The 57,671-nt window shown below is 49.2% G+C and carries 29 protein-coding genes and 6 tRNA genes (2 of these 35 cut by a window edge); 10 read left to right on the top strand and 25 right to left on the bottom strand.

Translation table 11 applies throughout. The annotated features are described in order from the left end of the window. A protein-coding gene (locus ACO6VG_RS18585) for a threonine ammonia-lyase (protein WP_422475087.1) crosses the window boundary here: on the top strand, positions 1 to 289 show its 3' end. It extends 701 nt beyond the left edge of the window; the window shows 289 of its 990 coding nt (coding positions 702-990); its start codon lies off the left edge, out of view; it ends in the stop codon at positions 287 to 289. A gap of 61 nt (positions 290 to 350) precedes the next feature. On the opposite strand, the gene rraA is transcribed toward ACO6VG_RS18585, so the two are convergent. Both rraA and ppsA read right to left on the bottom strand, forming a co-directional pair. Next, a complete protein-coding gene (rraA, locus tag ACO6VG_RS18580) occupies positions 351 to 833 on the bottom strand; it encodes a ribonuclease E activity regulator RraA (RefSeq protein WP_422133680.1) in 483 nt (160 codons plus the stop codon). A gap of 142 nt (positions 834 to 975) precedes the next feature. Beyond that, entirely contained in the window at positions 976 to 3,345 is a 2,370-nt protein-coding gene (ppsA, locus tag ACO6VG_RS18575) for a phosphoenolpyruvate synthase (protein ID WP_422137920.1), read from the bottom strand. Between the two features lie 205 nt (positions 3,346 to 3,550). Between ppsA and ppsR the strand changes: the two genes are divergently transcribed. Next, positions 3,551 to 4,372 (top strand): posphoenolpyruvate synthetase regulatory kinase/phosphorylase PpsR, encoded by an 822-nt coding sequence (gene ppsR, locus ACO6VG_RS18570; protein ID WP_422133678.1) that lies wholly within the window; start codon positions 3,551 to 3,553, stop codon positions 4,370 to 4,372. Positions 4,373 to 4,398: 26 nt separating this feature from the next. Here the strand turns inward: ppsR and prpF are convergent, their stop codons facing one another. The 5 genes from prpF to ACO6VG_RS18545 are packed head-to-tail and all read right to left on the bottom strand — an operon-like array spanning position 4,399 to position 10,983. After that, positions 4,399 to 5,589 carry a 2-methylaconitate cis-trans isomerase PrpF gene (gene prpF, locus ACO6VG_RS18565; RefSeq protein ID WP_422475085.1) on the bottom strand — a complete coding sequence of 397 codons (1,191 nt, stop codon included), beginning with the start codon at positions 5,587 to 5,589 and terminating at the stop codon, positions 4,399 to 4,401. A 2-nt stretch (positions 5,590 to 5,591) separates the two neighbouring features. Beyond that, positions 5,592 to 8,192 carry a Fe/S-dependent 2-methylisocitrate dehydratase AcnD gene (acnD, locus tag ACO6VG_RS18560; protein WP_422137918.1) on the bottom strand — a complete coding sequence of 867 codons (2,601 nt, stop codon included), beginning with the start codon at positions 8,190 to 8,192 and terminating at the stop codon, positions 5,592 to 5,594. 18 nt (positions 8,193 to 8,210) lie between these two features. Next, on the bottom strand, positions 8,211 to 9,353 hold the full coding sequence (prpC, locus tag ACO6VG_RS18555) for a bifunctional 2-methylcitrate synthase/citrate synthase (RefSeq protein WP_422137917.1): 1,143 nt from the start codon (positions 9,351 to 9,353) through the stop codon (positions 8,211 to 8,213). A gap of 38 nt (positions 9,354 to 9,391) precedes the next feature. Next, a complete protein-coding gene (locus tag ACO6VG_RS18550; RefSeq protein ID WP_422133674.1) occupies positions 9,392 to 10,231 on the bottom strand; it encodes an isocitrate lyase/PEP mutase family protein in 840 nt (279 codons plus the stop codon). A gap of 50 nt (positions 10,232 to 10,281) precedes the next feature. Next, the gene (locus ACO6VG_RS18545; protein WP_422452278.1) at positions 10,282 to 10,983 is read right to left on the bottom strand and encodes a GntR family transcriptional regulator; all 702 of its coding nucleotides are present in this window, start codon (positions 10,981 to 10,983) and stop codon (positions 10,282 to 10,284) included. Positions 10,984 to 11,239: 256 nt separating this feature from the next. Here ACO6VG_RS18545 and pabB point away from each other — a divergent pair, with 256 nt between their 5' ends. Together pabB and ACO6VG_RS18535 are read left to right on the top strand one after the other, a co-directional pair. After that, complete coding sequence (pabB, locus tag ACO6VG_RS18540; protein ID WP_422475083.1) at positions 11,240 to 12,640, top strand: aminodeoxychorismate synthase component I; 1,401 nt, start codon at positions 11,240 to 11,242, stop codon at positions 12,638 to 12,640. Between the two features lie 72 nt (positions 12,641 to 12,712). Beyond that, positions 12,713 to 12,994, top strand: coding sequence for a hypothetical protein (locus ACO6VG_RS18535; RefSeq protein WP_422133671.1), 282 nt, complete (start codon positions 12,713 to 12,715; stop codon positions 12,992 to 12,994). A 29-nt stretch (positions 12,995 to 13,023) separates the two neighbouring features. Here ACO6VG_RS18535 and cysB read toward each other — a convergent pair whose 3' ends face one another. Next, positions 13,024 to 13,998 (bottom strand): HTH-type transcriptional regulator CysB, encoded by a 975-nt coding sequence (gene cysB / locus ACO6VG_RS18530; protein ID WP_422133670.1) that lies wholly within the window; start codon positions 13,996 to 13,998, stop codon positions 13,024 to 13,026. Between the two features lie 197 nt (positions 13,999 to 14,195). Here cysB and ACO6VG_RS18525 point away from each other — a divergent pair, with 197 nt between their 5' ends. Further along, entirely contained in the window at positions 14,196 to 14,966 is a 771-nt protein-coding gene (locus ACO6VG_RS18525) for a sulfite exporter TauE/SafE family protein (RefSeq protein WP_422133669.1), read from the top strand. 196 nt (positions 14,967 to 15,162) lie between these two features. Continuing rightward, positions 15,163 to 16,239 (top strand): 3-deoxy-7-phosphoheptulonate synthase, encoded by a 1,077-nt coding sequence (locus ACO6VG_RS18520; protein ID WP_422137916.1) that lies wholly within the window; start codon positions 15,163 to 15,165, stop codon positions 16,237 to 16,239. Between the two features lie 80 nt (positions 16,240 to 16,319). On the opposite strand, the gene ACO6VG_RS18515 is transcribed toward ACO6VG_RS18520, so the two are convergent. After that, positions 16,320 to 16,748, bottom strand: coding sequence for a hypothetical protein (locus ACO6VG_RS18515; RefSeq protein WP_422475081.1), 429 nt, complete (start codon positions 16,746 to 16,748; stop codon positions 16,320 to 16,322). Between the two features lie 105 nt (positions 16,749 to 16,853). Continuing rightward, positions 16,854 to 17,333, bottom strand: coding sequence for a transcription elongation factor GreB (gene greB, locus ACO6VG_RS18510; RefSeq protein ID WP_422133666.1), 480 nt, complete (start codon positions 17,331 to 17,333; stop codon positions 16,854 to 16,856). Positions 17,334 to 18,118: 785 nt separating this feature from the next. Here greB and ACO6VG_RS18505 point away from each other — a divergent pair. After that, positions 18,119 to 18,430 (top strand): hypothetical protein, encoded by a 312-nt coding sequence (locus tag ACO6VG_RS18505; protein WP_422133665.1) that lies wholly within the window; start codon positions 18,119 to 18,121, stop codon positions 18,428 to 18,430. A 268-nt stretch (positions 18,431 to 18,698) separates the two neighbouring features. Here ACO6VG_RS18505 and nfuA read toward each other — a convergent pair whose 3' ends face one another. Next, entirely contained in the window at positions 18,699 to 19,280 is a 582-nt protein-coding gene (gene nfuA / locus ACO6VG_RS18500) for a Fe-S biogenesis protein NfuA (RefSeq protein ID WP_422133664.1), read from the bottom strand. 325 nt (positions 19,281 to 19,605) lie between these two features. Between nfuA and ACO6VG_RS18495 the strand changes: the two genes are divergently transcribed. Continuing rightward, positions 19,606 to 20,805, top strand: coding sequence for a multidrug effflux MFS transporter (locus tag ACO6VG_RS18495; protein WP_422133663.1), 1,200 nt, complete (start codon positions 19,606 to 19,608; stop codon positions 20,803 to 20,805). A gap of 78 nt (positions 20,806 to 20,883) precedes the next feature. Here the strand turns inward: ACO6VG_RS18495 and ACO6VG_RS18490 are convergent, their stop codons facing one another. The 3 genes from ACO6VG_RS18490 to ACO6VG_RS18480 form a co-directional block, all read right to left on the bottom strand. Further along, positions 20,884 to 21,876, bottom strand: a complete 993-nt coding sequence (locus ACO6VG_RS18490; RefSeq protein WP_422133662.1) for an MBL fold metallo-hydrolase — start codon at positions 21,874 to 21,876, stop codon at positions 20,884 to 20,886. A 19-nt stretch (positions 21,877 to 21,895) separates the two neighbouring features. Next, the gene (locus tag ACO6VG_RS18485) at positions 21,896 to 22,096 is read right to left on the bottom strand and encodes a hypothetical protein (protein ID WP_422133661.1); all 201 of its coding nucleotides are present in this window, start codon (positions 22,094 to 22,096) and stop codon (positions 21,896 to 21,898) included. A 157-nt stretch (positions 22,097 to 22,253) separates the two neighbouring features. Then, entirely contained in the window at positions 22,254 to 22,376 is a 123-nt protein-coding gene (locus tag ACO6VG_RS18480; RefSeq protein WP_422137912.1) for a hypothetical protein, read from the bottom strand. A 778-nt stretch (positions 22,377 to 23,154) separates the two neighbouring features. Between ACO6VG_RS18480 and metH the strand changes: the two genes are divergently transcribed. Beyond that, a complete protein-coding gene (gene metH / locus ACO6VG_RS18475; RefSeq protein ID WP_422475079.1) occupies positions 23,155 to 26,862 on the top strand; it encodes a methionine synthase in 3,708 nt (1,235 codons plus the stop codon). Positions 26,863 to 27,099: 237 nt separating this feature from the next. Further along, a complete protein-coding gene (locus tag ACO6VG_RS18470; RefSeq protein ID WP_422475077.1) occupies positions 27,100 to 28,431 on the top strand; it encodes an MATE family efflux transporter in 1,332 nt (443 codons plus the stop codon). A gap of 147 nt (positions 28,432 to 28,578) precedes the next feature. Here the strand turns inward: ACO6VG_RS18470 and ACO6VG_RS18465 are convergent, their stop codons facing one another. The 11 genes from ACO6VG_RS18465 to alaS all read right to left on the bottom strand — a co-directional run. After that, positions 28,579 to 48,867 (bottom strand): VCBS domain-containing protein, encoded by a 20,289-nt coding sequence (locus ACO6VG_RS18465; protein WP_422475075.1) that lies wholly within the window; start codon positions 48,865 to 48,867, stop codon positions 28,579 to 28,581. Between the two features lie 671 nt (positions 48,868 to 49,538). After that, positions 49,539 to 49,631: transfer RNA gene (locus ACO6VG_RS18460), tRNA-Ser, on the bottom strand. Between the two features lie 41 nt (positions 49,632 to 49,672). Then, positions 49,673 to 49,749: transfer RNA gene (locus tag ACO6VG_RS18455), tRNA-Arg, on the bottom strand. 22 nt (positions 49,750 to 49,771) lie between these two features. Continuing rightward, positions 49,772 to 49,848: transfer RNA gene (locus ACO6VG_RS18450), tRNA-Arg, on the bottom strand. A 19-nt stretch (positions 49,849 to 49,867) separates the two neighbouring features. Continuing rightward, a tRNA-Ser gene (locus ACO6VG_RS18445) sits at positions 49,868 to 49,960 on the bottom strand. Between the two features lie 39 nt (positions 49,961 to 49,999). Then, positions 50,000 to 50,076 (bottom strand) — tRNA-Arg (locus ACO6VG_RS18440). A gap of 174 nt (positions 50,077 to 50,250) precedes the next feature. Then, positions 50,251 to 54,108 carry an autotransporter outer membrane beta-barrel domain-containing protein gene (locus tag ACO6VG_RS18435; RefSeq protein ID WP_422475073.1) on the bottom strand — a complete coding sequence of 1,286 codons (3,858 nt, stop codon included), beginning with the start codon at positions 54,106 to 54,108 and terminating at the stop codon, positions 50,251 to 50,253. 1,226 nt (positions 54,109 to 55,334) lie between these two features. Then, a tRNA-Ser gene (locus ACO6VG_RS18430) sits at positions 55,335 to 55,427 on the bottom strand. A 209-nt stretch (positions 55,428 to 55,636) separates the two neighbouring features. Continuing rightward, on the bottom strand, positions 55,637 to 55,840 hold the full coding sequence (csrA, locus tag ACO6VG_RS18425; RefSeq protein WP_422133656.1) for a carbon storage regulator CsrA: 204 nt from the start codon (positions 55,838 to 55,840) through the stop codon (positions 55,637 to 55,639). A 409-nt stretch (positions 55,841 to 56,249) separates the two neighbouring features. Then, entirely contained in the window at positions 56,250 to 57,494 is a 1,245-nt protein-coding gene (locus ACO6VG_RS18420; RefSeq protein ID WP_422475071.1) for an aspartate kinase, read from the bottom strand. A 124-nt stretch (positions 57,495 to 57,618) separates the two neighbouring features. Then, positions 57,619 to 57,671, bottom strand: the final stretch of a protein-coding gene (alaS, locus tag ACO6VG_RS18415; protein WP_422140082.1) for an alanine--tRNA ligase. 2,569 nt of this gene lie beyond the right edge of the window; 53 of the gene's 2,622 nt are visible here — the last part of the coding sequence; the start codon falls outside the window, past its right edge; the stop codon is at positions 57,619 to 57,621.

Here is a 57,671-nt window from a genome sequence, read left to right as displayed (position 1 = left end):
CAAACTATTCAGCTCCTGTGATGCCCTTCAAGCTTTAAGCCCGGGGGAAAAGAATCTCTCAATCATACAGAATTCAAAGGTCGCCGGCCTGGCCGTTGATGAAGAGTTTGTTCACGAAGGCATACGATTTGCGGCTTCCAAACTGAAGCTAATCCTCGAGCCCAGTGGCGCTATTGGACTCGGGGCACTATTGCAGCACTCAGAAAAGTTCAGGGGAAAAACAACTGTAATCATCGCTTCAGGCGGAAACATTGATATTGAAAAATACGCCATGATCATTCATCGATGACCCAATCATCCTTTCGTGTGGTCTAACAGCAGGCTTTTTTCAACCCTCCTTCAAGATTGCGTCATATCAACTGCTCTCGGGAGAAAAGAATTCCATTATTATCGGCGTAAACATAGCCCTCAGGTACAAAATCAACACCGTGAAAAGAGACGACCAGATTGCTTTCACCCACGCCTTTTTTATCTGTCTTCATGGGATGACAGCCCAGCGCCTGAACACCCAGCGGTAAATCGGCAATAATATCGACATCCCTGATGCAGCCATAAATAATAATGCCTGCCCAACCGTTTTCAACGGCACGCTCTGCCAGCATATCGCCCAACATGGCCTTGCGCATGGAACCACCGCCATCAACCACTAACACTCTGCCTTCTCCCGGCTGCCCTACCCACTCACGAACCAGAGAATTATCTTCAAAACACTTCAAGGTCACGACCTGTCCATGAAAAGCATTAACGCCACCAAAGTTTCTGAAACCCGGTTCAACAACGGAGATCTTTTCAGGAAAATCATCACAAAGATCCGGGGTAGTAAACTGAGTCATTCTTTTTTCCTTCTTTTATGAACAAGGTTTGCCGACAAAAAGTGTACAGGAATCAATGAAGTGAAGAAGACAAAGGAAGTGAATAGTGAATATAAAGAGAAATGATGAAGCCCGCATTACGGGCTTCATTTAGGGTTCATCGCTATTGAGACTCATTGTCAGCAAGGTACAGCCAGGTTTCCAGCACAGAATCCGGATTAAGAGATACAGTCTCTATACCCTCTTCCATCAACCATTTGGCGAAGTCAGGATGGTCACTCGGACCCTGTCCACAGATACCCACATACTTACCCTGCCTTCTACAAGCCTGAATAGCCATCGACAATAACTGCTTGATAGCAGGATTACGCTCATCAAAGAGATGGGCTATCAGGCCAGAATCCCTGTCCAGACCCAATGTCAGCTGAGTCATATCATTAGAGCCAATGGAGAAACCATCAAAGTATTGCAGGAAGTCATCGGCCATCAACGCATTAGAAGGCAACTCGCACATCATGATGACTCGAAGACCGTTTTCACCTCGCTTCAGGCCAAACTTCTCCATGATGGAAACGACCTGACCCGCTTCTTCCGGGGTTCTGACAAAAGGTACCATCAGCTCAACATTGGTCAGCCCCATTTCATCACGCACCCGCTTCATAGCCCGGCATTCGAGTTCGAAACAATCCTGAAAATCTTCAGAAATATAGCGTGATGCCCCCCGGAAACCCAACATTGGGTTCTCTTCATTGGGCTCATAGAGGTGACCACCCACCAGATTGAAGTACTCATTAGACTTGAAGTCAGACAGACGAACAATGACCTTTTCCGGTGCAAAGGCGGCCGCAATGGTGGAGACTCCCTCAACCAGTTTTTCAACATAAAAGTCTACCGGACTGCTGTAGCCTGATATGCGCTCACCTACCTGTCGCTTCACATCCACAGGCAGCTTGTCAAAATTCAGCAGGGCTTTCGGATGCACACCAATCATTTTGTTGATGATGAATTCAAGTCTTGCCAGACCTACACCTTTGTTGGGTGTACGAGAGAAACTGAAAGCACGATCCGGATTACCTACGTTCATCATCAGCTTGAAAGGCAACTCCGGCATGACATCCAGATCACGAACCTTGTGCTCGAAGTTTAAAAGGCCCTCGTATATAAAACCGGTATCCCCTTCTGCACAAGAAACGGTTACAGGAGTACCTTCCCTGAGCCTGAAGGTCGCATCGCCACAACCCACAACCGCAGGAATACCCAACTCACGAGCAATAATGGCTGCATGACAGGTTCTGCCACCCCGGTTAGTCACGATGGCAGAAGCCCGCTTCATAACTGGTTCCCAATCAGGATCAGTCATATCAGTGACCAGAACATCGCCTTCCTGAACCTTGTCCATCTCATCAATATCTTCGATCAGGCGAACTCTACCCTGACCGATTTTCTGGCCAATACTGCGACCTTCAGCCAGCAATTCGCCCTTCTCTTTAAGGATGAAGCTTTCCAGCTTTCTGCCACTGCTCTGGCTTTGTACAGTTTCAGGACGAGCCTGAACAATGTAGAGCTGCTGATCATCACCATCTTTAGCCCATTCAACATCCATTGGACAACCGTAATGCGCTTCAATAGCCATGGCCTGACGGCACAACTCAGTGACATCCTCATCGTTGATTGAAAACTGCCCTCTGGCATCCAGATCCACATCTACCGTTTCTACCGAACGACCTGCCGAACCGCTGTGGCCATAGATCATCTTGATCGCCTTGCTGCCCAGAGTACGTCTCAGAATACCGGGACGTCCAGCTTTGACAGCAGGCTTATAGACGTAAAATTCATCCGGATTAACAGCACCCTGAACAACTGTCTCACCCAAACCGTAAGAAGCCGTAATAAACACGGCCTGATCAAAACCGGACTCTGTATCCAGAGAGAACAGAACCCCGGAAGAACCGGTCTCGCTGCGCACCATTCTCTGAATACCGGCAGACAGTGCTACATTCCTGTGATCAAAGCCCTGATGAACACGGTAAGCAATAGCACGATCGTTAAAGAGCGAGGCAAACACTTCGCGAACAGCAATCAGCACGTTTTTTGCACCGCGAATATTCAGAAAAGTCTCTTGTTGACCTGCAAAAGAGGCATCGGGAAGGTCTTCCGCAGTCGCTGACGAGCGGACCGCTACTGGCAGGTCATCACTCCCGGAAAGAGACTGGTAAGCTTTAATAATGGACTCTTCCAGTTCCGGCCTGAAAGGTTCCTCCATAATCCAGCGACGGATTTTAGCGCCAGCAGTGGTCAGCGCCCGTATATCATTGATGTCCAGGTCATCCAACAGGCTATGAATTCTTTGATAAAGTCCGTTGCCATCGAGAAAGTCCCGATAAGCCTCGGCCGTTGTTGCAAAACCACCCGGGACTTTTACCCCGGCCTTGCTTAAGCCACTGATCATCTCGCCTAAAGAGGCGTTCTTGCCGCCGACTTTTTCGACGTCTCCCATGCCCAGAGTCTCCAGGCCTACTACAAAATTATTCAAAGCAGCATTCCCCGCTCTTTTCTATCTGCTTATGGCTGTTTCGGTTAGCCAGGCGTGCTTGTATGCTTATGGCCAACTCTTGGCTTTTTTGTACAAAAGACAAACGTCTGTTATACCAGATTCAGTCCAGCCTATCGCTTCCGTGTTACGGTAGGTACACTATGTTAGATTTTGTTATAAAATGAAATACCTTGAAGGAAAAAAAGTGAAAAGAACGGCAATTTTCGTCTCAGATGGCACAGGAATCACTGCAGAGTCGTTCGGACAGAGTCTCCTCGCGCAGTTTGAAGGCTATGAGTTTCAACATGTTACCTTCCCTTATATAGATTCCACTGTAAAAACCATTCAGCTGATTGAAAAGATTCACAGCATTCACAAAGTAGAACAGATAAGACCTGTCGTCTTCATGACAGTTCTGAATGAAGACGTCAGTCGCATACTCCACACCAGTGGTGCTTATATAATAGACCTCTTCGAAACTTTTCTGCCGGGTCTTGAGCATGAGTTCGGCCAACACCCCCTCTATAGAACGGGCAAAAAACGTTCCACAACTCACAGCCACATTTACCACCGACGTATAGAAGCTGTTCAGTTCGCTCTTGATAATGATGACGGTGCAAAAACAAGAAATTATGACAAGGCAGATATTATTCTGCTGGGGGCCTCCAGAAGTGGTAAAACCCCGTCCTGCATTTACCTGGGCCTGCAGTTTGGCATATTCGCAGCGAACTATCCGATCACAGAAGAAGACCTGGATGAACCGCTCAGGCTCCCCAAACCCTTGCAGCCACATAGGGACAAATTGTTTGGCCTGACGATTCATCCCGGTCGTCTGGCTGGTATTCGCCACGAAAGACGGCCAAACTCACGCTATTCATCCAGCCAGCAATGTCAGTTTGAAATCCATACGATTGAGCAGATTTATCGCAAGGAACGTATTCCCTACATCAACAGTACTGATTACTCTGTTGAAGAAATTTCTACTCGTATTATGGATCTTGCTCACCTCAAACGACGGCTGAAGTAACATTCGATGGAGTTTTGATTGTCAAATTAAAAAGAATCCCCGGGGACTCTTACCCAGCCTTCCATCAGAACCCGGGCACTGCGGCTCATAATAGCTTTTTTCGCTGTCCAGTCTCCCTTTTCCAGGGCAGCTTCCGCGCCAACTCGCAAGACGCCAGAAGGGTGCCCGAAACGAACCGTATTGCGTTCACCACCACCTGCAGCCAGGTTTACCAATGTTCCGGGAATAGCGGCTGCAGTGGCGACGGCTACTGCGGCAGTTCCCATCATGGCGTGGTGAAGCTTGCCCATGGATAAGGCTCTCACCAATAGATCAATATCATCCATTTTGATCTCTTTACCACTGGATGTGGTATATGGGGCAGGCCTGGCGACAAAAGCAACCTTGGGAGTGTGCTGACGTTTTGCAGCTCCATCTACATGGTCAATGAGCCCCATCCGGACAGCACCATGAGCACGAATGGTTTCAAAACGTGCCACTGCCTCTTCATCACCATTGATGGCTTCCTGCAACTCGACTCCGGAGTAACCCAGCTCTTGCGCATTCAGGAAAATGGTTGGAATACCCGCATTAATCAACGTAGCTTTCAGCGTCCCACTCTCTATAACATGAGAGGGAACTTCCAGATCATCAATCAGGTTACCCGTTGGGAACATAACGCCATCGCCGTCGGCTGGATCAAGAAACTCCAACTGAATTTCTGCCGCCGGAAAGGTCACACCATCCAGCTCAAAGTCCCCAGTCTCCTGAACCTCCCCATTGATGACAGGCACATGGGCAACAATGGTCTTTTTGATGTTGGACTGCCAGATGCGCACCATGGAAACACCATTCTCCGGAACACGGCGGGGATCAACCAGACCTCTACTGATGGCAAAAGCACCGACAGCACCAGTCAGGTTGCCACAGTTGCCACTCCAGTCTATGAAAGGCTTATCAATGGAAACTTGGCCGAACAGGTAATCCACATCGTGATCTGGCTGACGGCTTTTAGAAAGAATGACAATTTTACTGGTACTCGAAGTAGCCCCGCCCATTCCATCAGTGTGCTTTTCATAAGGATCGGGACTGCCAATCACCCGCAGCAACAGGTTATCCCGGACTTCGCCGGGAATCTGCGCCCGCTCAGGGAGGTCCTCCAGAGTGAAGAAGACTCCTTTACTGGTGCCACCCCGAATATAACTGGCTGGTATCCTGATCTGAGGCACATGCGACATTCTTATTTGCCCTCCAGAAAGTCTTTGGCAAATCGCTGTAGTACACCACCAGCAGCGTATACAGAAACTTCTTCTTGTGTATCAAGGCGACAGGTCACAGTTACTTCCAAGGTTTCACCATTGGCACGATGAATCAGCAGCGTCAGATTCGCTCGTGGAGCAGGCTCACCCAGAACATCATAAGTTTCAGTACCGTCCAGACCCAGAGTTTTACGGGTAGTGCCATCCTTGAATTCAAGTGGCAGAACCCCCATACCCACCAGGTTGGTCCTGTGGATACGTTCAAAACCTTCAGCCACAATAGCTTCAACGCCGGCAAGACGAACCCCTTTCGCAGCCCAGTCACGGGACGACCCCTGGCCATAGTCGGCACCCGCAACAATAACCAGTGGTTGCTTGCGATTCATGTAGGTTTCAATCGCTTCCCACATACGGGTTTCTTTACCTTCAGGCTCAATACGGGCAAGGGAACCCTGTTTCACCGCGCCTCTGTCATCCAGACACATTTCGTTGAGCAGTTTCGGATTAGCAAAGGTCGCTCGCTGCGCGGTCAAATGGTCACCACGGTGTGTGGCATAGGAGTTGTAATCTTCTTCAGGCAATCCCATTTTCGCCAGATATTCACCAGCCGCAGAACTCGCCAGAATGGCATTCGATGGTGACAGGTGATCGGTAGTAATGTTGTCACCCAAAAGTGCCAGAGGACGCATACCCTTCAGTGTTCGCTCACCAGTCAGCGCTCCTTCCCAGTAAGGAGGGCGACGGATATAAGTACTCATTGGACGCCAGTCGTAAAGCGGACTACTGGCTTCTTCTACCCTATCCAGATCAAACATAGGGATGTAAACTTCGTTAAACTGCTCTGGTTTCACATTTTCAGCAACGATCGCATCAATATCTTCATCACTTGGCCAGATGTCTTTCAGAGTGACGACATTGCCGTATTTATCTGTCCCGAGTGCATCTTTTTCTATATCAAAACGAACAGTACCGGCAATGGCATATGCCACTACCAGAGGCGGAGAAGCCAGAAAGGCCTGCTTTGCATAGGGGTGGATACGGCCGTCAAAGTTTCGGTTACCAGATAATACCGCTGTAGAGTAGAGGTCGCGATCAATCAATTCTTTCTGGATGTCCGGGTCCAGGGCACCACTCATACCGTTACAGGTCGTACAGGCATAAGCGACAATTCCAAAACCCAGTTTCTCAAGCTCAGGCAATAAACCAGAGGCTTCAAGATAGAGTCTGGCAACTTTGGAGCCTGGCGCAAAAGAGGATTTAACCCAGTGCTTGCGCACCAGACCCAGTTCATTCGCCTTTTTGGCAACAAGGCCCGCAGCCACAACATTGCGAGGGTTGCTGGTATTAGTACAGCTGGTGATCGCAGCAATGATCACTGCACCATCGGGCAGAAGACCGGCTTTTTCTTCGGCCTGAGCTTTGTCCAGATTTACAGCAATGCCACGCTTGGCCAGCTCAGAGGTGGGCAGACGACGATGAGGGTTTGATGGCCCCGCCATATTACGAACAACAGTGGACAGGTCAAACCTGAGTACACGCTCATATTCAGCAGTTTTCAAATCATCAGCCCAGAGCCCGGTTGTCCTGGCATAATTTTCAACCAGCGTCACCTGCTCCGGCTCACGCCCTGTAAGCTTTAGATAGTCGATGGTTTGCTCATCAATGTAAAACATGCTCGCAGAAGCACCAAACTCCGGTGTCATATTGGAAATAGTGGCACGGTCACCAATAGTCAGATCCGCAGCACCTTCACCAAAGAACTCGAGGTAAGAAGAAACAACACGCTCATTACGCAGGAACTCTGTTATGGCCAGAACAATATCGGTTGCGGTAATACCGGGCTGGCGCTTGCCTGATAGCTCAACACCAATAATCTCTGGAAGACGCATCATGGAAGGACGCCCGAGCATAACCGTTTCAGCTTCCAGCCCACCAACACCCATTGCAATAACACCCAAAGCATCAACATGAGGCGTATGGCTGTCTGTACCCACACAGGTGTCCGGATAAGCGACACCATCACGGGCCTGAATCACCGGAGACATTTTCTCCAGATTAATCTGGTGCATGATGCCGTTACCCGCCGGGATAACATCAACATTTTTAAAAGCCGTTTTGGTCCACTCAATAAAATGAAAGCGATCCTCATTACGACGATCTTCAATGGCACGGTTCTTTTCAAAAGCTTGCGGATCATAGCCTCCGAACTCTACAGCAAGAGAGTGGTCAACAATCAACTGCGTGGGAACAACCGGATTAACCTCGGCAGGATCACCTCCCTGTTCGGCAATCGCATCACGCAGGCCAGCCAGATCAACCAGAGCCGTCTGGCCGAGAATGTCATGACACACGACACGGGCTGGATACCAGGGAAAATCAAGCTCACGCTTACGTTCTATGATTTGCTTCAGGGCGTCCGTCAGGGTTTCGGGGTCACAGCGACGAACGAGCTGCTCAGCCAGAACCCGGGAAGTATATGGCAAAGTTGCGTAGGCACCAGACTGGATCGCTTCGACGGCTGCACGAGTATCAAAATAATCCAGCTGAGTTCCCCGTAATGGTTTGCGATAGGCAATGTTCATAACTTCAGGCCTTCTGTTTTATAAACGGTCTTCGATCGCAACCCACTCGGCAGTTTCCGGACCTGTGTAGTCAGCAGAAGGACGGATAATACGATTATTGGCACGTTGCTCCATAACGTGTGCCGTCCAGCCAGAAACACGTGAACAAACAAAGATTGGTGTAAACAGCTTGGTTGGAATACCCATAAAGTGATAAGCAGAAGCGTGAAAGAAGTCAGCGTTACAGAACAATTTCTTCTCGCGCCACATGACCGCTTCAACACGCTCGGAAACAGTATACAAGTACTCATCGCCAACCTGCTGAGACAATTTTCTGGACCACTCTTTAATAATGGCGTTACGAGGGTCAGACTCACGGTAAATTGCATGGCCAAAGCCCATAATCTTATCCTTACGAGCCAGCATGGTCATGATGCTTCGTTCTGCCTCATCGGCAGAGCGCCAGTTCTCTATCATAGCCATGGCAGCTTCGTTCGCACCGCCATGCAGAGGTCCACGCAAAGAACCAATCGCAGCCGTTACACAGCTGTGAACGTCAGAAAGTGTGGAAGCACAGACACGGCCGGTGAAGGTGGAAGCATTAAATTCATGCTCGGCGTACAGGATCAGGGAAGCGTGCATTACCTTTACGTGCAGAGGTTCTGGCTTGCTGTCATGCAAAGTCCACAGGAACTGTTCAGCAATGGAATCAGCTTCGGTATCTACATTAATACGAATGCCTTTATGACTGTAGTTGTACCAATAATTGATCATGCCTGGGAAGATGGCCAGCATACGATCGATGTGATCCAGTTGTTCGGAGAAACTATGCTCAGTCTCCAGATTACCCAACACTGAACAACCGGTTCGCATAACGTCCATTGGGTGCGCACCCGCAGGAACCTGCTCTAATACCACCTTCAGGGCATCAGGCAGTGAACGCATCCCTTTCAGACGGGTTTTATAGGCTTCCAGCTCGGACTGATTGGGCAGCTTGCCGTAAAGCAGCAGATAAGCCACTTCTTCAAACTGAGCCTTGTCAGCCAGTTCCTTGATATCATAACCGCGATAAGTCAGACCTGAACCAGTTTTACCAACGGTGCAGAGTGCAGTTTCACCAGCAGACTGACCACGCAGGCCAGCACCACCGGGCTTCTTAATGGAAAGCGTCTTTTCTGCCACGATCGTTCTCCGTTCTTCTTATTGAATAGGTGTCATCACTAAGGATTCAGAAATTCTTCGGTCTTAACCAGTCGCTCACGTTCCTGAAACGTCATCATGCCATTGGCAATGGCACCGCTGTTGCCGTCACGCTTAATGACTTCAAGCACTTCACGCATAGCAGTCACTGCAGCTCTCTGCAGATCGGAAGGAATGATGATCAGTTGATAGCCCATTGCTTTAAGATCTTCTGTAGGTACCAGCGGTGTCTTGCCACTGTAGAACATATTGATCAGTTTCGGGCCAGGTGCCTGTCTCGCGATCTCTTCTATCTGCTTAATAGTCTGGGGAGCTTCGACGAACAACATATCTGCTCCCGCATCAACATAGGCCTTGACCCGTTCGATTGCATCGTCAAAGCCGGTTACCGCAATAGCATCCGTTCGCGCTATGACAGTGACATTACCGGCGTATTTGGCAGCAATGGAAACTTTCCTGCACATTTCTTCACTGGACACCAGAGACTTGCCATCCAGATGCCCGCAACGCTTTGGAAATTCCTGATCTTCCAGGTGAAAGCCACACACTCCGGCGCTTCTGAAAAGTTCTACGGTGCGTCTGACATTTACTTCGTTACCGAAACCGGTATCCGCATCGGCAATCACGGGAAGTGAAGTGGCTTCACAGATTTGACGGACACGTTCGACCACTTCAGTCAAGGTCAGCAGACCAATATCGGGAACACCTGTGCTTCGAGCTATAGCACCACCACTTCCATACAGTGCAGAAAAGCCCGCTTCTTCACCCAGACGAGCAGAGATACCATCGTATACACCAGGCGCGGTAACAATGCCCTCTTTAGCGATCAGTCGACCAAGGGCGTTGTTTTTATCACTCATTTCACGTCCTCTATTTATCCAGAAAAAATATTTTGCCCCTGGGGCAAAGGTTATTTCATTCGTTCATGCTGGTGATTGGAGTCAATGAATTGTTCAATTTCTTTTCTGGCCCGGACAATATGACGGCGCATCAACATTTCGGCCAACTCACCATCACGGTCTTTCAGAGCCCTGAAGATCATCTGATGCTCAGTCAACGCTTCTTCAGGACGAGCAGGACGACCTGAAGTTTTTCGGTACATTTGAATCAGATGATAGAGCTCATCACAGAGCGAACGTATCAGCCTCTGATTGCAGGAACCATGGATCACACGGTAATGAAAATCCAGATCACCCTCCTGATCAATGTATGACTGGCCACTGTGCTCATTAATATGGCTGGCATGTGTTTCAAGCAGGAATTCGAGATCCAGCAGTTGTTGATCGGACATATGGATTGCTGCCAATCGAGCCGCCATGCCCTCAAGCGCTTCCCGAACGGCAAAAATTTCTGACAACTCATTCTGGCTAAGAGTGACTACCCTGGCACCCACATGAGGAGCACGAACAACGAGACCGGCAGCTTCAAGTTTCAAGAGCGCTTCTCGAAGAGGACCACGCCCGACACCGTACTTTCTTGAAAGCTCTGGCTCTGAGATTCTGCTGCCCTGACTTAAACGACCCGAAGTAATATCTCCGATCAGCAGGCCCATCACCTCTTGCGACTGAGTCCCAACACGAACCGGGTCCTTGTTTGCGAACTTTTCTGGCATAAGAATTGTTTACAATATTCTTTTTTTAAGCCATTTATACATTAGTAATGCTTCAAAATACAGATTATTGTTAACAATCTGAAAATTGGCAAAAATTTTTGCAATATATATTGCTTTCAACTGAATTAAGACTAATTTCTTAGAACCTGACCGGCCTTTGAAAACAGTAATCCTGAACAATAAAACACCAGAAAAGTCCGTAGCGCCAACAATACTCTGAAGGTAAAATGCGCCTCTGATCTGACCCGGGATTTTTATGCCTTTTATGAAAGAGCTATTCATCGTTGAACTGGACTACCTGAGTGACTCCAGCCCTTATTTCGAGCCTTTTATCAAGCAACCCTGGGCATGTTATCTGGACAGCTGCTCTTCCTCTTCCTTGAAAGAGCAGCACAATCGCTATGACATCATCACTGCTGATCCCTGGGCCGTCGTCACTGTAGACAACCACTACCGCATAAAGACCATCAATCGTCTATCCGGTGAAAGTCGGGTTGAGAGCGATCGGTCCCCTTTCAAGATTCTGGATAATTTACTCGCAACCATGTCGGAAGTAGAACACTCTGAATTACCCTTCACGGGTGGCGCCATGGGATTTTGGGGCTACGAGCTTTGCGGTTTGAGTGAGCCGGAAAGGATTCAGTTTCGACAGCTGGAAACGCCTTTAATGAGCGTAGGTCTTTATCATTGGGCCATTATTTCCGACCACCATCAACAAAAAACCGTCTTTTTCAGTCACCCTGATATGCCAGAGAGTAACCGGGAAAGTATTCTTGCTCTCATCCATAACAAAGCAGGCCTCGAGGATTCATCGCCATTTCAGTTGCAGGAAAAATTTTCTACTACCATCAGCGAATCAGAGTATGAATCCGCCTTCAATAAAGTTCAGGACTACATACTTGCAGGTGATACCTATGAAGTAAATCTGACACAGGAATTTACCAGTCGATTCAATGGCGATTGCTGGCAGGCATACAAACATCTCAGGAAAGTGAGTCCAGCGCCCTATTCTGCTTACCTGTCTCATCTCGATGTCACTGTTCTGAGCCACTCGCCAGAACGTTTTATAAAAGTGACTGATTCCAAAGTAGAAACTCACCCCATAAAAGGTACAAGACCCAGAGGTGAAACACCTGAAGAAGATCTTACCCATGCTGAAGAATTATTGGCTAGCGAAAAAGATCGCTCTGAGAATCTGATGATTGTTGACCTGTTGAGAAACGATCTCGGTAAAGTCTGCAAGCCCGGAAGCATAAACGTTCCCAGACTGTTTGAGCTGGAAAGTTATGCTAATGTTCATCACCTGGTCAGCACCGTGACCGGTGAACTGAGTCAGGAACACAGCATTCTCGAACTGATGGAAGGTGCCTTCCCGGGTGGTTCAGTCACCGGCGCCCCAAAAATCAGGTCCATGGAAATCATTCGTGAACTTGAAGCTGTCGCCAGAAACGTATACTGCGGCGCTATTGGCTATATCAGCTGTAACAACAAGATGGACACCAGCATTACCATCAGGACTCTGGTTGCTCATAATCAAAAGCTTCGCTGCTGGGGTGGAGGTGCCATTGTTGCAGATTCAGACTGTCACCAAGAATATCAGGAATCCATAACCAAGGTAAAAAACCTGATGACAGCTCTCGAAACTTTCTTTGAATAAATAACCACGAGCGAAGAAAAAACAACGTTTTCATAATAAAATAAACCGCAAACCAGCCACAGGAGTCTCTTGATGAAAATCACCATGGTCAAAAAAATAATGGCGGACGGTAGCCCCTGCAAAAAATGCAGTGAAGTTCTGGAGCGACTACAAAGCTCCGGTCACCTTGAAAAAATTGACCAGGTACTGATTGCCAAGGAAGGTGAAACTTCGAGCGAGGGTGCACTTCTGGCCGATCACTACCAGGTAGACAAGGCCCCGTTTTTTGTCGTTGAGGAAGACGGTCAGGAACCGAGAGTCTACACCGTTTACTTCAAGCTGGTGAAGGAAGTGCTGAATCGGCAGGCTGCGTAATGCAGCCGCCACTTCAAAGGAAATAAAAGTCAGTGATCGGGTAGCTGAACACCAGAGAACAGTTCATCTACCTCGGCTTTGTTATGTCTTGAAATCGCTTCCTGCACAACCTCTTTCGTCAAATGTGGCGCAAAATGCTGGATGAAGTCATACATAAATCCGCGCAGGAAGGTCCCTCTTCTGAAACCAATCTTGGTGACACTGGGTTCAAACAGGTGATCCGCATTCAGGGGAACCAGGTCGGAATCCAGCTCTGGGTCATAGGCCATCTTCGCAACAATCCCCACACCCAGCTTTAATCTTACATAGGTTTTAATGACATCAGCATCGGTTGCCGTGAAGACAACTCTGGGCGACAAGCCTTCATTCATAAAAGCCTCATCCAGCTTGGAACGACCTGTAAAACCAAATACATAAGTCACCAAAGGATGTCGGGCAACATCCTGAAGTGTCAGTTCAGATATTTGTGCCAGCGGATGATCTTTCGGGACAAGCACACAGCGATTCCAGCGATAGCAGGGCATCATCACCAGATCGTTAAAGAGTTCGAGCGCTTCGGTCGCAATGGCAAAATCGACAACACCGTCAGCGGCCATCTCGGCAATCTGGATCGGAGCACCCTGATGCATGTGCAGGGACACATCTGGATACTGGGAAATAAAGTTATTGATGATGTCAGGCAGCGCGTAACGTGCCTGGGTATGAGTCGTAGCAATGGACAGAGAGCCTTTACGTTCATCACTGAACTCTTGTGCCACCTGTTTGATGCTTTCGACTTTTCTTAGAATTTCACCCGCAGTTTCTATAATTTTTTCACCAGCCGGGGTGATTCGGGTCAGATGTTTACCGCTGCGGGCAAACACCTCAACACCCAGTTCATCTTCAAGCAGACGAATCTGTTTGCTGATACCAGGTTGCGAGGTATATAAACTCTGCGCTGTGGCGGATACATTGAGATCATGGTGAGCGACCTCCCAGATATAGCGCAGTTGTTGCAGCTTCATTGATGGCCTCCGGTCGAGCTAACGTCTACCCATAGCGTGAAAAAATACAAGCACTCTTAGTTCATAGCGGCATAAGAGAATATCATTTAATTACTTCCAAGAATACAAGCCGGTCGCTACAGTTACCAGTGAATCATGCAGCTTTAATCATGATTTCAAACATCGCCTGAGCTACTTATAACTTTAGACCATATTTTATGGACACATTGCTCTACATTTCAGCGGGTGCCAGCGTGGGCTTTGCCGTTGGCTTAACCGGCATAGGAGGCGGGTCACTGATGACTCCGCTACTCCTTTTATTTGGATTTCCGGCTCACATAGCAATAGGTACAGACCTGTTGTATGCCGCCCTGACCAAAGTCAGTGGCGTCTGGGTTCATCATCGACAAAATAGTGTTAACTGGCGACTCGTCAAACTACTGTGTATGGGAAGTATCCCAGCGACTGTGGCTACTATATTCCTGTTGAAATATCTTTTCACTGGAAGCGATCATTATAGCCCGATACTTACTACCTGCCTTGGCTTTATGCTTACCTTAACAGCACTGGTGCTTATATTTAGCAACAAATTGAAAAAAATGCAGTTTTACAACAGAAAAGTGCTGTCTGGAAACAGACTGAAGTACTTTACCGTATTTATGGGGATGGTCCTGGGCGTTCTGGTCACCCTGTCATCTGTAGGAGCCGGGGCACTGGGAACAGCAATTCTCTTACTGATATACCCTGCACTGGTTTCTGTAAGAGTAGTCGGCACTGAATTGGCACATGCAGTACCACTAACCCTCGTTGCCGGGATAGGTCATACCTTGCTGGGCAATGTTGATTTTAACCTTCTGGGAGCGCTGATGATTGGTTCACTCCCAGCCATTTATCTGGGCACTAAAGTTGGCAAATACATGCCAGAGAACATAATGCGTATGATTCTGGCTACTATTCTGCTGGTGCTGGGTATTCGTTACCTAATGTAAACCAGCAAGATTTCACAATAGTAGCAACGACTTAAATTAAGCAAAATTATTATTCACAGGGTTGTAGCAGCCAAAGTTCTTGATTAGAGTGAATCACCGTCGCTGAACTCTGCAAGCCCGACTTATACATACCCGGGCGAGCAATCTAAGGCGCAAACCCGGAAGGGAGTAATAATCAAAGTTGAGAGCGCAACAAATGGCCGCATTACCGATTGAAAACCTGAACATTGAATCTCAGGACTTACTGATCACTCCAGAGCAGCTGAAAAAGGAAATTCCCCTGAGCGAAGCAGCTGAGCGAACCGTTTCCGAAGGCCGTGAAGTTATTCGCAATATTCTCGATGGCAAGGATCATCGTCTTTTTGTTGTGGTAGGCCCCTGCTCTATCCATGATGTTGATGCGGCCATGGATTATGCCGGACGTCTAAAGAAACTGGCAGATGAGCTTAGCGACACTCTCTATCTGGTCATGCGCGTCTATTTCGAAAAGCCACGCACCACTGTTGGCTGGAAAGGTCTGATTAACGACCCACACCTCAATGACACCTTCAAGATTGAAGAAGGTCTGCACACTGGCCGTCGCCTGCTGATGGATGTTGCCGAGCTTGGTATGCCTTCTGCCACCGAAGCTCTGGATCCTATCTCCCCACAATACCTGCAGGATCTGGTATCCTGGTCTGCTATTGGTGCCCGGACCACTGAATCCCAGACCCACCGTGAAATGGCCAGTGGTTTGTCTTCGGCTGTGGGTTTCAAAAACGGTACCGATGGTGGCTTGGAAGTAGCGATCAACGCTCTGAACTCAGTATCCAATCCTCATCGTTTTCTGGGTATTGATGGCTATGGACAGGTAGCTGTCACGCGTACCAAGGGGAACCAATATGGTCACATTGTTCTGCGCGGTGGTAACGGCAAGCCCAACTATGACTCTGTCAGCATAACTCTTTGCGAGCAGGAGCTTGAGAATGCCGGCATCAAGCCAAACGTTATGGTTGATTGCTCTCACGCTAACTCTAACAAAGACCCGGCGCTTCAGCCTTTGGTCATGGAAAACGTGACTAATCAGATTATCGAAGGCAACAAATCTGTTGTGGGCCTCATGATAGAAAGCAACATTGGCTGGGGTGCCCAGAAAGTGCCTGCAAACCTTGAAGACTTGAAATACGGTGTATCGATTACCGATGCCTGCATTGACTGGGAAACTACAGAGAAAAGCCTGCGTGATATGAGGGAGAAGTTAAAAAACCTACTTCCTGCAAGAATTGCAGAATAATTAACAGTCTGACACGGTCAGTTTATGACTGTGTCAGCATCCTTTAAAACAAATCGAATTGATGTCCTTGTGTGACCTCTTTAGTTCCAAGTATATCTATCTCTCTCTGTCAGACCAGATAATAGGTCCATTTGTGATTCTGGCACATCCACACAAACTTCATCGGGAAAACTGGAAGAAATCAACCGCTTTTTTGGCATATTACTGATTCTTCTAGCCAGGATAGCAGCACAAATCGGGCAAACTTCCGGCAGCAAGTGATTGGTCAGCACTTTATAGTGGTGCGCACCGTGTAACACTTCTGTACACAGTGTGCGGTCCGCGCGAGATTCAATATCAAGGTTGGCTTCTACCAAGTGTGTACACTGGGAGCCGCAAGATTGGATGATCTTGGCAACGAAGAAATTTGACAGTATGACTTGCTTATACCGTTTCACAGGTTCTTTATTTACTGGAAAAACCAGAAACACTACGAAAAAGGGCACATTATGATATACGTTTATGGCCAACTGTCATACACCCTAAAACCAACATAGGTAAAAATACAGCAAAAGGCTCTGCGCTTTTGTTATGAACTCTGGTTACAAGATCCAGGACCGAAATTGTCATCAAAGTCAATGGAAAGGCTTGTATTGTATCTTGTTGATAAACCAGATTTTGTTTCCCTCCGGCGTCCTGACCAGTACTTCATCGTCAACCTGCTTACCGATTAAAGCCCTGGCCATGGGTGAATCAACGGTTATGTGCCCTCGCTTGACGTCAATTTCATCAGACCCCACAATCCGGCATTGGAGCACTTCTCCTTCCTCATTCTCGACTTCCACCCAGGCACCAAAAAAAGCCTTGCCCTCCTGCTCAGGTGAATAATCCACCACTTTGATAACATCAAGCCGCCTGGTGAGAAAGCGAATTCTTCGATCAATTTCTCTCAGCAGTCTTTTCCCTTCCTTATACTCTGCATTCTCACTTCGGTCACCCAACGCCGCAGCTTCAGAAACTGCCTGAGTCACTTTCGGTCTCTTATGCCGCCAGAGGTCATGCAGCTCTTTTTCAAGCTTGTCTTTGCCTGCCTGTGTAATGAGATTTGACTTCATTTAATGCCAATCCAGTGAAATCCAGTTTTTTTATAGAAAAAAATGAGTTAACCCAACATCCTAATCAAAGATAGAAATCAATCAAGGCACTGTTTTAGCAATATCATCCAGCACAGTCATTTTATTTACATTTTCATCTATGGTGTGAATATTGATCAATCAAGGACGATTACCATGAAAGCCCTTCCTACACCCGGTCTAGCCCAACCAACCAATAAATTACCCACACTGGAAAAACAATATAAAGAAAGTTGGTTCTACGCATTTTTGCGAAATATCAAACTTGAAGAAGCTGCACCAAAAAAAAGGAACACAGGATACAGGAGCCAGCTATTTACCAAGCCTTGTTGAGGCAGATGGAAAAACATTCAAAGCCTATTCGGGATCACCCGCAGCACTGGTCTGCCCTAAGGCCTGAGAGTCCTTAAAACCATTTACAGACAAAATAAAACCCGTTTTGTAATGTCTGGTTTACATCCATAGCAAAAGTTTTGCCCACGGCTGTGTCAGTAAAGAATGTATTGTTGAAGATAATAACCAGATTAGATTCGATGGTTTTGACATGGCAACCGAACATCAGGACAGTGCTGCACTTCATGATAAATCCATGATGAACCGGGTAAAATACTTTTCTGAAACGATCTTTAACGTTCCTCATCCAGAACTTTTGCCACCAGAAGCTTTCTCCCACGAAAAGGTTATGAGACAGCTGGTGATATCTCGGCGCTGGGTGTCACTATGGCTTCTATGAGACAGCTGGTGATATCTCGGCGCTGGGTGTCACTATGGCTTCTATGGCTCATTGTATTGCTCCTGGAGAGTGCCAGAGCATTACTGATGGACACATAGTTGAGACCCTGCAAAACACCGGTAAGCTGAAGACTTCCAGAAAGGCCATCGTTGATTATGCCGAAACATTAAAAGATGCCTGTAATAAAACATTAGAAAGAGAGACTCGATCCGGGCATCGTTTCATGATTTTAGAACTCTTGCCTAAGCTACTGGAAGCCAATCCAGAGAAGAGATATACAGCCGGGCAAGCTCTGAACCATCGTTGTTTCAAAGAGGAATTAGACAACCCCATTACTGTCAGATAATTGCTTGATTGCCATACCCTCCCAGACAAATGTGGACTGATTAACACTCAGTCCCTCTTTTTTTTTATATGAGTTTCAAAGTTCGAACGAAGCCTCACTTCAATTAATAGCAATAAATATGATTGTATATTGTACATACATTGAAAAATGATGCTGATTCGCTATTTCTACCATTTTCCAGCGCAAAAAAAACCGGTTTATGGAAAGAATGGACTCGCTTATAGGAGTGCCATTAGTCTATAAACCGGCTCTTAAGACAGACAGCCTTTTACTTGAAGTAGGCATTCTCGGTAATGCTGTGATCTGTCACATCCCTGACGCCTTTCAACTCAGGAATTCGTTCAATCAGAGTTTTCTCGACACCGTCTTTCAAAGTCAGATCTACTGCACTGCAGCCCTGGCAACCACCACCAAACTGCAAAACAGCAACATCCTCATCAATCTCAACCAGAGAAACAACACCACCGTGAGAAGCCAGCCCCGGATTGATTTCGGTCTGTAGGAAATAGTTGATTTTCTCGTCCAGTGGACTGTCTTCACTGACTTGGGGCAATTTGGCATTCGGCGCTTTGATAGTCAGCTGGCCACCCAGTTTATCTTCGGAGAAATCAACAACAGCGTCTTCCAGGTACTGTTCACTTTTTCCTTCTACATGGCAATTGAAGTATTCCAGCTCAAGAATCAGATCTCCTTCCTTTTCCTCTCCGGGTTTGCAGTAGGCAAGGCAGGTTTCAGCATAAGGAGTACCGGGCTGGGTAACGAACAGGCGCACCCCAATACCCTCCACATTCTGTTTCTCCAACAGGGTGGCAAGGTACTTTTGTGCTGCTTCCGCAAATGTAATCTTCAACTCAAGAACCCTCTCAACATTCTGTCGACATTCTATGCCATTCAGCGTTATGTTGAAATCCCCAGTGGGCTAGTCAGGTATTAAAGACTTGTGCTTCAACGATGGCAGGTTACACCCCATTGCTGTACTTGTCTCTTTAGTGCTTCGTGAGCCCCCAGTCTTATGTGAAATTATACGATTGTTACCCTGTTCAAAAGCCTGTACCCTTCGCGCTCTTTTTCCAGGTTAAAGGGGAATTTTGCCTAAAAATAAGGGCCAATTAATTCCTTCGAACCTTTCGAACTTATCCCTTCCAGCATAAATTTCAGTAGAACGAGTCGCAGCCATGAGCTCATTAGATATAGAAAAACACTCCACTACTGTCCTGATGATACTGACAGTGTTTGCCATTGTTGGTCCAGTCTCTATCGATATCTATTCACCTTCTCTCCCGGCTATAACAGAATATTTTGGCAGTAACAGTGCTACAACCCAGTGGAGTATCGGTATTTTTATGCTGGGTTTTTCGATATCGATGCTCATAGTGGGCCCACTGGCTGACCGCCTGGGTCGTAAAAAGACCCTGATGCTGGGTTATACCCTCTACCTGCTTGCCACTGCTGCCACCCTGTTGACCAATCACATTGGTCTATTCATAGCTGCACGCTTTGCCCAGGCCGTATTTGGTTGCTTTGGTACTGCCGTTGCCCGAATTTTGGCCAAAGATTATTTCCGAGAGAAAATGGAAGTAAGGATGTTGTCCTATATCAGCGCCTGCCTGACACTGGTCCCTATGCTGGCTCCCATCGCAGGTGGATTTATTCAAGAATATGCAGGCTGGAAGTACAACATTCTGGCCATGGGCGCTATGGCCATTATTGCGATGATGAGCCTGCTATTTATCCCTGAAAAACATCAAATCCCCAGGCGCGTTGGCCACCCTATTCTCTCAGGCTATAAAGACGTATTAACTGACTGGCGCTATCTGCGGTTCACTATCGCTGCCGGCACAGCCTTCTCTGGCGCTTTTGTTTTTGTCGCCGGTGGTCCTTTTGTAATGATCAGCCAATTAGGCCTGGCTCCAAAATTTTATGGATTCCTTTTTGCGATAGCCATTGCGGGCTACCTTTTCAGTGCAACCTATGGCCCCAAATTGAATGACCGGTTAGGACGTGAGAAAAGCACTCGACTTGCCTGGATCACTCTGGCTGCAGGTGCAAACATTTCCTTTGCCACTGCCTGGTGGAGTCATGGCAGCTCTATTCCGGGTTATATGTTTGGTATGGTTGTCTTTGAGCTGGGACTGGGTCTCTTTATGCCCCTATGCCAGGCCAGAGCCACCGAACATATGATTAACAATGCAGGCACCGCTGCCGGACTGATCTTCTTCATAGAAATGCTACTGGCTACAATAGTCAGTGGTTTGGTGGGTTCACTGCCACAAATGGGAACAGTGACGCTTGCCAGTGTAACTCTGGTTGCCACCCTGGTTGCTGGGTTTTGCCTTCAAAACAATAGCCACGACAATATTCAGGCTTCAGCATAAGCATCCCGATTTTCAAAACAGTAAAGGAGGAGCCGAGAGTCTTTAGCAATTCCGTCGCGAATGCCAGCTCCACCCTTGTCACAATAAATCATTAAATAAAGCAGTGATTTTTCCAGGCTTGATCACAATAAAATCGTTATCCGCAACATTCTGTTGTCGTTTGGCAAGCTGTAGATCTTCCGGCGGCTGCAACATCGGCTCGTTGGTGAGCATAAAGCTGCCCCAATGCATCGCCAGCGATAAGCGCGAGCCAACATCCTTATGAATGCGCACCGCCTCTTGTGGGTTAACGTGGATTTCTTTCATAAACCAGCGTGGTTCATAGGCCCCAATGGGCACCATGGCCATATCCATATAGCCAAAGTGATCACCAATAGCCTTAAAGTCTGAGCTGTAGCCAGTGTCTCCAGCAAAATAAAAGCGTTTACCCGGTTTCGCAAATACTGAAGGCGCTTCAAATACCCACCCACACCAGAGCGTTCGGTCAGGAAAGATGGAACGGCCACTAAAGTGTTGGCATGGCACTGCCGTGAACGTCCAGCCACGATGGGTATGCGATTCCCACCAATCCAGTTCAACCCAATTATCAATTCCCCGCCTGCTGAACCAATGGCCTAATCCGAGTGGCAACATAAATAACGGCGGGTTGTGTTTCTGCCTTTTCTGGATCGTCAACACAGATTGTCGATCCAGATGATCGAAGTGATCGTGGGAAATCAATATCACATCAACATGAGGTAGGGCATTAATATCTATCGCAGGAGGTGAATAACGCTTTGGCCCAGCCCACTGCACTGGCGATGCTCGTTCAGAAAAGTGAGGATCAGTAATAATATTCATGCCCTGATGACGAATCAAAAAAGTCGCATGACCAATCCAACTTGTCAGCGATTTATCCGAGTACTCAAAGACCGAATGATCATCTTCCACAATAGGAATCGAAACTTTTTCCGGTAATTTTTCAAATAACTTCCATTTTAAAATTTTCCATAACGAACGGTGATGCATTTGCATCTTGTCATTATTGCGAAAGCCACCGCTTGGGAGGTGATGTTTTTTAGAAAGGGTCACGGGTCTTCCTCATAATCAATCAGTCACATTGACGCAGTGCAGGCCCGCAAATAAATTTTGGTATCGCCGCACGGCCATAACTTTGTTTACTGACAATCTTTAACTCATCATCAAACACAAAATAATCCATACCCTCCCAGTGAAACGACCTACCAAAACGCAGCTTAATCAGTGAGGCAATAACCTTCTGGCTAAACGACATACCTGCCACTGGCAGCATATCATGCTGACCCTACAATCCAAAACTGGCTGTTTTATTGTCTTCATCAACCAACATACTTTTTTTCAATAAAGGTTAATTTTCCGTACATACCGCTAAACACTGATTTGATGGCGTTACGAACCTTCTGTTTACCTCGGGCAGTATGACCATTCATTTATCGGAATTCACACTCGTCAGCGAAATGCTCTGTAACCCGATCAAGACGCTGATTCGAAAACGCATCGTTGAAGGTGTTCAGTAAACTGCGTATATCATTCGCCATTTCTAAGTTGTCCATGCCATCCATTCAGCCCATAGGGTTTATCAAATACCACCCACCAGGTAAAGGTACTTGGCTGGCGCACGCGAAAGTGTTCACGGGTCACTTTGACAGGCTCAGGTTGGTATTCTCTACCCATTAAAATAACAGTAAAAAATGGGAAAAATATCATGAATAATGCAGTGATCACGGATAACTGCAATGGTGTTGGTTTCGCTGCGGCACAGCACTTCTGTAATGGGGATTATCGTGTGTTAGTGATTGCCATGACACCGAAAAAGCTGGGGTAGGGTCACGCCCTTTTATCAGGCAGGTGCAATGGGTAAACAATGATCGCTGATATTAAGCCTCAGCAATTTTACCCTTATTCAAGCTGCCACTGCAGGTATTAACAACAAATGCCCACAATTGAAGAACTGGCCCTGATGACGGATTCATGAGTGGCCATCCCCGGTCTTACCCGGAGGCGCAAAACCCGCGTCATTTATTCAACCAAAGTAAGCGAAAATTCACTATATTGGCACGATTTTAGGCTATTGACTGTTTAAGCTCGCCAATATTTTATTCGATCGTGGTATGGGATTGAACGTCGTTATGCCGACAACGGTATCATAGTCGACCTTGCATTTTACTTACTTTTTCTATGAATATGTGTGATTTGAAGTACACACTCTGTGGCGCATTTCTGATACCATCGCTCTCCTGAAAATACCTACAAGCAGCCGTGAACCGTCAAACTGAAACCTTGACGGCCTGTTTCATGGCAATAGAGAGAACTGGCCCGGAATCTGTACCCATGCCTAACAGTCAAGAAAGAGCACACTTTCCAAGAGCAAACCTTCTTAAAGAGCAATTGGAGAAACGGATTCTGATCCTTGACGGTGCCATGGGCACCATGATTCAAGGCTATAAGCTGGATGAAGAAGATTACCGTGGAGAACGTTTTGCTGATCACAGCTGTGACCTCAAGGGCAATAATGACCTTCTCTCTCTGACACGCCCTGAGATCATCAAGGAGATTTACCAGTCTTACCTGGATGCCGGAGCTGACATTCTGGAAACCAATACCTTTAACGCTACAACCATTGCCATGGCTGACTACGAGATGGAACATCTGGTCCCGGAGATCAACCGGGAGTCAGCCCGTATAGCCAGAGAAGTGGCTGATGTAGCCACTGCTCAAAACCCTGATAAGCCCCGTTTTGTAGCAGGGGTGCTAGGCCCAACGAACAGAACCGCTTCCATTTCGCCTGACGTCAACAACCCGGGCTATCGCAATACCAGCTTTGAAGCATTGGCTATGGCCTACAAAGAAGCAGCCCTTGCCCTGATAGAGGGGGGGTCCGATATTATTCTGATCGAAACCATTTTCGATACGCTCAATGCCAAAGCCGCTATCTTTGCTGTAAAAGAACTGTTCGACGAACTGGGCTATGAACTGCCCATCATGATTTCAGGCACCATTACCGATGCCTCTGGTCGTACCCTTTCCGGCCAGACCACAGAAGCTTTCTGGAACTCTATTCAACACGCCAATCCTATTTCTGTAGGCCTGAACTGTGCACTGGGTGCCAGTGAGCTGCGTCCGTACCTGGAAGAATTGTCCAACATTGCCAACACTTTTATCAGTGCACACCCTAATGCTGGCCTGCCTAATGCGTTTGGAGAGTACGATCAAACTCCGGATGAAATGGCAGACATTGTTGCCGAATTTGCTGAATCTGGCCTGGTGAACATTATTGGTGGTTGCTGCGGCAGTACTCCGGCTCATATCAAGGCAATTGCTGATAGAATGACGTCTATCGAAAGACGACAGATCCCAGAAATTCCTGTCGCCTGTCGGCTCAGCGGTCTTGAACCCTTCAATATTTTTGCAGACTCGCTGTTTGTCAACGTGGGTGAGCGTTGTAATGTAACCGGCTCTGCCCGCTTCAAACGCCTGATTATTGAAGAAGATTACGACACAGCTCTGGACGTTGGTCGTCAGCAGGTTGAAAACGGAGCCCAGGTCATCGACATCAACATGGATGAAGGGATGCTGGATGCCAAAAAGGCTATCACTACTTTCCTGAATCTGGTGGCCTCTGAGCCGGACATCTCCAAAGTGCCGGTCATGGTGGACTCATCTAAATGGGATGTCATCGAAGCCGGTCTGCAATGCATTCAGGGTAAAGGCATTGTTAACTCCATCAGCCTGAAAGAAGGCGAAGAGGCTTTCCGCCATCAGGCAAGGCTATGTCGTAATTACGGTGCTGCTGTTGTGGTGATGGCTTTTGACGAGACCGGTCAGGCTGACACCGAAGCCCGCAAAATAGAAATCTGTAAGCGTTCTTACGACATTCTGGTTAATGAAGTGGGCTTCCCGCCCCAGGACATTATTTTTGACCCGAATATCTTTGCTGTGGCTACCGGTATTGATGAGCACAACAATTATGCGGTGGACTTCATCAATGCGACTCGCTACATCAGGAAAAACCTGCCCCATGCCATGATCTCTGGCGGCGTTAGTAACGTTTCCTTCTCGTTCCGGGGTAACAACCCGGTCAGGGAAGCGATTCATGCTGTCTTCCTGTATCACGCCATCAAAGGTGGCCTGACTATGGGTATTGTCAATGCCGGACAGCTGGAAATTTACGAGGAAATCCCCAAAGAGCTGCGTGAACGGGTTGAAGATGTCATTCTCAACCGCAATAACGAAGCCACAGAAGCCTTGCTGGCCATTGCAGAGGACTATCGCGGTGGCGGCACCGGCCAGAAAAAAGTAGAAGATCTTTCCTGGCGTGAGCAGGATGTCAACAAGCGTCTTGAACATGCTCTCGTGAAAGGGATAACCACCTACATTGTTGAAGACACCGAAGAAGCTCGTCAACAGGCAGATCGCCCCATTCATGTCATCGAAGGTCCATTAATGGAGGGCATGAATGTAGTCGGCGATCTGTTTGGAGCCGGTAAAATGTTTCTACCCCAGGTCGTCAAAAGTGCCCGGGTTATGAAACAGGCCGTTGCCCACCTGATTCCTTTCATTGAAGAAGAGAAAGACGGCGACGTTCAGTCCAACGGCAAGATACTAATGGCTACCGTTAAAGGCGATGTACACGACATTGGCAAAAATATTGTTGGTGTTGTGCTGGCCTGTAATAACTTCGAGGTCATCGATCTTGGTGTTATGGTGCCCTGCGAAAAAATCCTGCAGGTAGCCAGAGAAGAAAACGTGGACATCATTGGCCTCAGCGGTTTGATCACACCGTCTCTCGACGAAATGGTACATGTCGCCAGTGAGATGCAACGCCAGGACATCCACTTGCCCCTGTTAATCGGCGGTGCAACCACTTCCAGAGCTCATACAGCGGTTAAGATAGAGCCACAGTTTCAGAATGATATAGCGCTTTATGTGACCGATGCATCCCGCAGTGTCGGCATTGCGACTCGACTGATGAGTAAACAATTAAAACCGGCACTGATCGAGGAAACGCGTGCCGAGTACGAAAAAATTCGGGTACGCCACGAGAAGCGCAGTAATAAGCGACAACTACTGACTTATCAGGAAGCCGTTGATAATCGTTTTGATGCAGGCTGGAACAACTATCAACCTCCAGTTCCAACCTTCACAGGTGTAAAAGTCTTTGAAGATTACCCACTGGAAAAACTGGTGGATTACATCGACTGGACACCTTTTTTCATCACCTGGGATCTGGCGGGAAAATATCCGAATATTCTGGAAGATGAAATTGTCGGTGAAGCAGCCACCAACCTTTACAATGATGCCAGGGCCATGTTGAAAGATCTTGTTGAGAACAAGAAGATGGGTGCTCGTGCAGCTATTGGCTTCTGGCCGACGTTCCAGGTAAACAACGATGACCTTGAGGTTTATAGCGACGAAAGTCGCTCTGAAGTCAAAGTCATGCTTCATCATCTTCGTCAACAGAACCCGAGACCGGATGATAAGCCAAACTACTGCCTGTCAGACTTTGTGGCGCCAAAAGCCACTGGCCTGAAAGACTATGTGGGTGGTTTTATCACTACGGCGGGGATTGGTGCAGATGAATTGGCCAAAACCTATGAAGACAAGGGTGATGACTACAACAGTATCATGGTAAAAGCGCTTGCTGATCGTCTGGCAGAAGCCTTTGCCGAGCATATGCACGAAAAAGTTCGCAAGAAATTCTGGTGCTACGCTCCACATGAAGCCTTGAGTAATGAAGAACTGATTAAGGAAAAGTACACCGGCATCCGCCCTGCCCCCGGCTACCCAGCCTGTCCGGACCATACAGAAAAAACAGCACTGTTTGAGCTGCTCAATGGAGAGGTAAATACCGGAGTCAACCTGACAGAACACTTTGCCATGATGCCTGCTGCCAGTGTCAGTGGATGGTACTTCTCTCACCCGGAATCCAAATACTTTGGTCTGGGTAAGATCGCCAGGGACCAGCTCGCTTCTTACGCTGAGCGAAAAGGCATAAGTCTGGAAGAAGCCGAACGCTGGTTGCGCCCAAACCTTGAATAAGTCAGGGCTTATTGAATCAGGCAGGAATAGATCTCTGCTACCAAAGATCTGTTCCTGCCACTGAAATGTTTAATACATTGAACCGCTTTTCCAGCAAGTCTTCAGCACGGGAATATTCTCATTAGAACCCAGCCTGGGATCTCTGCTGCAAGATAAAAAGCATTCAGTTCTGGCGTGACACAGGCACTTCTAAACACATACAATCTAACAGAAACATCTAAAAAGCCTGAGGTTTGCTTGAAACAGCGCGTAACTACCATACTGAAATTGAGCACCCCTATCATCATAGCGATGCTGTCTCAAAGCCTCTTGAATCTTGTCGACGCTGCCCTGGTTGGGCCCTTGGGAAAAGAAGCACTTGCTGCGGTAGGTGCCGCCAGTTACGCAAACTTTGTCGCACTCTCCCTTGTTGCAGGACTCTCCGCCGGTGTACAAGCTCAGGTAGCTCGCAGATTAGGTGCTGGCCATAGCCTTCACTGTGCGACACCCGTCAACCATGGCATCATCATCGCACTATACTTTGCCCTACCTGTCAGTCTCATCTTGATGGTGTTAGCCCCCTGGATATTGCAAATTTTTAACCAGGGTGAACTAGTGCATGACACTGCCGTTAGCTATTTTCGCATTCGCGTCATGTCTCTGACTGCCGCCGCTCTTTGCCTGTCTTTTAGAGGTTACTGGAATGGCACTGGCAGACCTTCAGGGTTTCTGCGCATTCTGGTCATCTCCCACCTCTTCAATGCGCTGGTAAGTTTCTGCCTTATCTACGGCATAGGTCCATTACCAGCAATGGGTGTGGCCGGTGCGGCGCTTGGCACTTTCCTGGCTATGTACCTCGCCGCCATGCTGAATATGTTCAGCCTTATGGGGATCGCCAGAGAACAGGGATTCATGGACTTCAGATTTTTAATAAAGCGTGACTTCAGGCAGACCATTCGACTGATTCGACTGGCTGTTCCGGACTCTCTGCAACAGTTGCTGTTCTCTTTTGGCTTTATGGTGCTGTTTGCTATCATTGCCCGGATGGGTACCGGTGAGCTGGCCGTAGCTCATGTTCTTATGAATATTTCCCTGCTATTAATTTTACCGGGTATGGGTATGGGTATGGCCGCTAATACTCTGGTGAGTCAGAGCCTGGGAGCCGGCAAACCCGATAAAGCCTGGCGCTGGGGCTGGGATATTGTCAAGGTGGCTGCCAGTGTGCTGCTGTTCCTGAGCCTTCCATTACTTATTGCTCCAGAGCTCCTGCTGAGCCTCTTTCTCCACCAGGAATCTCTTGTCGAAATGGGAAAAATTCCTCTTCAGCTGACCGGTATGAGCATCTTCCTTGATGCAGCCTCTCTGGTATTCACCCAAGCCCTTTTGGGTGCTGGTGCAAATCGCACTGTACTGGGCATAAGAGCCGCCGGACAGTGGTTAATCCTGCTGCCACTATGCTGGCTGGTTGGTCCTGTACTCGGGCTTGGACTGACTGCAGTCTGGCTGGTTCAGACGTTGCAGAGACTGATCAGCTCCATGGCTTTTGTCATGGTCTGGCAAACCCGCAAGTGGGAAAGAGTCACTGTTTAGCAGGTGAGTTGATAGCTTATGGTAGCTCTTTTCCCGCCATGACAGCATTCTGTCGTCATATCCACGCAATATACGAACAGGGCAACAGAATGTGTCATTCGAAAAAATAACAGAACGATAAGTTTGACACTCTATTAAATATCCAGTCTAAGGACTGGTACCATGATCGAGATTATTGTTATCCATCAGGTTATTAAGAATATCAGCATCACTGCCGCCCAGGGCGAACAGGTCAACTTCCTTGAAAGTGACTTTCTTCGTGACATCGCCATTGGCCGTGTCACTGATTTCCATCACGGTATCATTGCCGCTGGCAACAAAATGGAAATGCTCATCAAGGCTGTCACTTGGATCCACCAGAATATCATCCAGCTTCAACACGTCGCCTTCATCGGTGTTGAAATCGGTAATAATCAGCTCGGCAGGGTTTTGCGCAGTGCCGGTGGCATTAAAATCAAAGATATCAGCCCCCAGGCCGCCAGAAGCAGTGACATCGTCATGGTCAATGGTGAAAATATCATCCCCGATATCGCCAATCAGAGTATCCAAACCGGCACTGGAACTATGGTCAAAGCCTGCCACCCGGTCACTGATGGTGACCACATCATTACCACTGCTGTCACTCAGGCTACTGCCGGTGTAACTGAACAATAACTGTTCTGAACCGTCAATCTGGGCACCATCAAAAGTCACGGTAACTTCTTGACCGCTTATGGCAACTCCAGTCACCAGACGTGCACTGCCGTCAATTTGAACGGTAAAGTCAGAGTTCGAGGGCGAGCCGGAAATGGCTTCGGAGAAGCCCAGCACCAGTTCATTACTGGACGCCAGGGATGAGGTTAAATCAGGTGCTTTCAAATCCGCCTGAGTCACGCTGCCTGCAGAAAGCGCGTCGGTGGTAGACTCATTACCAGCCAGATCCTTTATAAATCCGGCGGAGACATCCAGCGTATCATCGCTATAATCACCACCGGAGTTGGTTTCAATACTATCAGCTTTGGCCGCTGCCAACTCAATAACGAGTTTGTTGTTATCCAACACTTTGGCGGACAGTACATCATCTTCAGTGAAGCTCTCGGTCAATGATCCATTGACCTTGTAACTGATCTTGCTCCAGTCCAGCACCAGCCTTAACTCAGCACTGTCAGCGGCGGTGTTGCCACTTAAAATATCATTGAAGTTTGAACCCGACAGCTCTAGCTGATTGGTATCGGGGTCATAACTGGCCGATGCAATGGTGGTAAGAGGAGCGGTCGTATCAATAATCAGATCTGAACTGTTGTTATCCAGAGAACCTGCTCCTGAAGGCGGTGTCAGGGTTATGTTTCGATCTGAGTTGACACTGACCTCACCACTAGACCATCCGTAACTATCAGGTTCCTTAAACACCGTGTCAATCGGGTTGGACGCCGCAAGGGAAATACTGCCACTGACGTTGTCACCACTTTGAATAGTGTATCGGAACAAAAAGCTGTTATTGTATTCACTGGTCGGGTGGGCTGAAGTATCAAGTACCGCTGAACGCTGAACGCCACCAATATCAAATCTCAGTTCTGGGGTTGTACTGTAATTCAGTTTAACGACATGGTTAAAGTCCACTTGAATCAGCAGCTCTTCACCCGCCTTGTAAGTATCGTTATTTGAAACAACACGGATATCAGTAATTTCATTATTCTGAATGGATGATTTCCCTCCAGAATCCAAATGGTGCAGCACCTCCATATCCAAACCATTTTGTGGGGATGAAAAAGCATAATCGTTTCCTGCACGATCGACCAAAAAGCCTTCCTCAACATGCACTACGAGCTTATCAGGCCAGTCGGTATAACCCCGGAAATTTTCTTTAAAGGACTCGCCACCTTCCTGGGTCAGCTCTATATTCATCTCATACTGAATGGAATTGTGCCGTGAAAAACTGTCCGTCGCAAAATCCCCATCCTTGAAGTAATGCCGATCACCCGTATCTTTATTTTCGACATACAGCTTACTCCAGTCCGGAGTCATCTGACTAACTTCGTTTGAATTAAGCGTATTAAAGCCATCCGAATAAATAAATATTGCACCTGGGTGGCCGCTATTACCTGCCCATATATTGACGGCACCCAGACCAGGCAAAGAAGGATCAGTGGTATCAATTTCAAGTGCAGCATTGCTCGCCAGAGAATTAACATCTGCTCCAGTTGGTAGCGAACTGACATCAACAGAATTACCGGCGAGGTCTGTAATGCTGCCATTTGACAAATCCAGACTGCTGACATCCAGGTCAGAGCTATCCTCACCGCTGCCAACCGTGTAATTGAACACCAGCTTATCTGTTCCGGCACCACTGGAGTAGGTGGCCTGACCTCCGGTATCCAGGTTAAGGGCTGGAATTCCTGTAATATCAACAGCTTCGGTAAAAGATACCTCGATCTGAACCACCTTGCCTTCATTGTAAGGGCCATCCGAGGTCAGGCTGTCGACTGAGGTAATTTCTGGAGCATTAACGTCAATGATGGCATTGCCTGTCTGGGCCAGGGCATCGTTACTGTTAACCGAAGGCAGCGTGGTCAGCATGTTATTCCCTGCGGAGTCAAAGACCATGACTCCAGCAGGTATGGTCAGTGCCGTATCCGAGGCATAGTTAAGCCCCAGGGTGTTTTCACTGTTGCCCGAGCCAACGGTATAGACAAACCTCAATGTATCGGTACCTGCACCACTGTCAAAGGTGGCCACAGCGCCGTTATCAAGTGTCAGGGTTGGGTAGGTGCTGGCATCAGAGGCGTCAATACCAGTGATGGACACAGACTCACTCAGCTGGATAAGAATGACCACCTCATCGCCATTAATAAATCGACCAGGATCTTCAAAACTTACCTGCACCACTGTCGGAGCAGCAATATCGGCGTAATCCAGGGTCAGGTCACTGACTGCCGCTGCCCCTTCGTTACCCGCCAGATCCCTCAGGAATCCCGCCTGGATATCAACACCGTCCTCCGAGCCCTTGTAGCCAAAAATACCCTCAAGTTCAGCAGCCTTGGCGTCAGTCAACTGGATCGACAGGGTATCCGTTCCCGCCAGACGGGCAACCGTCACATCACTGGCAGAGAAGCTGACGTTTTGTGTGATACCGTCATCCTTGTCGATATCAATCACCAGCTTGCTCCAGTCCAGCCTGCCTGAAAGATCGGCGGTGGCACTTTCGCTGTTGTTCAGCAGTTGATCAAAGTCCGCTCCCTTCAGCAGGAGCTGATTGTTGTTTTCATCGTAGGCGGCACTGGTGATGGTGGTGGTAGCTGCATCTGTGTCAATAACAATGTCACTGCTACCTGCCAGTGATTCAGTGCTGGCGGTTCCGGGCAATGTCAGGCTGACGCTGCTGCCAGCACCGTTGACCAGGGAACTCACAGCCGGCGAACCTGAAACGCCGTTACTGAATGTCAGGGAACTGGTATCACGATAGTTAAGGTCATCAATGTTTTCCCCGGCACTCACGGTATGGCGGAACACAAACTCCCTGGTGCCATCACCGGAGACATAAACGGCATTACCCCCATAAGGATCGGCCGGGAGGGTCGGCTGCCTGTCATTGAGCAACAACAAGAGAGGATCATTGTTGGCGTCGTAATTTTGCAGCGAGACCTTTTCACTGAACCGAACGCGAATCAGAATCTCATCACCGGCCTGATAGCTTCCGTCTACGGTATCGGAGGAAACATTAAGAACCGTAGCGCCGTTGCTGGTGACAGTGACCGCCTGATCAGCAAGGGCATCGGTAGTAGATCGGTTGCCCGCCCGGTCAGCCATAAAGCCTTGACTGATGTCCAGTGCTGTATCACCTGATACGGTACTGAAACCGTTGTTGTCCAGTACCTTGTTGACGCCTTCATCAATGACAATCTCAAGCCGGTTGTTGTGAATCTCTACTGAACCAATATCGGAGGCGTCAAGACTGACACTTTCAAAGCTACCATCAGGCTGTTTCAGTTTTATAGACAGCTTGCTCCAGTCAAACCGTGACAGCTCGTCTCCTGTCAGGCTCAGGCCAACGGATTCGCCACTGCCCAGTAACGCATCAAAACCACTGCCATTGATGGTCAGCTTTTGATCATTGGCGCCTTCGGGAGCCAGAGTCACCCCGGTAATCGACACATCAGGGGCGGAGCCATCAATCAAGATATCCGCCGTACTGGCCAGTGAATCGCTATTGGCGGCAACAGGTACTGTCAGCACAGCGGCGTTGCCCGAGAGGTCTTTAATCGTGCCACCATTAAGCTGCAAGGCACTGGCACTGAGCACATCCAGGTCAGGCGCCTCATCTCCTGGCTGAACGGTGTACTCAAACACCAGCTCCTGAGTGCCAGACCCGGAACTGAACCGGGCAGCAGAGATATTGTCACCAGTGCCCAACAACAGTACCGGCGTACCCGTCACCTCCACGGCCTCATCAAAGCTCACCTGCAAACGGATAACGGAACCCGTTGCGTATTCCCCATCCGCTGTCAGGCTGGTGACACCGCTGATAGAAGGTGCAATACCATCAGGAGGCAGTATGAAGATCTCCACGCCAGCGCTGTTGCCATCGTTCATGGTGTTACCAGCCGCATCCTGGAAGAAGCCATCACTGGTAATCCGGATCAGATCCTGACCTTCCTCGTTACCATAGCCTGAAGTGGCACGCATGCTGGCAAGCTTGTTACTGCTGATCTTGATGTTCAATTGTTGATCGTTCACGGCCAGAGCGGATTCAATATCAGCAGCGCTAAAGCTGATATCTGTGTTACTACCGCTATTGTCTACAACCCGCCATGAAAGTTTTGACCAGTCCAGTCTGCCAGTCAGATCGGTATCGGTAGACTCACCTGGTGACAGCAGTGAGCTGAAACCATCGCCGGAGAGCGTCAGAATGCCCGCTGAACTGGCTGAGCTGCTGCTGAGCCCTACGGTAGGAGACACCGTATCAATCCTGATGTCGTTTTGTTGAGCCAGGGCTCCGGCTTCATTCAGCTCAGGCAGGAGCAAGTCTGCGTTGTTACCTAAAAGGTCGGCAATCGTACCGCCACCAAGATCCAGTGCAGAGGTAGATAATGCATTGAGGTCGGCAGACTCATCAGGGTTAGCCACCGTGTAGGTAAATGACAGGACATTCGTTCCTGTCCCACCGCTGTAGGTAGCAAGGCGATCAATGGTTCCTGTTTCCAGCTGCAGGGTTGGGTTCCCTGTCACCTGAACTGGCTCAGAAAACTCTACTTTGACGGTAATGGTGTCACCATCGCGATACCACTGATCGGCGTCATCACTGTAAAGGCGCACGACTTCCGGGTTACCACCGCTGTTGGTCACGTTGTCGACGGAGAAGCTGGATATCGAAGAAGTGTCATTGCCGACAAGGTCTTCCAGGCGATCATTGTCCAGAGCACTGCCCGCAGCGGGCGGAGTGTAATCCAGAGTCACCGACTGGCCATCGGTAATCGCTTTGGAGAGCGTCAGGGTCAGTTGCTGGCCGTTGATGGCAAGGCTACTGACCGATTCACTTTGCCCATCTACGACAATACTGAACAGGGAGGGGTTGATGGTGGCATTACCATTCAATGCCTCACTGAAGGTTAATGTCACAGTGTTACCATCCACCTCGGCGGTGGAAAGGCTGGGCGAAATCGTATCCGTGATATTGGTGACGGTCACGTCGCCATGATTGAGGGCAGCGGCATCAAAGCCTCGCAAGTCTTCGACCCGGTCGTTGTTACTACTGCTGTCAGCACTGGACGGACTGTAACTGAAGGTCACCGACTCCCCGTCTGCCACAGGACTGGTCAGCTGCACCGTCACCTGATTGCCACTGATCGAGGCACTGCTGATCGACCTGCTGGCACCCGCCGCTTCAACATCCAGAATACCGGTCAGGCTGACACTCTCGTTCAGATCCTCCGAGTAAGTCAGGATGAGGGTATCACCGTCTACCACAGCATTGTTGAGTGTGGGTACCGAGGTGTCGGTATTATTCTCAACCAGAGCACTAGTGAAATCACTGCTATCATTGCCCTGGGCATCTTGAATGGGACCACCCCCATTATTGCTGGCATCCACCACGCTATAGGACAGCTGAACGATATCTGAATCGCCAACCGGGCTGTCCAGGGTCAATGTCATTCGGCTACCGGAAATGCTGACGTTTGATACCGTGCGGCTGCCGCCACCCACCAGAGACAGAGTGAAGGCGCTGTTGTCAGGAACGCTGCCAGGGTCAAGTGCTTCGTTATACTCAACGATCAGCTGGTCACCCTCTACGGTCATATTCTGGCGGACTGCTGCTGAAACATCAGGTGTCACCGTGGCTGAAAAACCGCTCAATGCCGCAAACGGGTTGATCCCTACCTGTTCCTGAAGAACATTACTGCCCGGTGTGTAATCAAGCGTCAAATTGCCCGAGGGACTGACCGCAGTGTCAAGACTGAGGCGAATCTGGGTATCGTTGAGGTAGGAGATGTTTAGAACATTGACAGCACTACCATCAATGGCTACATCAAAGTCAGCCAGATCAGGGGTGCTGTCCCTGTCCATATTTTCACTAAAAGTCAGCACCAGATTCTGGGTATTGGCCACGATTTCAGCAGAGGACAGGGTGGGAGCAGTACCGGAGAACATGACGGTTGAATTATCCGTTGTGACATTGCCAGCACTGTCAGTCTGGGTAACGGTAATATCGAGCTGGCCGTCAGACAGAGCACTGACATCCAGTTCGCTACCCGCCAAACTCCAGGTGCCATCCAGTCTAACCGTGACGGTGGCGGAAACAGTCGCAGCTGATGTGTCTTCAATTTCGACCTGAATGGAAGCACCAGGCTCACCAACACCGGAAACGAGAACGGCACCTTCTTCGGCAGCGCTGATCTGGTTGTCACCCATTATGTTGTTATCAATGGCAATGGTTCGGGCAAGGGTGAGCTGACCATCGCTCAGTAGCTGCTCAATAATTTCCTGGTCCGTATTACCCAGCGGCGAGAGATCTGTGTTTTCCAGCACAATCTGCTGTATTACATCACCACCGGCAACAACGCTGACATCAATGATGGTATCACTGCCTTCTGTGCGGAAATGAATAAACTGATCTGCGGTGGTATTTTCCTCGCCACTGAGAAGGGAGTGCAAATCGAGAATGTCACCACCGGCACCGACGGAAAAATCGGTAATGCGGTCAATGGCCGGATCACCGGCCGAGCCACCATCGCCAGCCTGCCAGACAAAACGATCCTGACCACTACCACCCGTTAACCAATCATCGCCCTCACCACCAGTGAGCACATCCGCACCTGCATCACCATACATAAAGTCAGTGTTGTTGCCGCCTGTTACGGTATTATCCTGAGCGTCACCACGGCTAACATTTGCACTATAAGTGGTCGCAGAACTGGCAATACCACCTGCTTCCGTAGAGGTAACACTGATATTCAGCGGATCACCATCGTTCAGTGTTAACGAGGGCGTGAAACTCCAGTTACCATCACTGCCAACCGATGCACTGTAATTGTTACCATTAATAGTGAAATTCAGGACGGCATCTGGTTGACCGGTACCTGTGATTACAGGCTGGAAACTGCCATCCAGCATCACCGAATCAATTTTAGGCGGTGTATAAAAGTCAATGGTATGGGCGCTGCTCTCCAGTGCACCATCACTCACTTTGAAACCTATACTGCCATGGTGGCTACCGTTAATGCTGGCATCTGCAGTAAACACCAAGTTGGGGATATCTCCGGCACTGATCACCTGGTTAACGGAGACAGCACTGCCGTTCAACGTCAGGCTCCCCGTAGTGGGCAGTGACGTAAAGGTAATGGAAGCAAGGCTATCCCCGGAATCCACATCGCTGAATCCGAATTCTGCATTGGTAAAGGTATGCTGTCCCGCCTCACTGAGACTTAGGTTATTATCCGCAGCAGTAGGTGCATCGTTGGTGCCGTTAATGGTGATAACAATATCGTGGGTAGTGCCATCCAGGGACTTCACCGTCACCGTCTCGGTCAGGGTGTCACCATCCCCCAGGGCCTGAATGTCGGCCTGGCTGTTGCTCGCCGAATAGCTCCAGCTGCCGTCGCTGGCCATAGTCAATGAACCGTAGCTGCCGGTGACGGTCTCTGGGGTGAAACTGGCTTCACCACCATCAACATCAGTGACAGTCAGACTGCCAGAAGTCGTCAGCGTGTTACCAGCATCCTCAGTGACACTGCCGGTATCAGCGCCGGTAATCACCGCCGCGTCGTTGGTGCCATTGATGGTGATAACAATGTTGTGGGTAGTGCCATCCAGGGACTTGACCGTCAAAGTCTCGGTCAAGGTGTCGCCATCCCCCAGAGCCTGAATGTCGGCCTGACTGTTGCTCGCCGAATAGCTCCAGCTGCCGTCGCTGGCCATAGTCAATGAACCGTAGCTGCCGGTGACGGTCTCTGCAGTGAAACTGGCCTCGCCGCCATCAACATCGGTGACAGCCAAGCTGCCGGAAGTCATCAGGGTGTTGCCCGCGTCCTCAGTGACACTGCCTGTGTCAGCACCAGTGATCACCGCCGCATCGTTGGTGCCGTTGATGGTGATAACAATATTATGGGTAGTGCCATCCAGGGACTGCACGGTGATGGTCTCGGTCAAGGTGTCGCCATCCCCCAGGGCCTGAATGTCGGCATGGCTGTTACTGGCCGAATAGCTCCAGCTGCCGTCGCTGGCCATAGTCAATGAACCGTAGCTGCCGGTGACGGTCTCTGCGGTGAAACTGGCTTCACCACCATCAACATCGGTGACAGTCAGGCTGCCGGAAGTCGTCAGGGTGTTGCCCGCGTCCTCAGTAACACTACCGGTATCAGCGCCGGTAATCACCGCCGCGTCGTTGGTGCCGTTGATGGTGATAACAATATTATGGGTAGTGCCATCCATGGACTGCACGGTGATGGTCTCGGTCAAGGTGTCGCCATCCCCCAGGGCCTGAATATCAGCATGGCTGTTACTGGCCGAATAGCTCCAGCTGCCGTCGCTGGCCATAGTCAATGAACCATAGCTGCCGGTGACGGTCTCTGCGGTGAAACTGGCTTCACCACCATCAACATCGGTGACCGTCAGGCTGCCGGAAGTCGTCAGGGTGTTGCCAGCATCCTCAGTGACACTGCCGGTATCAGCACCAGTGATCACCGCCGCATCGTTGGTGCCGTTGATGGTGATAACAATATTATGGGTAGTGCCATCCAGGGACTGCACGGTGATGGTCTCGGTCAAGGTGTCGCCATCCCCCAGGGCCTGAATATCAGCATGGCTGTTACTGGCCGAATAGCTCCAGCTGCCGTCGCTGGCCATAGTCAATGAACCGTAGCTGCCGGTGACGGTCTCTGCGGTGAAACTGGCTTCACCACCATCAACATCGGTGACAGTCAGGCTGCCGGAAGTCGTCAGGGTGTTGCCCGCGTCCTCAGTAACACTACCGGTATCAGCGCCGGTAATCACCGCCGCGTCGTTGGTGCCGTTGATGGTGATAACAATATTATGGGTAGTGCCATCCAGGGACTGCACGGTGATGGTCTCGGTCAAGGTGTCGCCATCCCCCAGGGCCTGAATGTCGGCATGGCTGTTACCGGCCGAATAGCTCCAGCTGCCGTCGCTGGCCATAGTCAATGAACCGTAGCTGCCGGTGACGGTCTCTGCAGTGAAACTGGCCTCGCCGCCATCAACATCGGTGACAGCCAAGCTGCCGGAAGTCATCAGGGTGTTGCCAGCATCTTCGGTAACACTGCCGGTATCAGCGCCGGTGATTACCGCCGCATCGTTGGTGCCGTTAATGGTGATAACAATATCGTGGGTAGTGCCATCTTGGGACTTGACTTTCACTGTCTCAGTCAAGGTGTCACCATCCCCCAGAGACTGGATAGCTGATAGACTGTTATCCGCTGAATAGCTCCAGCTACCGCTGCCATCAATGGTCAATGAACCGTAACTGCCGGTGATGGTCTCTGCAGTGAAACTGGCTTCACCGCCATCAACATCGGTAACAGTCAGACTGCCGGAAGTCATCAGGGTGTTGCCAGCGTCCTCAGTAACACTGCCGGTATCAGCGCCGGTGATTACCGCCGCGTCGTTGGTGCCGTTAATGGTGATAACAATATCTTGGGTAGTGCCATCCAGGGACTTGACTGTCACCGTCTCGGTCAGGGTGTCACCATCCCCCAGGGTCTGGATAGCCGATAGACTGTTATCCGCCGAATAGCTCCAGCTGCCGCTGCCATCAATGGTCAATGAACCGTAGCTACCGGTGACGGTCTCCGCAGTGAAACTGGCTTCACCGCCATCAACATCGGTAACAGTCAGACTGCCGGAAGTCATCAGGGTGTTGCCAGCGTCCTCAGTAACATTGCCAGTATCAGCGCCGGTGATCACCGCCGTGTCGTTGGTGCCGTTAATTGTGATAACAATATCGTGGGTAGTGCCATCTAGGGACTTGACTGTCACCGTCTCGGTCAGGGTGTCACCATCACCCAGGGTCTGGATAGCCGATAGACTGTTATCCGCCGAATAGCTCCAGCTACCACTGCCATCAATGGTCAATGAACCGTAGCTGCCGGTGACGGTCTCTGGGGTGAAACTGGCTTCACCGCCATCAACATCGGTGACAGACAGAATACCGGAAGTCATCAGAGTGTTGCCAGCGTCCTCAGTAACACTGCCGGTATCAGCGCCGGTGATCACCGCCGTGTCGTTGGTGCCGTCAATGGTGATAACAATATCGTGGGTAGTGCCATCCAGAGACTTGACTGTCACAGTCTCCGTCAAGGTGCCACCATCTCCCAGAGCCTGGATGTCAGCATTGCTGTTACTGGCCGAATAGCTCCAGCTACCACTGCCATCAATGGTCAATGAACCGTAGCTGCCGGTGACGGTCTCTGGGGTGAAACTGGCCTCACCGCCATCAACATCGGTAACAGTCAGGCTGCCGGAGGTCATCAGGGTATTGCTGGAGTCCTCAGTAACACTGCCGGTATCAGCGCCGGTGATCACTGCCGCGTCGTTGGTGCCGTTAATGGTAATAACAATATTGTGGGTAGTGCCATCCAAGGACTTCACGGTGACAGTATCGGTCAGGGTGTCACCATCCCCCAGAGCCTGAATGTCGGCCTGACTGTTGCTAGCCGAATAGCTCCAGCTGCCGTCGCTAGCCATAGTCAATGAACCGTAGCTGCCGGTGACGGTCTCTGGGGTGAAACTGGCTTCACCACTATCGACGTCGGTGACAGTCAGACTGCCAGAAGCCATCAGGGTGTTGCTCGCATCCTCAGTGACGCTGCCGGTGTCAGTACCGGTGATCACCGCAGCATCGTTGGTACCGTTGATGGTGATAACAATATCGTGGGTAGTGCCATCCAGGGACTGCACCGTGACAGTATCGGTCAGAGTGTCGCCATCCCCCAGGGCCTGAATGTCGGCCTGACTGCTGCTGGCCGAATAGCTCCAGCTGCCGTCGCTAGCCATAGTCAATGAACCGTAGCTGCCGGTGACGGTCTCTGGGGTGAAACTGGCTTCACCACTATCGACGTCGGTAACAGTCAGACTGCCAGAAGCCATCAGGGTGTTGCTCGCATCCTCAGTGACGCTGCCGGTATCAGCGCCGGTGATCACCGCAGCATCGTTGGTACCGTTGATGGTGATAACAATATCGTGGGTAGTGCCATCCGGGGACTTCACCGTGACAGTATCGGTCAGAGTGTCGCCATCCCCCAGGGCCTGAATGTCGGCCTTACTGTTGCTGGCCGAATAGCTCCAGCTGCCGTCGCTAGCCATAGTCAATGAACCGTAGCTGCCGGTGACGGTCTCTGGGGTGAAACTGGCCTCACCGCCATCAACATCGGTAACAGTCAGGCTGCCGGAGGTCATCAGGGTATTGCTGGAGTCCTCAGTAACACTGCCGGTATCAGCGCCGGTGATCACTGCCGAGTCGTTGGTGCCGTTAATGGTAATAACAATATTGTGGGTAGTGCCATCCAAGGACTTCACGGTGACAGTATCGGTCAGGGTGTCACCATCCCCCAGAGCCTGAATGTCAGCCTGACTATTGCTGGCCGAATAGCTCCAGCTGCCGTCGCTGGCCATAGTCAATGAACCGTAGCTGCCGGTGACGGTCTCTGGGGTGAAACTGGCTTCACCACTATCGACGTCGGTAACAGTCAGACTGCCAGAAGCCATCAGGGTGTTGCTCGCATCCTCAGTGACACTGCCGGTATCATCGCCGGTGATCACCGCCGCGTCGTTGGCGCCGTTAATAGTGATAACAATATCGTGGGTAGTGCCATCCAGGGACTTGACTGTCAAAGTCTCAGTCAAGGTGTCACCAACCTCCAGGGCCTGAATGTCAGCATGGCTGTTGCTCGCCGAATAGCTCCAGCTGCCACTGCCATCAATGGTCAATGAACCGTAGCTGCCGGTGACGGTCTCTGGGGTGAAACTGGCTTCACCGCCATCAACATCGGAGACAGACAGACTACCGGAAGTCATCAGAGTGTTGCCAGCGTCCTCAGTAACACTGCCGGTATCAGCGCCGGTGATCACCGCTGCGTCGTTGGTGCCGTTAATGGTGATAACAATATCGTGGGTAGTGCCATCCAGGGACTTGACTGTCACCGTCTCCGTCAAGGTGTCACCATCCCCCAGAGACTGGATAGCTGATAGACTGTTATCCGCCGAATAGCTCCAGCTACCACTGCCATCAATGGTCAATGAACCGTAGCTGCCAGTGACGGTCTCTGGGGTGAAACTGGCTTCACCGCCATCAACATCGGTGACAGACAGAATACCGGAAGTCATCAGAGTGTTGCCAGCGTCCTCAGTAACACTGCCGGTATCAGCGCCGGTGATTACCGCCGCGTCGTTGGTACCGTTAATGGTGATAACAATATCATGGGTAGTGCCATCCAGGGACTTGACTGTCACTGTCTCAGTCAAGGTGTCACCATCCCCCAATGACTGGATAGCCGATAGACTGTTATCCGCTGAATAGCTCCAGCTACCGCTGCCATCAATGGTCAATGAACCGTAACTGCCGGTGATAGTCTCTGCAGTGAAACTGGCTTCACCGCCATCAACATCGGTAACAGTCAGACTGCCGGAAGTCATCAGGGTGTTGCCAGCATCTTCGGTAACACTGCCGGTATCAGCGCCGGTGATTACCGCCGCGTCGTTGGTGCCGTTAATGGTGATAACAATATCGTGGGTAGTGCCATCCAGGGACTTGACTGTCACCGTCTCAGTCAAGGTGTCACCATCCCCCAAGGTCTGGATAGCCGATAGACTGTTATCCGCCGAATAGCTCCAGCTACCGCTGCCATCAATGGTCAGTGAACCGTAGCTACCGGTGACGGTCTCCGCAGTGAAACTGGCTTCACCACCATCGACATCGGTAACAGTCAGACTGCCAGAAGTCATCAGGGTGTTGCCAGCGTCCTCAGTAACATTGCCGGTATCAGCGCCGGTGATCACCGCCGTGTCGTTGGTGCCGTTAATGGTGATAACAATATCGTGGGTAGTGCCATCCAGGGACTTGACTGTCACCGTCTCAGTCAAAGTGTCACCATCCCCCAAGGTCTGGATAGCCGATAGACTGTTATCCGCCGAATAGCTCCAGCTACCACTGCCATCAATAGTCAATGAACCGTAGCTACCGGTGACGGTCTCTGGGGTGAAACTGGCTTCACCGCCATCAACATCGGTGACAGACAGAATACCGGAAGTCATCAGGGTGTTGCCAGCATCTTCGGTAACACTGCCGGTATCAGCGCCGGTGATTACCGCCGCGTCGTTAGTGCCGTTAATGGTGATAACAATATCGTGGGTAGTGCCATCCAGGGACTTGACTGTCACTGTCTCGGTCAGGGTGTCACCATCCCCCAAGGTCTGGATAGCCGATAGACTGTTATCCGCTGAATAGCTCCAGCTACCGCTGCCATCAATGGTCAATGAACCGTAACTGCCGGTGATGGTCTCTGCAGTGAAACTGGCTTCACCGCCATCAACATCGGTAACAGTCAGACTGCCGGAAGTCATCAGGGTGTTGCCAGCGTCCTCAGTAACACTGCCAGTATCAGCGCCGGTGATCACCGCCGCGTCGTTGGTGCCGTTAATGGTGATAACAATATCTTGGGTAGTGCCATCCAGGGACTTGACTGTCACTGTCTCAGTCAAGGTGTCACCATCACCCAGTGACTGGATAGCTGATAGACTGTTATCCGCCGAATAGCTCCAGCTACCGCTGCCATCAATGGTCAATGAACCGTAACTGCCAGTGATGGTCTCTGGGGTGAAACTGGCTTCACCGCCATCAACATCGGTAACAGTCAGACTGCCGGAAGTCATCAGGGTGTTGCCAGCGTCCTCAGTAACACTGCCGGTATCAGCGCCGGTGATCACCGCCGTGTCGTTGGTGCCGTTAATGGTGATAACAATATCGTGGGTAGTGCCATCCAGGGACTTGACTGTCACAGTCTCCGTCAAGGTGCCACCATCTCCCAGAGCCTGGATGTCAGCATTGCTGTTACTGGCCGAATAGCTCCAGCTACCACTGCCATCAATGGTCAATGAACCGTAGCTACCGGTGACGGTCTCCGCAGTGAAACTGGCTTCACCACCGTCGACATCGGTAACAGTCAGACTGCCAGAAGTCATCAGAGTGTTGCCAGCGTCCTCAGTAACACTGCCGGTATCAGCGCCGGTGATCACCGCCGTGTCGTTGGTGCCGTTAATGGTGATAACAATATCGTGGGTAGTGCCATCCAGGGACTTGACTGTCACCGTCTCAGTCAAGGTGTCACCATCCCCCAAGGTCTGGATAGCCGATAGACTGTTATCCGCCGAATAGCTCCAGCTACCGCTGCCATCAATGGTCAATGAACCGTAACTGCCGGTGATGGTCTCTGCAGTGAAACTGGCTTCACCGCCATCAACATCGGTAACAGTCAGACTGCCGGAAGTCATCAGGGTGTTGCCAGCATCTTCGGTAACACTGCCGGTATCAGCGCCGGTGATTACCGCCGCGTCGTTGGTGCCGTTAATGGTGATAACAATATCGTGGGTAGTGCCATCCAGGGACTTGACTGTCACTGTCTCAGTCAAGGTGTCACCATCCCCCAATGACTGGATAGCCGATAGACTGTTATCCGCTGAATAGCTCCAGCTACCGCTGCCATCAATGGTCAATGAACCGTAACTGCCGGTGATGGTCTCTGCAGTGAAACTGGCTTCACCGCCATCAACATCGGTAACAGTCAGACTGCCGGAAGTCATCAGGGTGTTGCCAGCGTCCTCAGTAACACTGCCAGTATCAGCGCCGGTGATCACCGCCGCGTCGTTGGTGCCGTTAATGGTGATAACAATATCTTGGGTAGTGCCATCCAGGGACTTGACTGTCACTGTCTCAGTCAAGGTGTCACCATCACCCAGTGACTGGATAGCTGATAGACTGTTATCCGCCGAATAGCTCCAGCTACCGCTGCCATCAATGGTCAATGAACCGTAACTGCCAGTGATGGTCTCTGGGGTGAAACTGGCTTCACCGCCATCAACATCGGTAACAGTCAGACTGCCGGAAGTCATCAGGGTGTTGCCAGCGTCCTCAGTAACACTGCCGGTATCAGCGCCGGTGATCACCGCCGTGTCGTTGGTGCCGTTAATGGTGATAACAATATCGTGGGTAGTGCCATCCAGGGACTTGACTGTCACAGTCTCCGTCAAGGTGCCACCATCTCCCAGAGCCTGGATGTCAGCATTGCTGTTACTGGCCGAATAGCTCCAGCTACCACTGCCATCAATGGTCAATGAACCGTAGCTACCGGTGACGGTCTCCGCAGTGAAACTGGCTTCACCACCATCGACATCGGTAACAGTCAGACTGCCAGAAGTCATCAGGGTGTTGCCAGCGTCCTCAGTAACACTGCCGGTATCAGCGCCGGTGATCACCGCTGTGTCGTTGGTGCCGTTAATGGTGATAACAATATCGTGGGTAGTGCCATCCAGGGACTTGACTGTCACCGTCTCAGTCAAGGTGTCACCATCCCCCAAGGTCTGGATAGCCGATAGACTGTTATCCGCCGAATAGCTCCAGCTACCACTGCCATCAATAGTCAATGAACCGTAGCTACCGGTGACGGTCTCTGGGGTGAAACTGGCTTCACCGCCATCAACATCGGTGACAGACAGAATACCGGAAGTCATCAGAGTGTTGCCAGCGTCCTCAGTAACACTGCCGGTATCAGCGCCGGTGATCACCGCCGTGTCGTTGGTTCCGGTCAGGGTGATAGTCACCTGCTGATCGACAGTACCGCCTTCGCCGTCGTCAACAGTGACGGTATAAGTCTGGGTCAGAGTCTGACCGGCACCCAGATAATCGACGTCAGCATCATCAACACTGAAACTCCAGTCGATCCGGCCGCTGCCGTCACCCTGAGTATCGTCCGCCACGGTAGCCGTCAGGCTGCCCAAATAACCATTAGCCCCGGCTCTAACACTGACACTCTGCTGATCACTCAGATCGACATCGGCAATAGTGAAGGAGCCGCTGTCGGTCAGGGTGTTACTGTTCTCACCGGCGCCACCGTCGAAAATCTCGGTGACTGTACCGGAGACATCGGTGGCACTGCTGATGGTAGGCGCATCGTTGGTTCCAGTCAGGGTGATAGTCACCTGCTGATCGACAGTACCGCCTTCGCCATCATCAACAGTCACGGTGTAGGTTTGGGTCAGGGTCTGGCCGACACCCAGATAATCGACGTCAGCATCATCAACACTGAAGCTCCAGTCGATCCGGCCGCTGCCGTCGCCCTGGGTGTCGTCCGCCACAGTAGCCGTCAGGCTGCCCAGATAACCATTAGCCCCGGCACTGACACTGACACTCTGCTGATCACTCAGATCGACATCGGCAATAGTGAACGAGCCGCTGTCGGTCAGGGTGTTACTGTTCTCACCGGCGCCACCGTCGACAATCTCGGTGACTGTACCGGAGACATCAGTGGCGCTGCTGATGGTAGGCGCATCGTTGGTTCCGGTCAGGGTGATAGTCACCTGCTGATCGACAGTACCGCCTTCGCCATCATCAACAGTCACGGTGTAGGTTTGGGTCAGGGTCTGGCCGACACCCAGATAATCGACGTCGGCATCATCAACACTGAAGCTCCAGTCGATCCGGCCGCTGCCGCCACCCTGAGTGTCGTCCGCCACAGTAGCCGTCAGGCTGCCCAGATAACCATTAGCCCCGGCACTGACGCTGACGGTCTGCTGGTCACTCAGATCGACATCAGCAATGGTGAACGAGCCAGTGTCGGTCAGGCTGTTGCTGTTTTCACCGGCACCCCCGTCGACAATCTCGGTGACTGCACCGGCAACATCGGTGGCACTGGTAATAGTAGGTGCGTCGTTGGTGCCGGTCAGGGTGATAGTCACCTGCTGATCAACGGTACCGCCTTCGCCATCGTCAACTGTGACGGTGTAGGTCTGAGTCAGAGTCTGACCGGCGCCCAGGTAATCGATGTCGGCATCATCAACACTGAAACTCCAGTCAATCCGACCGCTGCCGTCGCCCTGGGTGTCATCTGCCACAGTGGCCGTCAGGCTGCCCAGATAACCATTGGCCCCGGCACTGACGCTGACAGTCTGCTGGTCACTCAGATCGACATCAGCAATGGTGAACGAGCCAGTATCACTCAGGCTGTTGCTGTTTTCACCGGCACCCCCGTCGACAATCTCGGTGACTGCACCGGCAACATCGGTGGCACTGGTAATAGTAGGTGCGTCGTTGGTGCCGGTCAGGGTGATAGTCACCTGCTGATCAACGGTACCGCCTTCGCCATCGTCAACTGTGACAGTGTAGGTCTGGGTCAGAGTCTGACCGGCGCCCAGATAATCGATGTCGGCATCATCAACACTGAAACTCCAGTCAATCCGACCGCTGCCGTCGCCCTGGGTGTCATCTGCCACGCTAGCCGTCAGGCTGCCCAGATAACCATTGGCCCCGGCACTGACGCTGACAGTCTGCTGGTCACTCAGATCGACATCAGCAACGGTGAACGAGCCAGTGTCGGTCAGGCTGTTGCTGTTTTCACCGGCACCCCCGTCGACAATCTCGGTGACTGCACCGGCAACATCGGTGGCACTGGCAATAGTAGGTGCATCATTGGTGCCGGTCAGGGTGATAGTCACCTGCTGATCAACGGTACCGCCTTCGCCATCGTCAACTGTGACGGTGTAGGTTTGGGTCAGAGTCTGACCGGCGCCCAGGTAATCGATGTCGGCATCATCAACACTGAAACTCCAGTCAATCCGACCGCTACCGTCGCCCTGGGTGTCATCTGCCACGCTAGCCGTCAGGCTGCCCACATAACCATTGGCCCCGGCACTGACGCTGACAGTCTGCTGGTCACTCAGATCGACATCAGCAATGGTGAACGAGCCAGTGTCGGTCAGGCTGTTGCTGTTTTCACCGGCACCCCCGTCGACAATCTCGGTGACTGCACCGGCAACATCGGTGGCACTGGTAATAGTAGGTGCGTCGTTGGTGCCGGTCAGGGTGATAGTCACCTGCTGATCAACGGTACCGCCTTCACCATCGTCAACTGTGACGGTGTAGGTCTGAGTCAGAGTCTGACCGGCGCCCAGGTAATCGATGTCGGCATCATCAACGCTGAAACTCCAGTCAATCCGACCGCTGCCGTCGCCCTGGGTGTCATCCGCCACGGTGGCCGTCAGGCTGCCCAGATAACCATTAGCCCCGGCACTGACGCTGACAGTCTGCTGGTCACTCAGATCGACATCAGCAATGGTGAACGAGCCAGTGTCGGTCAGGCTGTTGCTGTTTTCACCGGCACCCCCGTCGACAATCTCGGTGACTGCACCGGCAACATCAGTGGCATTGCTAATAGTGGGAGCGTCGTTGAGGCCTTCAATGGTTATTGAAGCACTCTGGCTAACCGTTCCCCCATGACCATCGTCAACTTCGTAGCTGTAATCAATTCTTTCTGATTCCCCTGCCGCCAAATAGTTATAAGCGGACGAATCCAGAGACAGGCTGTTACCATCCTCCGAGATACTGATGCCAACCGGATCACCGGCGGTGAGTCGGAGGTTCACAACATCTAAGGTGTCGGTCTGATCAACATCAGTACTACCTGCCAACAAATCAATACTCTTTGATGGCGCATTCTGGTTAGTCCTCAATAAAATTGCATTTTGAACTACCGGGTCATCATTACTTCCTGCCAGGGTGATGCTGGCGGTTTGGGTCGTAAAATCTCCCTGTGAATCCGATACTTGATATTCGTAGGTGATGATTTCCATCTCGCCAACGGCTAGGTACTTATAAGCTTCCGGATCAATAACCAGCTCTGATCCTTCTTCGGTCACACTGACGCCAGCTTCGTTACCAGAAACCAGACGAAGGCTGGTAACAGACAATTCATCGTCCAGATCCTTATCACTGGCTTTTTGTAAAAGATCCAGACTAATGCCAGAGTCATTCTGATTTAGATCAAGAACAATCGGAGCCTCTACTTCAGGCGTATCGTTGACACCTTCTATCGTGATGCCTACGGATGCCTGACTTCTGTTTCCCTGTGAATTGATAACCTCAAAAACAAAAGTAACAGTCTGGCTTTCACCCTTTGCCAGATAGTCAAAGTCTGCTCCAGGCTTGAACTCAAAAGAGCCATCACCACTTATATTTATTGAACCTGCTTCCGTTGCAGAAACCAGAGAGTACGTCAATGCTCCGCCAGCACCACCACTATTATCTGTCGCAGAAAGCTGTCCCTGAAGGATCGGTGAATCTTCATTACCATCCATTGACAATGCCTGAGCGACAGGCTGGTACGAAATAACGACAGGCTCTGGAGTCTCCGATTCTTTCTCAGATTCTTGTTGTTGAACAACTGCGTTAGTGACAGACCTGCTGCTGGCAGTCAGGATCTCAGAAGACTCGGTAATGGATTCCTCATCTAACTGGTCATCAGTTTCAAGCGTGATAACAGGGATATCTGATGGGGCAAGCCTGGGTTCTGTCTGGTCAGGACTTCTCTCTTCGGAGGTATCTTCTTTTGCCGCTGAAGCTTCTGTTGGAGAACCGGGATCTGCTCCTTCAGCAACAGCGTCCCGAATCTCTTCATCAGCCAGCTCTTCCTCGGCCTGTTCTTCATCGATATCAGTATCCTGACCGGACAGCACACTGTCTGTAAGAGTAAGTGGCTGCTGACCACTGAGTTCCAGAACCTGATTATTCGATGTTGTAATGACAACGAGATCACCATTTTCTGAAACGACCCGATCATTAAGAAAAACTTTGTCCCCTGGCTCTAGAACTATTTGGGTTCCATCCGGCTTTATGGCGATCACTTTACCAGACGCTGCTGAGATCTCACCAATAGCAGGTGCAGAGTTTCCTGAGCTTGAATTCATATTTCTGTACTCTCTGAATCCTGAGGGAAAAGAGGAAACTCGATCCAAGTGCTGTGCAGCCAACTCAAGCACAGAATAAGGCGAGTTCCCTTCGCTCTTATATTCACGAAAAACAGTTTATAGTTTATTAATTTCAGGGTAGACAGAATAAAGCAGCTTTGTTGCAATGCTCCGACATTCAGCTTTTAAATCTCTTTAAGAGGTCTTTATAGCAGAGGTTACACCTTCGTAACTATGCACCTATAGGCAAGTTAACAACTTTTAAACGACTTCTTATTGAAGATAGAATCATTTTTAATAAATAAAGTTCATCTGGGAAATTGATATGATTTCTCACTACTGTCCGGCTAAACATACCCAAGCTCCAGCCCCCTGATTCATGAGTAAATTGACTCTCATTTTCTCAGTTGGATCATTGAATAACTCCATCAAAGAACGGCGGCTGATCAGATTAGGGCTGATTCTCCATGCTATTTGTTGTAAGTAGAACTTGAAAGCCGTTGTATTCTGAGCAACGCGTAACAAAAGTGAATCACTTTCAGCTCAGAGCCAAAATTTATATGGCAAGGCTAAAAGCTTCTCTGAGGCACTTGAAAGAGGTTGCTAACTGCGTAACTTGAGTTGTTTAAATAGTCAAGCATTGATAAATCAATGAGTTAAGAGATACAGAATGGCGGTGAGGGAGGGATTCGAACCCTCGATACGGCTACAAACCGTATACTCCCTTAGCAGGGGAGCGCCTTCAGCCTCTCGGCCACCTCACCGTCATATTCTTTGTTTTGATGGGGTTACCCAACTTTCAAATTGGCGCGTCCGGGAGGATTCGAACCTCCGACCGCCTGGTTCGTAGCCAGGTACTCTATCCAGCTGAGCTACGGACGCTCATATTTGAAAACTTCTTAAATGGCGCGCTCGGGAGGATTCGAACCTCCGACCGCCTGGTTCGTAGCCAGGTACTCTATCCAGCTGAGCTACGAGCGCGTAATACTAACTTGTTCACTGGCGGTGAGGGAGGGATTCGAACCCTCGATACGGCTACAAACCGTATACTCCCTTAGCAGGGGAGCGCCTTCAGCCTCTCGGCCACCTCACCGGTACAACTTATACTAGCGACACTTGCCGTTTTAATGAGTGGCGCGCTCGGGAGGATTCGAACCTCCGACCGCCTGGTTCGTAGCCAGGTACTCTATCCAGCTGAGCTACGAGCACGCTGCATCAACGGGAGCGAACTATAGAGATTTAACCCCGAGGAGTCAACGGTATTGTGGCAATTTTCACATTTGAACAACAACGCACAACAACAAAAAAGCCCCACACAGGCAGGGCTAAAAAAGTTCAGGTCCAACTAAAGAGGCAGGTGGTTAGACGTTAGTTTGCAACCAATCAAAAATCATAACGGATAGTTGCATTCAAGCTATCCGCCTTGAAGTCCCCCATCCAGTTATTGTCATAATGCAGACTCAAGCTCAGGTTGTTTTCCATTTTGTAGTTAACACCCAAACCGGCCAGGAAGCGATTTTGCTCACGTTCAGCACCCGTGAATGTCAAGGTTTTACCGCCTTGAAGGATTGTCACCGTTGCTTCAGGCTTTTCATCCTTAAAGTCATGGTAACCCATCAGAACAAACTCAGGTTGGAGAATACCTCGACCCAACTCGAAATCACCCATAAGCTTCAAACCTGCACCCAGTTCCATGACTTCGAATTCCTTCATCTTACGCTTCTGAGCCCAGTCACCTGTTTGCTTTTCAGTGAGATCATCAAATTTAACACTGTTATAGCCAAAGGTGACCTGAGGCTGAAGAACCCACTGATTTATCTGATAGTTATAGCCAGCTACTAAACGTGCCCCCCAGACAGTGCTATCGGCTTCGCCTCTGTAAGCAGTCTTTTCCAGCTGAACTTTACGCTTGTATTCATTGACTCCCTTACCATAACTGAACATTGAGTCCAGGAAGTAATTATTTTGATTCCATCCAGTATAAAGGGTGCCCATATAAGTATCGGTCGCTGTTTCACGATGTATGTCGTTAGTTTCAACCTTTGTATTACCATAAGTGAAGGCAAAACCGACCGTCATCTGATCATTAAGCGTGGTATCAGCACCAAGAGTGACTCCATTAACTCTGGCTTGATAACCTTTTAGAACTTCATCATTATCAAGCTTTCCGTTATTGAAAATATACTCGGCCCAAAACCCCTGAGACTGATACATATCGCCAGCATTAACTCCAGTACGGTTACTGTTGAGACGACGACCAATCGACTCATTAACTTTATTTTGCAAAGTTACAGAAGCACGACCCACTGCGTTATTGAGATCGGGCAACTGCTGGTCAGCAAACAACTTGATGTCCTGCTGCTCCGCCATTGTTACAAGGTTGAACATAGACTGTGATGAAACCATATTGTCAGTAGACAATGCCGATTCATAGGTAGCAATGTACATTTTTGCCTGATCTTCAGACAGACTATATTGAGAGCGCAATTTCTGAACCGGATTGTCATCATACTTCACATTAATAGAGTATACAGACTTGCCAGTCTTCTCACTCTTCGCAAATCCACTGTCTGAAGCATCAATGAATACGGTACCTGTATCGGGAGCAACAAAGCTACCCTCTACTTTATCGGCCTCAATAACTGCAATCGAAGTAGTCAAAGGCTTACCAGACTTGGCTTCTTCATAAAGATTTTTGGCATTTTCAAAACGTTTCTTACTGTCAATGCTATTGGTCAAATCAAGTTTGATCTGGTTCTGCCCCTGCAACTTCAAAGAACCATCAACACTGACATAGGGGACAGACGACAGTGATTTATCATCACCATCCACGACAAGGAACAGGTTAGCACCTTTCTCAAGTGTTTTACCCTTCGTTGCCAATAATGAAGGTGCTGACTCAAGAACAGGGGTATTTTTCTCATCCAGCTTGCTTTGCTTAAACGTCTTAAAGAGTTTCAAACTACCTTTGGAATCGACAACCAAAGGAGCAACCACTTTGACCTGCTTGAGTTCAGTAGATTGAAAGATAGGCATTTGAGACTTTTTAGTAGCTACCCTATCCAAAGTTCTCAGCTCAGTAGTGCCGGGCTTAACATCAATCTGACCCGTTACAAGCACTTCCTTTAGGTGCCCTCGCTCTTTCCCATCAACAACGCCGCCAATCTCACCACCCTTCAAAGTACCTTTTTTCAGAGTAACTGTTGAACCAGTGAAGCGTTCAGGATCTTTCTCATCGCCATTTTCAGCAGCAAAGCCTTGTAGGCTACCTTCTAAAGTACCACCGTCCAAAATAAAGTGTCTGAAACCATGAATATCCTTGGACACTTCCTGCCCGACAGCCAGAGTTACATCTGCGTCTCTACTAACGAAAACAGGCTGCGCATCATTAGACATTGATCGAACGGTCGCTTTTCCTCTCAGGTCAAACGAGACCAGTGGCCTTTCGAGCGTGCTGACTTCGTCGGCATACAGTTGACCATCTTCAACCAGAACTTTCTCAATATCAGTAAGGCTGACGTGTGAGACAGAGCCTTTCCTAACCTCAAACACATCAAGTACATCTTCAGCTTCAACATCAACAACGTGCTCTGCAAAACCATCAATGGAGCCTTCCATTGCTTTCTGAGCATTAAGACCTTTAACGGGAACAGCCTTGATTTCAGTAAGCCTAATTGAATTTGGCTGTTTCATTTTCCTAGTGTTGTCATTACCTTCTAACTCATCAGAAATAATGCTTTCCAGAGCAATCTTGTTCTCTTCCTGCATACTCAGATGAGTATTACTCAGAACGATATTCTGACCAGCCACAACGCCTTTTCCAGCATTTGCTGTATCGTCGGACCCTGCATCAACAGTTATATCACTGTCTGTGATAGTGACATTAGCGGATGCTGGAGTAACACCATCTTCCGCAACACCGATTTGTCGAACAACCAACCTGGAGCCTTTGATCTCTATATCTTCATAGCCTTTCAGATTGACAGTACCTTTTTTAGCCCCATCGATAACTGCTACCGCAGCTTTTCGTGCAATTGGCTTATGGACCTTTTTACCATGCTTATTCATGGCTTCTTCCATAATTTCCAATTGCTCTGGTAGTACTCCTACCAAGTCTAAAAAAGTATCAACAGTCTTGGTTTTTTTTCCGTCAACTTCGACATCAACACCCGTTACATCATCAACACCTTTCAGATAGATGATCGTAGATCGGATAGCACCATCTTTTGCGATACGTACCGATGTACCTTCTTTGGCAACAAATGCATCAAGTGCTCGTTCACTTGTGCCGAAACCTTCATGCACCGCACTGGATCTCCCAGAAAGAACAACTGTGCCGTATGCCTTAACATCAGCCTCGTCTTCAGTTGCAGCTGATGCTACCACTGGTACTCTTTCTCCCTCTTTAAAACCACTGCTGACATCCGCCAGTTCCAACACTCTGGTTTTAAAGCCCAGCCCGGTCACTTTACCATTGCCATTTGTCTTTAATTCAAAGACTTCTTCAACATTGGTCAGCTTTTCAAGAACTGTTTTTCTGACACCCCCGTCAGATAAATCGATACCTTTCAGTATGATTGCATCCGGAGCCACCTTAACCTTTTTCGTTTTCCTGGTAGATTCATCCACAACTTCTTTTTCAACGAGAATGGCATCACGAAGTGCTAAATTTTCAAGTTCTACCAATCTTTTAACGTAGGCGTTCCTGGCTTCATTAAGGCTTTGACCGTCTTTTTTAAAAAGGTGTTTACCAAGCCCATAATCTTGACCACTAAAGCTCGATTGCGTCTCTGCTGCACCCAAAGACTCAAGTGCACTATGCGCTCTCCCCAAAACGGCCCTTTCCCGCTTAACCAAAGACTCTGACTCTTTTGGCTTGCGATCATCGGCAGATACACTTCTTTCACTTAACAATAAAAAATCAGGTGCATCTATTTCAAGCTGCTTCCAGAAACTGGCATTGATGAATAAACGCTCTGCATCTGTTTGTTTTTCATCATGTTTAACTTTATAGACTTCATAACGTTTAACTGCCTTATCAGCCTGTTTAATCAGTGGATCATCAGAAAGCATTTCATTCCTAACTTTTACCATTCCGGAAAGATCTACTTTTTCAACTGTTTTAAAGAAATCTTTGTTATTCACGAGGAATTGAGCCTGTGAACATTTACTATAACCCCCAAGAGCCGTGACCACGGCTATGGAAAGCAGTGTCTTATTAAACACCTGAACCTGTCTCATTACTGCAACTCCAACCTCTTTTCTGGATGTTCTTTTCGTTGAACTTTCTCATTTATGAGTTTTCAAATTAACGGACATATCAGACATAGGAGCCTGAAGGCAAGGTATCGTACAGATGGCAACAAGTAATATTAAATACTTTTTCAGAATTAAAAGTGATATTAATTTTTCTATAGATTCTATAGATATAAAGATTCTTTCTTTTAGAAACCTGCAACTAACCCCCAGCGCCTATTAATTAAAACATTGGTAAATTTTTCGTATATGTTTTAACAAACACAACAGTATCAATCAAAAACTGCCAGGTTAAGTCACTATATTAGGGAGCTAAGCTTCCGATAAATAAAAATGTACATTAGTTCTAAAAAATACTTGCCTATGAAGCACATTCTTTTAATACTTTCTTTCAGCCTTATTTTCTCTGGCTGTCACTCCCCTGCTCCTTTTAATACCACTACCACACAACTTCTGGCCAACTCGAAAAAACTGTCCTCTGTGGAAATATCCACTTCAACCCACACCCTCAAGGCATGGCTATCTGAAAACGCCAGAAAAGAAAGATTAAGGGTCTATATAGAAGGAGATGGTAAAGCCTGGCTAAAGAGGGGTACACCCTCTTCCGACCCAACACCGGTCAATAGACTGGTTCATAGCCTTATGTTGAAGGATCCATACTCCGATATCGCTTATCTGGGCAGACCTTGCCAGTACATCATGACCAAGTTCTGCAATAAATCAGTCTGGACTTTTGGCCGCTACGACAAGGCTTCTCTGACAAGCATTAACGAGGCTTTAGATTATTTGAAGAAAAAGGGTAATTATAGAGAACTCGAGTTGATTGGTTACTCAGGAGGGGCCACTCTGGCTCTGTTATCAGCGGCCCAAAGGGATGACGTGGCCTCAATCTTGACGGTGGCTGGCAACCTCGACCCGTTTTTCACCAACCAGTTTCATAAAGTCAGCCCAATGCCTTCTGCTCTGAACCCGTTAGATTTTCGAGATAAACTCAGAGACATTCCTCAAAGACATTTTTATGGCAGCAAAGACCCCATAATCCCCTATCAAATTTCAAAGCATTATCGAAATTCACTGAGCAACGATAAGTGTATTTCAATCGTTAGAGTTGAAGGAGCATCACATCACAAAGGTTGGAGCAGAGCATGGAGCAGATTGATAACAACCAGCCTGCCCTGTGATCTTAATGAGAAAGGAAACATTAAAGAATCTGGCGGTGAGGGAGGGATTCGAACCCTCGATACGGCTACAAACCGTATACTCCCTTAGCAGGGGAGCGCCTTCAGCCTCTCGGCCACCTCACCGCATGCGCAATTAATACTACTGTTCGCACCCTGGAATGCAAGCTTTTTCTTCTTACTTACGACCAGAGACTTTTATAAAGGTTCTAAAGTTTGTCACCTTATCGGCAAACGCATTATCGCTCCTTAATCGAGACATTTTTCATAGATAAAAAAATACCCGGGCTGTTAGCCGGGTATTTTTCACTGAATTCGGTGTTAAAACCAGATACTCAGTAAGGCTCAGAGGCAGACGGAACACCCCCGTGCTCTTTCTCTTTCTGAATTCTCTGGTAGATCTCTTCACGATGAACGGCAACTTCTTTTGGCGCATTGACTCCAATACGCACCTGGTTACCTTTAACGCCCAGCACAGTGACAGTGACCTCGTCCCCGACCATCAGGGTCTCTCCTACGCGGCGAGTCAGAATCAGCATTACAATCTCCTTATTTACATCTCTGTAAGTCAACGACCGTCAATCCTGAGCACGGTGATGCTTTGCTTGATTGACCTTAGCCCCAAATACGGGAACACTTTCTCAGCAAGGCAGCTACTGCCAGATCACCGTTTCATGCTTGAGAAGCTCTCAGCCAACAGAGTCTAGCCACCGAACCCAACATTTCCATGCGTATTTTTACTAGCAGAGAAATGTAGTCATCAAAAAAATCACATTTTGTAAGTTTTTAACAGGCACAACCCATTCTAGTTGAAGAATCCATGCCTGACGGGAATGACGGTGTATTTGTCCGATATTCCTCCTGACTGTTGATCAAACCAGTCTCAGAGCCATTCGGGTTTAGCACGTTGAACTGCAGCATTCCCTTTTCAAGATACCCTACTCAACCTTAGACTTCGCTACTCTCTACAGGTTCCCTATCCAGTTCAAATACAGAGTGAAGAGCCCTTACAGCCAACTCGAGATACTTCTCTGCGATAATAACGGAAACTTTGATTTCAGAAGTTGAGATGATCTGAATATTGATACCTTCTGCAGCCAGAGCCTGAAACATCCGGGTGGCGACACCTGCGTGGGATCTCATACCCACACCGACGATAGAAACTTTAGCGATTTTTTCATCACCGTCATATTCGCGTGCACCCAATTCCTTACAGACTTTGGCACAAACATCAAGAGTGTTCTGATAATCATTACGGTGCACAGTAAAGGTAAAATCAGTGGTACGATCATCTGACACGTTCTGAACAATCATATCCACTTCAATGTTGGCCTGACTGACAGGACCCAATATTCGGGATGCGACACCTGGAATGTCAGGTACACCTTTAATAGTAACTTTCGCTTCATCCCTGTTAAAGGCTATACCAGATACTACCGGTGATTCCATAGCTACATCCTCATCGTCGATCGTAATTAGAGTTCCGGGGCCTTCCTGCATGGAATGCAGTACCCTCAGTTTGACATTATATTTTCCAGCGAACTCAACCGCCCGAATCTGCAAAACTTTTGAACCCAGACTGGCCATTTCCAGCATCTCTTCAAAAGTAATCTTGTCCAGTCTTCTTGCCCCCTCCACAACTCGTGGATCGGTTGTATAAACACCGTCGACATCTGTATAAATCTGACACTCATCTGCCTCAAGAGCAGCTGCCAAAGCAACGGCTGTAGTATCGGAGCCGCCTCTTCCAAGAGTTGTAACATTGCCTTCAGCATCACACCCCTGAAAGCCAGCGACGATCACTACACGACCCTGATCAAGGTCAGCCCGCACCTTCTCTGTATCTATATGCTGTATACGAGCTTTTGTGTGAGCCTGATCCGTAACAATGGAAACCTGACTACCGTTATAAGAACGGGCAGGACAGTTACGCTCATTAAGAGCCATTGCCAGAAGGGCTATTGTGACCTGCTCACCGGTGGAAAGCAGAACATCCATCTCTCTGGGTGTGGGTTGTTTTTGAATACTGGACGCAAGATCAGTCAGTCGATTGGTCTCGCCACTCATTGCTGAGACAACGACAACGACATCATGCCCCTTATCCCTGAACCCTTTCACCTTGTCAGCTACTCCCTGGATGCGATCCAGGCCCCCAACAGAGGTGCCGCCAAATTTTTGTACTAACAGCGCCATGTTTATATCGTTCTACGTCAATCAGCCAACGCCGGAATTTAACACGAATAGCTTTATTAAAAAAAGCTTACGATAAAAAAACGAGCCATATGGCTCGTTTTTTTATCAGGGTAAATCGATCACATTACAGACGTTCTTGTAACCATGGTACTATAGATTCAAGCGCTTCTTTGATTT

The sequence above is a fragment of the Endozoicomonas sp. ALB032 genome, assembly GCF_049310125.1.
GTDB lineage: Bacteria > Pseudomonadota > Gammaproteobacteria > Pseudomonadales > Endozoicomonadaceae > Endozoicomonas_A.
The sequence above is the reverse complement of the archived record's forward strand: the minus strand, read 5'-3'. Positions and strand labels throughout refer to the sequence as shown.

Bases quoted from the DNA above. Each gene is read 5' to 3' on its own strand.
- cysB (WP_422133670.1), bottom strand. From the start codon at position 13,998: ATGAAGCTGCAACAACTGCGCTATATCTGGGAGGTCGCTCACCATGAT.
- ACO6VG_RS18520 (WP_422137916.1), top strand. From the start codon at position 15,163: ATGGCCGCATTACCGATTGAAAACCTGAACATTGAATCTCAGGACTTA.
- ACO6VG_RS18465 (WP_422475075.1), bottom strand. From the start codon at position 48,867: ATGAATTCAAGCTCAGGAAACTCTGCACCTGCTATTGGTGAGATCTCA.
- ACO6VG_RS18550 (WP_422133674.1), bottom strand. From the start codon at position 10,231: ATGAGTGATAAAAACAACGCCCTTGGTCGACTGATCGCTAAAGAGGGC.
- prpF (WP_422475085.1), bottom strand. From the start codon at position 5,589: ATGTCGCATGTGCCTCAGATCAGGATACCAGCCAGTTATATTCGGGGT.
- metH (WP_422475079.1), top strand. From the start codon at position 23,155: ATGCCTAACAGTCAAGAAAGAGCACACTTTCCAAGAGCAAACCTTCTT.
- ACO6VG_RS18435 (WP_422475073.1), bottom strand. From the start codon at position 54,108: ATGAGACAGGTTCAGGTGTTTAATAAGACACTGCTTTCCATAGCCGTG.
- ACO6VG_RS18505 (WP_422133665.1), top strand. From the start codon at position 18,119: ATGGCTTCTATGGCTCATTGTATTGCTCCTGGAGAGTGCCAGAGCATT.
- ACO6VG_RS18495 (WP_422133663.1), top strand. From the start codon at position 19,606: ATGAGCTCATTAGATATAGAAAAACACTCCACTACTGTCCTGATGATA.
- pabB (WP_422475083.1), top strand. From the start codon at position 11,240: ATGCCTTTTATGAAAGAGCTATTCATCGTTGAACTGGACTACCTGAGT.
- csrA (WP_422133656.1), bottom strand. From the start codon at position 55,840: ATGCTGATTCTGACTCGCCGCGTAGGAGAGACCCTGATGGTCGGGGAC.
- ACO6VG_RS18525 (WP_422133669.1), top strand. From the start codon at position 14,196: ATGGACACATTGCTCTACATTTCAGCGGGTGCCAGCGTGGGCTTTGCC.
- ACO6VG_RS18545 (WP_422452278.1), bottom strand. From the start codon at position 10,983: ATGCCAGAAAAGTTCGCAAACAAGGACCCGGTTCGTGTTGGGACTCAG.
- ACO6VG_RS18485 (WP_422133661.1), bottom strand. From the start codon at position 22,096: ATGCTGCCAGTGGCAGGTATGTCGTTTAGCCAGAAGGTTATTGCCTCA.
- ACO6VG_RS18420 (WP_422475071.1), bottom strand. From the start codon at position 57,494: ATGGCGCTGTTAGTACAAAAATTTGGCGGCACCTCTGTTGGGGGCCTG.
- rraA (WP_422133680.1), bottom strand. From the start codon at position 833: ATGACTCAGTTTACTACCCCGGATCTTTGTGATGATTTTCCTGAAAAG.
- acnD (WP_422137918.1), bottom strand. From the start codon at position 8,192: ATGAACATTGCCTATCGCAAACCATTACGGGGAACTCAGCTGGATTAT.
- ACO6VG_RS18535 (WP_422133671.1), top strand. From the start codon at position 12,713: ATGAAAATCACCATGGTCAAAAAAATAATGGCGGACGGTAGCCCCTGC.
- ACO6VG_RS18480 (WP_422137912.1), bottom strand. From the start codon at position 22,376: ATGGACAACTTAGAAATGGCGAATGATATACGCAGTTTACTGAACACC.
- greB (WP_422133666.1), bottom strand. From the start codon at position 17,333: ATGAAGTCAAATCTCATTACACAGGCAGGCAAAGACAAGCTTGAAAAA.